Here is a 56760-nt window from a genome sequence, read left to right as displayed (position 1 = left end):
GCAAGGATCAATGGCAGGGAGGACGGCCCGATGCGGCCAGCGGGACGTGGCGAGAGAGACTCGCTCTATTTCACCTATCCGACATTCGAGGCCCCCTCCGGCGCGGCCCGTGCCGGGCTCACGGGCCGGGCGCCTGTCGTCATCGTCGGCGCCGGGCCGGTGGGGATGCTCGCCGCGCTGGAGCTCGCGCGCCACGGCATCGCCTCCGTGCTGCTCGAGGCGCGGGATACGTTCAACGACGGCAGCCGGGCGATCTGCGTGGCCCGGCAGAGCTTCCGCATTCTCGAGAGCGTCGGCGCCGTGGCGCCCTTCCTCGACAAGGCCCTGGGCTGGACCACCGGGCGCAGCTTCTACCGCGGCCGGCAGGTGCTCGAGTTCGCCATGCCCGACAGCGCGGACGAGAAGTACCGTCCCATGTACAACATCCAGCAGCAGTTCATCGAGCAGTACCTTTGGGAGGCGATCTCCCGCAGCCCGCTCATCGAGATGCGCTGGTGCAGCCGGGTGACCGGGATCGCCGACATCACCGGCGGCCTGCGCCTCACGGTGGAGGACACGCAGGAAGGCTACGCGATGGAGGCGGACTGGGTGATTGCCGCCGACGGCGCCCGCAGCCCGGTGCGCTCTCTGCGCGGCCTGCGCCTCGCCGGGCAGAACTTCGAGGGGCGCTACGTGATCGCCGACGTGCAGATGCGCCACGATTACCCCACCATCCGCCGCGCGCTGTTCGACCCCGACTGCCGGCGCGGCGGCACCGTGCTGGTGCACCGCCAGCCCGATGACATCTGGCGCATCGACTACCAGCTCGCCGAGGGCGAGAGCGAGGCCGAGGCCCTGCGCGAGGAGAGGGTGCGCGCCTCCGTGGCGGCCCTGCTGGCCGAGCTGGGCCACGAGGGCCCGTGGGAGCTCGAGTGGTGGAGCGTCTATTCCGCCAACACCCTCGCGCTGGAGGATTACCGCGACGGCCGGGTGTTCTTTGCCGGCGACAGCGCGCATATCGTGCCGATCTTCGGGGTGCGCGGGCTCAACAACGGGCTGGCGGACGCGCAGAACATCGGCTGGAAGCTCGCGCGCGTTCTGCAGGGCCGGGCGGGCGCCGCACTGCTCGACAGCTACAGCCCCGAGCGCCGCGGCGCCACGCTCGATGTCTTCGCCAATGCCACCCGCTCCGCGCGCTTCATGACCCCGCCGGGCCCCGGCTGGGCGCTGATGCGCGACGCGGCGCTGAACCTCGCGCTGAGCCACCCCTTTGCCGGCGAACTGGCCAACCCGCGGCAGATGACCCCCTACACCTATGCCGACAGCCCCGTGGTGCTGCCCGACGACCCCGGCTTCGACGGCGGGCCGGTGCCCGGCGCCGTGCTGCCGGACGCGGCGCTGGAGGGCGGTTTCCTCTCGGAGCGGCTGGGCCCGGGCTTCACCCTCGTCACCTGCGCGCCCGCGCTGGCGGAGGCGATGGCCGGGGAGGTGGAGGCGGTGCTGATCCCGCCCGGCTCCGGGGCCGCCCTGCTGCTCCGGGCGGGGCCACGCAGTGCATATCTCGTCCGCCCCGACGGGCACATCGCCGCCCGCGTCCACGACGCCACGGCCGAGGACATCCGCACCGCCCTGGCGCTGAGCGGATGCGCGCGACAGGGAGAGCCCGCATGAGCCCCGCCGATCTCGAAGCTGTCTACGAAGACCTCGCCGAGACGCTCGACGCGATGACCGAGGCGCAGCGACCCGTGTTCCTCGCCAAGCTCGCGCTGCTGATGGCCGAAGCGCTGGGAGATGCCGGGGCCGTGCGCGGATATATCGCCGCCGCGGTGCAAAACCTCGACGCCTGAGGGGCGGGCCGGTCGCGGCCCCGGCTCGGAAGCCTCGCAGGCACAGGCTGCCGGTGGTCGCTGGCCCGCCCTCGAATGGTGCGCGCAGCGGCATCCGCCGGCGTGCGCCGCTCGGGCCGCACCGGCCCGGTGCCGCACGCCCCGAACCCGGCCGTCTCGCCCGGCAGGTCAGGTGGGCAGGCCTCTCGTCGTGGCCGTCAGGGCATCGGCTTTCACCTGTTCCTCCGGTGAGATCGCGGCCGTGGTTCCTCTGCGCGGGCCGCGGGGCGGTGGTGACGGGGCGGGCAGCCCGCGCGCGAGGCCCGGGGCCTGCTGCGACAGCCCTCAGCCCGCGTGACGCGCCTCGGGGGCGAGTTCGGCCCGGCCGATGCCGAAACGGCGCAGGCGGGAGTAGAGCGTGGTGGGGCGCAGGCCCATCATCTCCGCCGCACCGCCCGGGCCGGAGACGCGCCCGCCGGCGGCGCGCAGGCAGGCGAGCAGGTTGTCGCGCTCCAGCGTGCGCATCTCCTCCTCGGTGAGCGGGCGCGGGCCGGCGGCGGGGCGGGCGGGCGCGGGGCCGGGCAGGGCCATCGCCTCCACCCGCAGCTTGCCCCCGGTGGAGACGATCACCGCGCGCTCGATCACGTTGCGCAGCTCGCGGAGGTTTCCCGGCCAGTGATACTCCGACAGCATCCGGATGGTGCCTTGCGTGGGCACCGGGCGGGGGCGGTTGAAGCGCCGGCAGGCGAGCTCGAGGAAATGCGCCACCAGCAGGGGGATGTCCTCGATACGCTCGCGCAGCGGCGTGAGCGGGATGGGGAAGACGTTGAGGAAGAAGTAGAGATCCTCGCGGAAGCGCCCCGCCGCCACCTCGGCCGCGAGGTCGCGGGTGGAGGAGGCGATGATGCGCAGGTTGACCCGGCGCGGCCGCTCCTCGCCCAGGCGCACCACCGCCTGGTCGCGCAGCACGGTCACCAGCCGGCCCTGCACCTCGAGCGGCAGCTCGCCCACGTCCTCGAGCAGCAGGGTGCCGCCGCTGGCGAGCTCGATCTTGCCGGCCCTGTCGCTCATCAGGCCCCGGGCGGCGCGGCGGGCGTGGCCGAAGATCTCGCTCTCCACATCCTCGTGGCCCAGTGCCGAGCAGGTGAGCCGGATGAGCGGGCGCCGGGCGCGCAGGCTCGCCTTGTGCACCGCCGTGGCGGTGAGCGACTTGCCCGAGCCGCTCTCGCCGGTGATGAGCACGTTCGCGTCCGTGGGCGCCACCAGCTCCACCTGTGCGAGCGTGCGCGCCACGGCGGGCGAGGCGCCGACGATGTCGTAATGCGCCCGCTCGGAGGTGATCTCCTCCAGCAGGTAGGCGTTTTCCTGCTCCAGCCGGTCGCGCAGGGCGTCGACCTCGGCCAGCGCCTCGCGCAGGCGGCGCTCGCTCTCCTTGCGCTCGGAGATGTCGCGGAAGATCACCACGGCGCCGGCCAGCACCTGGTTGTCGTAGATCGGGGTGGAGACGTATTCCACCTGTATCGGCCGGCCGTCCTTGCGCCAGAACACCTCGTCCTCCACCCGGGCCACCATCTCGTGGCGGAAGGAATGGTAGATCGGGCAGTCGCGGTGGTCGTAGCGGGCACCGTCGAGGTGGTGGTGGTGGATGATGGCATGGGTGTCGCGGCCCAGCAGGTCTTCCGCGGCCCAGCCCAGCATCTCCTGTGCGGCGCGGTTCACGAAGGTGGTCTTGCCATCGGCGTTGATGCCGTAGATGCCCTCGCCGGCGGCGTTGAGGATGAGCTGGTTCTGGCGCTCGAGCTCGGAGAAGAAGGCCTGGGCGCGCTTCCACTCCAGCAGGCCGGAGCGCAGCAGGTCGGCCGCCTCCGCCTCCTGGGCATGGGCCTCCATCTCGCCCAGGTCGATGAGCGAGATCAGCAGGCGCGGGCCGTCGGGCCAGTCTGTCATCGTGGCGCGGGTCTCGCAGGAGAGGCGCCGGCCGTCGAGCCGGCGGTAGGTGAGGCTGCGGGTCCAGTGCCGGCCGTAATGCGCCACGGCGTCGGCGAACACGATGAGATCGGCCGCGCCATCCTCCAGCCGCCCGAGGAAGGAGGCGCCCACCAGCGGGCCGCCGAACAGCCGCTCCGCCAGCCGGTTCGCGGCCGTCACCCGGTCTGCCGCGGGGTCGACCAGCAGCGCGGGCAGGGGGTGCAGGGCAAGGACGGAATCGGCGGAGAGGCTCATGCGGGCAAGTGTGCGGTGCAGCGGGCGGGCGCGCAACGATATTTCGTAAATTACGAGATAGCGTAAATTCTGGCAAGGCTCGACGGCAGGGAAAGTACGCAATTACAGAGCTTTAGGTGGCTTTCCCTGACAGGCGGAAGGCTTTGCACCCCCGGTGCGGGCCTCGCTAGGCTTGGAGGCAACAACACCGAGACAACAGGGAAAGGACATCCGATGCCGATCAGGAGCCTGGGGAATCCGTTCACCGCCAAGACCGACCTGCGCCACGGCGCCGCCTGCGGCTGCGAGGGCTGCCGCACCGATGCGGCCGAGGCCGTGGCCCCGAACAGCGAGGCGATGCTCGAGCGGGCGGTGGAGAGCGCGGTGGTGCGCTCGATGTTCGGGCATTCGGACGTCTCGCGCCGCTCGTTCATGGGCATGGTGGGCGGCAGCACGGTGGCCGCGGCGCTGGCCTCGGTCTTCCCGCTGGAGAAGGCGAAGGCCGCCATCCTCGACACGCTGGGCACGCCCGAGAAGGCCGACCTGAACATCGGCTTCGTGCCCATCACCTGTGCCACGCCGATCATCATGGCCCAGCCCATGGGCTTCTACGAGAAATACGGGCTGAACGCGCAGGTGATCAAGACCGCCGGCTGGGCGGTGGCGCGCGACAAGTCGCTCAACGGCGAGTATGACGCGAGCCACATGCTCACCCCGATGCCGCTGGCGATGACGCTGGGCGCGGGCTCGGTGGCCGAACCCTACATCATGCCGGCGGTGGAGAACATCAACGGCCAGGCCATCGTGCTGTCCAACGAGCATCTCGACAAGCGCGACCCGAAACAGTGGAAGGGCTTCACCTTCGGCGTGCCCTTTGAATACTCGATGCACAATTTCCTGCTGCGCTACTACGTGGCCGAGCACGGGCTGGACCCGGACGTGGACATCCAGATCCGCGTGGTGCCGCCGCCGGAGATGGTGGCGAACCTGCGGGCCGGAAACCTCGACGGCTACCTCTCGCCCGACCCGTTCAACCAGCGCGCGGTGTGGGAGAACATCGGCTTCATCCACGTGCTCACCAAGGAGATCTGGGAGGGCCACCCCTGCTGCGCCTTCGCCGCCCCGCTGAGCTTTGCCACCGAGCTGCCCAACACCTACGGCGCGCTGCTGAAGTCGATCGTGGACGCCACGCAGTATGCGTCGGACCCCGCGAACCGCAAGGAGATCTCCGAGGCGATCGCGCCGACGAACTACCTCAACCAGCCGGTGCCGGTGATCGAGCAGGTGCTCACCGGGCGTTTCGCCGACGGGCTCGGCGAGGTGCAGGACGTGCCCGACCGCATCGATTTCGACCCCTTCCCCTGGCATTCCATGGGCGTGTGGATCCTCACCCAGATGAAGCGCTGGGGCTATATCGAGGGCGATGTCGACTACAAGGGCGTGGCCGAACAGGTCTACCTCGCCGCCGATTGCCGCAAGATCATGGAGGACCTCGGCTACGAGGCGCCGGCGGAGACCTACCGCTCGCACACCATCATGGGCAAGACCTTCGACCCCTCGGCGCCGGAGGCCTATGTCGAGAGCTTCGAGATCCGGAAGGTCTGAGATGCGGCTCTCGCTCAACCAGCGCGCGGCGCTGCTCTCGGTGCTGCTGCTGATCGCGGGCCTGCTGGCCTGGGAGGTCTCGATCGCCGCCGGCGGCGGCGGCGGGGCCGAGCTCACCGAATACGAGAAGCTCACCGGCGGCGGCGCGCCCAAGGCCGGGGTGCCGCCGCCCTCGCAGGTGCTCGGGAAGGCCTGGGAGCAGCTCTCGAACCCGTTCTACGACGCGGGGCCGAACGACAAGGGCATCGGCATCCAGATCGGCTACTCGATCTACCGGGTGCTGGCGGGCTACGCGCTCGCCGCACTGGTGGCGATCCCGCTGGGGTTTCTCATCGGCATGTCGCCGGTGGCCTACCGGGCGCTGAACCCGTTCATCCAGGTGCTGCGGCCGATCTCGCCGCTGGCCTGGATGCCGCTGGCGCTGTTCATCATCCAGGACAGCGAGGCGAGCGCGGTCTTCGTGATCTTCATCTGCTCGATCTGGCCGATGCTGATCAACACCGCCTTCGGCGTGGCCGGCGTGCGGCAGGACTGGGTGAACGTGGCCCGCACGCATGAGCTGGGCCCGCTGCGCACCGCCTTCACGGTGATCCTGCCGGCGGCGGCCCCCACCATCGTCACCGGCATGCGCATCTCCATCGGCATCGCCTGGCTGGTGATCGTGGCGGCCGAGATGCTCGTGGGCGGCACCGGCATCGGCTACTACGTGTGGAACGAGTGGAACAACCTCGACCTCACCTCCGTCATCTTCTCCATCCTGATGATCGGGGTGGTGGGCATGGCGCTCGACGCGGCCTTCGGCGTGTTGCAGCGCGCCGTGGCCTACGCGGAATAGGGGGCAGCATGAAAGCTTTCCTGAGCGTGGAAAACCTCACCCAGCGCTATCCGGACGGCCGGGGCGGCAGCACCACCGTGTTCGAGGACGCGAGCTTCGGCATCGAGCGCGGCGAGTTCGTGTGCATCCTGGGCCATTCGGGCTGCGGCAAGTCCACCATCATGAACATCCTCGCGGGGCTGGCCGAGCCCACCTCCGGCGTGGTCGTGATGGACGGGGCGCAGGTGTCCGGCCCCTCGCTCGACCGCGGCGTGGTGTTCCAGAACTACTCGCTGCTGCCCTGGCTCTCGGCGCTGCGCAATGTCACCTTCGCGGTGGCGGCGCGCTACCCGGGCTGGAGCAAGGCGCAGGTGCAGGCGGAATCGCGCAAGTATCTCGAGATGGTCGGGCTCTCGGGCGAGGTGGTGCACCGCAAGCCCAGCCAGCTCTCGGGCGGCATGCGCCAGCGCGTGTCCATCGCGCGGGCCTTTGCCAACCACCCCAAGCTGCTGCTGCTCGACGAGCCCTTCGGCGCGCTCGACGCGCTCACCCGCGGCACCATCCAGGACGAGCTGCTGAAGATCTGGGCCGGCACCGGGCAGACGGTGTTCATGATCACCCATGACATCGACGAGGCGATCCTGCTCGCCGACCGCATCCTGCTGATGAGCAACGGGCCGATGGCGCGGGTGGCGGAATCGGTGGAGATCACCATCCCCCGCCCGCGCGAGCGCACGGCCATCGTCACCCATCCCAACTACTACGCCATCCGCAACCACCTGGTGCAGTTCCTCGGCCAGCGCTCGCGCGAGATGGCGGGCCGGCCGGGCGGCGGCGCGCCGGAGACGGTGAGGATCGACCTCACCGGCGGCGACAGTGAAGAACCGGACGCGCGACGCGGCTTGCGCGCCATCCCCTGAGAGACCCCGAACAAAGGGCAGGACAATGAAGGACATCACGATGACGGACGAGCTGACCAAGGAAGACGTGACGGCGCTTATCCTCTCGGCCAAGAAGCAGGCCGGGCTCACCTGGGAGGGGATCGCGGCGCAGATCGGCATGTCGCCGGTCTGGACGCATTCGGCGGCGATGGGGATGAACGCCTTTCCGGCCGAGAAGGCGGAGCTGATGGTGCGCGTGCTCGGCCTGCCGCAGGAGGCGGCGGCGGTGCTGGCCGAGAGCCCGACCAAGATCTGGACCCAGGCCGTGCCCACCGACCCCTGCATCTACCGGCTCTACGAGATCGTGGGTGTCTACGGTCCCACCATCAAGGCGCTGATCCACGAGAAGTTCGGCGACGGCATCATGTCGGCCATCGACTTCGACATGAGCGTGACCCGGGTGGAAAACCCCAAGGGCGACCGGGTGAAGATCGAGATGTCGGGCAAGTACCTAGGCTACAATTCCTGGTAAGCCCGCCCCGGCCCGCCGGGCAGCGTCTGCAAAAGCAGAAGGGGCCCGCAAAAGCAGAAGGCCCGGAGCGTCTCCGCTCCGGGCCTTTGCATGTCGTCCGGCGGGGCCGTTCAGCCGCCGATGGAGGCCATCGCCGCGGTGAAGCCCTTGAGCGAGAGGTTGCCCTCGACCGGGGACTCGGGGTCGTTCACGCCGTAGATGGTGACCTTGGCGGAGGCGCCGCGCTTCATGCGGGTCACGGTGGCGGCGGTGAGGCCGAGGCGCGAGAAGCAGCCGCTCTGCGCGCAGTAGAGGAACGGGTAGCCCAGCGGCTGGGCGGAATCGATGGTGAGGTTCACGCCGCGGGTGAGCAGCACGCCCAGCGGGGTCACCATGGTGGCGCCGGCCGCGGCCTGGCCGCCGTCGGGCAGGTGGATGAGGGTGAACTCGGCGATGCCGCGGCCCTCGCTGTCCTTCACGATCTGGTAGAGGAAGCAGCGCGACTCGTCGGAGGCGGCGCAGCGCACTTCCCAGTCATCGAACTTCTCCTTGAGAACCTCGCGCGGCTGCTCGGCCTCGGCCTCGGACTGGGCAACGGGGAAGTTCTGGTCGTTCTGCCGGGCCTCGTCGGACTCGGGCGCCGGGGTGGCCTCCGCGCTCGGCTCCGGGGTGGCCTCGGGCGTGGCGGCGGGGGCCTGCGCCTCGGGGGTGGCCGGGGCTTCCGGGGTGGCGTCCTGCGCCATCGCGGGGAGGCCCAGCATCGCGACCGAGGCGAGCATCAGGGAGAGAGTACGGAATGTCATCAGTTCTCGGCTTTCCATCTGTCCAAGCGATAAGGTCCGACACCGTGCGCGCCGTCACCATGCCATTTGGAGGCCATGCGTGTCGCATACCGGTCTCAAAGTCAATGGCTGCGAAAGGGGCCGGCGGCGCAGGCGCCGGGGCTGTTCCGGCGGGTCTTCGCGGGGCCCGGACAGGGTAAGGGGTGCCTGCGTGGGCACCCCTTTTTTGTTTCCCTGTCGGACTGGCCGAACCTATTTACGAAGGCGACGCTACGTAGATTCCCGGGCTCCGTCAACAGCCCGCAATACAAATTGTCACATAAACTGCCTAGACAGCACGGCTGCTCCGCGAGGTCTCGACGGGCACGCCGCGGGCTGCTTCATTTCTGTTCAGTACTGATTGCAGAATGCAAAAAAAGGCCGCGCCCGAGGCGCGGCCAGTTCGACAGGGAGGAAGGTGTTCGACGACATCGCACCATGCAAGTAATCGAACACCCTTTTCATCGCATAGTTAGGTTAACAGAATACAAGCCTGCCGAAAAGAAATGACGCGCAACAGAAATGCGCCGCTCGGCCGAAATGTGGAACACCGTGCGCCTCGCGGCCATCTATCTGTTTTCCGGGACATTTGTGCCCCGATCACTTCGGCTCACCCGCGCGTGAGCACGGGCGGTCTGCCGGGGCGCCGCGGGGGGCACGGCCGGGCTCCGGTTGCAGGACGGGGCGCGATTCGCGTCTCGCGCGGTGGGCTCAGAGCCGCTTCACCTTCACGCGCTTGAGCTGGTTGCGCTGGCGCTCCAGCACCTCGAAGCGGAAGCCGTGGAAGCTGAACACCTGGCCCGCGGTGGGGATCGACTGCGCCTCGTGGATCACCAGGCCCGCCACGGTGTTCGCCTCCTCGTCGGGCAGCTGCCAGTCCATCGCGCGGTTGATGTCGCGGATCGAGGTGGTACCGTCCACGGTGATGGCGCCGTCGGCATCGGGGGTGACGCCGTTCACCTCCTCGTCGTGCTCGTCGGTGATGTCGCCCACGATCTCCTCGAGGATGTCCTCGAGGGTGATGAGCCCCTGCAGGGCGCCGTATTCGTCGACCACCAGGGCGAAATGGCTGCGGCGGTGCAGGAACTCGCGCATCTGGTCGTTGAGCGTGGTGGTCTCGGGCACGAACCAGGGTTCCATCACCACCGACATCACGTCGAACTGGGCGAGGCTCTCGATGCCGGCGGGGGCGAGGCGGGCGAGGCGGTTGAGCTCGCGCAGCAGGTCCTTCGCGTGCACCACGCCGACGATGTTCTCGGTGTCGCCCTGCCAGATCGGGATGCGGGTGTAGGGCGCCTTGAGCACCTCGTCGATCAGCTCCAGCGGCTCGGTGTCGCCGTCGAGCATGTAGATGTTGGAGCGGTGCATCATCACCTCGTCCACCGTGCGGTTGGCGAGGTCGAGCGCGCCGAGCAGGCGGTCGCGGTCGTCCTTCTCCACCGTGCCCTCGTGGTGGTGCAGGGTGATGGCGCCCTTGATCTCCTCCAGCGCCATGATGCGGGCATCGGCATCGGCGCGCACGCCGAAGAGCCAGAGCATGGAGCGCACGAACCAGCGCACCGCCGTCACCACCGGCGAGAGCACCCGCACCAGGATCGACAGCGGCGGCGAGACCAGGGTGGCCGCGGGCTCGGCGTTGGTGATGGCGTAGGTCTTGGGCATCACCTCGGCGAAGATCAGCACCAGCAGGGTCATCACCAGGGTGGCGAAGGCCACGCCCGAGTCGCCGAAGAGCGCGGTGAACAGGCTGGTGGCGAGCGAGGTGGCGAGGATGTTGACCAGGTTGTTGCCCAGCAGCACCGCGCCGATCAGCCGCTCGCTGTCCTCGGTGAGCTTGAGCGCCAGCGCGGCGCCGCGCGAGCCCTTCTCGGCCATGGAGTGGAGTTTCGCCCGGCTGGCGGCGGTGAGCGCGGTCTCGGAGCCGGAGAAGAAGGCCGACATCAGCAGCAGCGCGAGGATGGCTCCCGCGGTCCACCACAGCGTGGCGTCCCAGTTGAAGCTGTCTGTCACGGTCTCCATCGTCTCGGCTCTCCTCGGCACGGGGGGCGGGGGTGGTGAATGGCAGGCCCCCGGGGAAGTGTTATGCGGGCGGGGCGGGCGCGGGGCAAGATGCCCCGGATGCCGCAGGGCGGCTCAGCCCCGCGCGAGCGGGTGATGGTCGAGCACCAGGCGGCGCAGGTCCTCGTCGAGCACATGGGTGTAGATCTCGGTGGTGGCGAGATCGGCATGGCCCAGCAGCATCTGGATGGCGCGCAGGTCTGCGCCGCCGGCCAGCAGGTGGGTGGCGAAGGCATGGCGCAGCGTGTGCGGCGAGACCTGCGAGGGCGGGATGCCGGCGCGCACCGAGATCTCCTTGATGAGCAGGAAGAAGCGCTCGCGCGTGATGTGCCCGCGCGCGCCAGAGCCGGGGAAGAGGAAGGCCGAGGGCCGGGTGCCGCGGCGCTGTGCCTCGGCCTCCGCGGCGTCGCGCAGGGCAAGCCAGGCGGTGAGCGCGGTGCGGGCATCGGGCGAGAGCGGCACCATGCGGTCCTTGCCGCCCTTGCCGCGCACCAGGATCATCCGCGGGTCGCCGCGCGCGGCGGAGACCGGCAGGCCCACGAGCTCGCTCACCCGCAGGCCGGTGGCGTAGAGCAGCTCCATCAGGCAGGCGTTGCGGCAGCGGTCGGCCTCGGTGCGGCCGGTCTCGCGCGCGGCGGCGAGCAGGCGGGTCACCTCCTCCTGGCTCAGCGTGCCGGGCAGCTTGCGCTCGCGCCCCGGCCCGCGGATGAGGGCGGCGGGGTCATCCTCGCGCCAGCCCTCGGCGAAGGCGAAGCGGTGGAGCTGGCGGATGGCGGAGAGCCGCCGCGCCCGGGTGGCGCGGGCCAGGCCACGGGCCTCGAGATCGGTGAGATAGGCCTCGATATCGGCGCGGCCGGCGGTCTCCGGCCCGCCGCCGCTGCCGGCGAGGAAGGCGAAATAGTCGCCGAGGTCGCGGGCATAGGCGGCGAGGGTGTTGTGCGCGGCGTCGCGCTCGGCCACCAGCGCCTCCAGGAACACCGGCATCCAGGCATGGGCCATCAGCCGCCCTCGTTCATCAGCAGCAGCTCCACCGCGATGTCGCGGGCGGCATCGTCCTGCCCGGCCTCGTAGATCACCCGCAGGGCGGCGGTGAGGTCGGAGGGGTCGAGGCCGCGGCGGGCGTCGAGCGTGGTGAGCGCCTGCAGCAGCGCCTCGCCGGTGCGGCCGTCCTCGAGGTCGGCGGCGAGGCGTTCGTAGGAGGGGTGCTCCGGCGGCTCGGGGGCGAAGGCGCGCAGCACCGCGGCCTCCAGCGAGCCGGGGTCCGGCGTGTCGGGCGGCGCGTCGCCGTCGGCCACGGCGAGGGCCGCGCGCAGCGGCAGCGGGGCGGAGGCCGGGATCCAGCGGCGCGCGGCGGTGGTCTCGCCGCCGAGCAGCAGCAGCTCGCACACCCGCAGCCGGTCGGCGATGAGCCCGGGCGCGAGCCGGGCGAGCAGCGGCGCGTATTCGCGCGCGAAGGCCACGCGCAGCCCCATGTCGGTGAGCAGCCGGTCGGCCTTCGGCAGCGCCTCGTTCAGCGCCTCCGGGTCGGCGGCGGCGATGGCGGCGTCGAGCTCCTGCACCGCGGCCGAGCGGCTCCACACCCCGCCGGAGGCGGCGGGGGTCTCGGCGCGGTAGGCGTAGAACAGGATCGGGTAGGAGATGCCGCCCGAGGCGACGAGCTTCTCCGCCGCGAGGATGCGCGCGCGCGGCGGCGCGGTGGGCGCGAGGTCGAGGGTGGCGAAGGCCACCGGCAGGTCGGTCTCGGCCACGGCATTGCCGCCGGCGCCGATCGCGACCAGCATCAGGTAGTTGAGCGGCGTCACCTGGTCGGGCACCGAGATCCGGTCGCCCGGGCCGGTTTCCTCCATGTCGAGGAAGCGGGCGAAGAGCTCGTTCTCCGCCGGGCTCACGTCGCCGGCCTGCCGCGCCACGGCGAGGGAGACGACGGCATCGGTCCAGGCGTCGGAGCGGGCGAGACAGAAGATGCGCGCCGCCGCCGTGGGCTGGATGTCCGGCCGGCCGAGCAGCAGCTGGCAGGCCTTCTCCTCCTGCCCGGTGAGCAGCGAGATGTCGAAGCGGCGCAGCAGGAAATCCGGCGTGGTGACATTGGCCTGGGTGACGAGCTCGAGCGCCTCCTCCAGCGCGCCCATCTCCATCAGCCGGTCGATGCGGCTGCGCAGCAGCACCGTCTCCGGCCCCGAGCCGCGCGGCGGCACGGTGGTGGCGAGCAGGATGGTGCGGAACAGCTCCTGCGCCGCGGGCACGCCGGTGCCGCGCACCTGCTCGATGAGCGCGCGGGCGCGCAGCACCGAGGTGCTGCCCCAGAGATCGGCCGGCAGGCCGCTCTTGCGGCTCGAGAGCAGGCCCGCGCCATCCTGCGAGGGCGGCTCGAGCGGGGTCACGGTGATGCCCTCGTCGGGCCGCGCCCCGGGGGCGTAGCCGGCCAGTGCGGCGCCTTCCGGCGCCTCGGGAGTGACGGGCGCGCCGGGGCCGGGGGCGACAAGGGGAATGCTCTCGCGCCGGGCATGCAGCGAATCCGACAGCCAGGGGATGGCACTGCGTGGCTCGGCGCGCAGCTCTCCCGTGGCCGGCAGCAGCGCCAGGCTAGCCGTCAGCAGGCAGCGGAACATCGATGGTGATCTCCTCGACCGGGGCCGGAAGGTCGGCGAACAGCGCGTAGACGGCAAGCGCCGCCAGGCCGAGCACGACCAGGTACAAAAGATATTTCAGGATGCGTGCCATGCCCCACGGTGCCTCTTCGCTGCCTCTTTATATCATGCGGCGGGCCCGGAGATGCACGGGCTTTGCCTGTGGCCTTCATGATGCTACACCCCCTTCCCTGTTTCGCGGGGAAGCGGGCTGCAACGGACCATTGCGGCTCAGATTACTGCCTATGCTGCCCCGCATCAATGTCGGACCTGCCGGAGCGCCCAAGCCAATGACCCCAACGCCCCCCGCAAGCCCCCCTCCGGGTGTCGCGCCCGGCCTGCGCCGGACGCTGGTGCTGGTGGGGATAATGGGCGCGGGCAAATCTTCCGTGGGGCAGGTGCTGGCCGAGCGGCTGGGCGTGCCCTTCACCGATTCGGACCACGAGATCGAGGCCGCGGCCGGCATGAGCGTGCAGGAGATCTTCCAGCGCTTCGGCGAGCCCTATTTCCGCGCCGGCGAGACCCGGGTGGTCGACCGGCTGCTCAGCGGCAGCCCGCGCATCCTCGCCACCGGGGGCGGGGCCTTCATCCAGGCGCCCACCCGGGCGGTGATCCGCGAGAAGGGGGTGTCGCTCTGGCTGCGCGCCGGGCTCGACGTGGTGTTCGAGCGCATCAAGGGCAAGCCGGGCCGGCCGCTGCTGGCCGGGGCCGACCCGCGCGGCGCGCTCGCGCGGCTGATGGCGGTGCGCGACCCGATCTATGCCGAGGCGGATATCGTGGTGGATTCGCTGGGCGGCGAGGGCCACCAGGCCGCCGCCGACCGCATCCTCGCCCATCTCGCCGCCCGCGACGCGACCCTGGCCCCGGTGGCCCGGCTGCTGAAGGAGAAAGACGAGCAATGAGCGACATCGTGCACGTGGCCCTGCCGGGCCGGGCCTATGACATCCATATCGGCGCCGGGCTGATCGGGCAGGCAGGCGCGCTGGTCGCACCGCTCCTGAAGCGCCCGCGCGTGGCCGTGGTGGCCGACGAGACGGTGGCCGCCCTGCATCTCGAGGCGCTGGTGGCGGGCCTTGCCGCGGGGGGCGTTTCGGTGCAGTCCACCACCCTGCCGGCGGGCGAGGGCACCAAGGGCTGGGAGGGGCTGCAGGCCTGCGTCGACTGGCTGCTGGAGGCGAAGGTGGAGCGGGGCGATCTCGTCGTCGCCTTCGGCGGCGGGGTGATCGGCGATCTCGTGGGCTTTGCCGCCGCCATCCTGCGCCGCGGCGTGGGCTTCGTGCAGGTGCCCACCACGCTGCTCGCCCAGGTCGACAGCTCGGTGGGCGGCAAGACCGGCATCAACGCCCGCCAGGGCAAGAACCTCATCGGCGCCTTCCACCAGCCCCGGCTGGTGATCGCGGACACCGACCTGCTGGGCACGCTCACGCAGCGCGACTTTCTCGCCGGCTACGGCGAGGTGATGAAATACGGGCTGCTGGGCGACGCCGGGTTCTTCGCCTGGCTCGAGGCGCATGCGCCTGCGATGGCGGCGGGCGATGCCGCGGCGCGGGTGGAGGCGGTGCGGCGCTGCTGCCGGATGAAGGCCGACATCGTGCTGCGCGACGAGACCGAGCAGGGCGAGCGCGCGCTGCTCAACCTCGGCCACACCTTCGGCCATGCGCTGGAGGCGGCCACCGGCTATTCCGACCGGCTGCTGCACGGCGAGGGCGTGGCGATCGGCTGCGCGCTGGCCTTCGAGCTCTCGGCCCGCATGGGGCTCTGCGCACAGGAAACCCCGAGCCGGGTGCGCGCCCATCTCGCCGAGATGGGCCTGAAGCGCAGCCTCGCCGACATCCCCGGCCCGCTGCCCGACGCGGACGGGCTGATCGCGCTCATGGGCCAGGACAAGAAGGTGCGCGACGGCCGCCTCACCTTCATCCTCGCCCGCGACATCGGCGACGCCTACGTGGAGCCCGAGGCCGACCCCGCCGCCCTGCGCGCGGTGCTGGTGGAGGCGCTGGCCGAGCGGCGCTGAGCCGCGCGGCCCTGGCCGACCTTCGCCGGCGCGCGGCGCGCTTTCGCGGCGCCGCCTCTGCCTGCAAGGCGCGCGGTGTGCCGCCCGGGGGCGCGGGAAGGCGCCCGCGCATCGCGTGCCGCGCCGGGACACGGCCGCTCTGACGCTGCGGCGGGCCCGCACGCGGCATCACATCGGGGCGGAAGCCGGTTGATTTCTCCGCCCGAATGAGGAAGGAGCAGGGGGCCGGCGGCGCCCCCGCCGGCTGACCGCCGTCCGACCCGCGCCGCCCTGACTTCCGGAGACCCTGCGCATGGCCAAGAAACGCAAGATCGCCGAGAATGTCTGGCTGGGGTGGCTGCTGGTCTCCATCGCCGCCATCACGCTGTTGCGCGAGCTGTTCAACGCCTCCGGCGTGATCCCGGCGCATTTCGACGAGGCACAGTACTGGACCTATGGCGAGGCCCTCGCCTTCGGCTATTACTCCAAGCCGCCGCTGGTGGCCTGGGCCATCCGCCTCTCCACCGAGGTGTTCGGCGACACGCTCTTCGGCCTGCGCTTCTTCGTGCCGCTGGTGCATGCCTGGATCGCCTGGCTGATCTTCGCCTCCGGCCGGCGGCTGTTCGACGCGCGCACCGGCTTCTGGGCCGGGCTGGGCTATCTCGCGGCGCCGGGGGTCACGGTCTCGGCCGGGCTGATGACCACCGACCCGCTGATGATGCTGGGCTGGGCCGGCGCGCTCTACGCGCTCACCCGCATCCTCACCCTCAAGCGCACGAAGAAGACGCCGGAGCCGTGGGCCTGGTGGGCCGTGCTCGGCCTGTCGCTCGGCGCGGGCATGCTGGCGAAATACACCGCCATCGCCTTTGCTGGCGGGGCCATCGGCTATGCGCTCTTCTCCCGCGAGGGGGCGCGGACCTGGCGCGGGCCGCTGCTGGCGGCGGGCTGCTTCCTGCTGGTCTGGGCGCCGAACCTGATCTGGCTCGGGGTGCACCGCTTCGCCTCCGTCGCGCATCTGGGCGAGAACGCGGACACCGGGCAGGGCATCTCCTTCGGCGGGCTGCCGGAGTTCATCGGCGCGCAGGCCGGCGTGATCGGGCCGATCTTCCTCGTGGCCATCTTCTGGGCCGCGGCGCAGTGGCGCGAATGGCGGGGCGAGTGGCGCAAGCGGCTGCTGTTCTGGCTCACCGCGCCGCTGTTCCTCGCCATGTGCGTGCAGTCGCTCAACGGCGGGGCCAACGCGAACTGGGCCGCGCCCTGCTACGTGGCGGGCTCGATCATCGCCGCCTGCTTCCTCACCCGGCGGGGCTGGCGGCGCGGGCTGATGGCGCATCTCGTCATCGGCGCCGTGGCCACCGTGCTGCTGTGGAGCGCGGGTGCGGTCTACAGCCAGTGGGGCACCGGCCTGCCGCGCGCGGGCGACCCCTACAAGAAGGTGCGCATCGGGCCGCCCTTCTGCGAGCGGGTGATCCTCGCGATGGAGGACACCGGGGTGGAGACCCTGCTCTCGAACGACCGGCGCCGGCTGGCGGAATGCTCCTTCCTCGCCGCCCTGCCGCCCAGCGCCATCAGGGTGTGGAACCCCGAGGGCATGGTGAGCAACCATTACGAGATGGTCGCGAGCCTCACGGAGGGCGAGCGCAACGGGCCGATGCTGCTGGTCACGCTCGGCGACGGCGCGCGCATCGCCCGGCATTTCGCCTCCTCCGAGCGGATCGACGAGGGGGTGTTCGCAACCCATGTCGACCGGGAGTTCGATTACTCGATCTGGCGGGTGAACGGCTTCCTCGGCTACGACACCTTCGCGACCGATCCCGGCGCGCTGCCCGCCCCGCCGGTGGACGTGCCGGCCGAGGGGCCGGAGGACGGCTCCGGCCCGGTGCAGGAAGACACCACCGAGGACGACGACATGCCCTGATCCCGGCCGCGCCCCCGCGGGCGCGCGCCGGCCCCGGTTGCGGAATACCCGAGTGGAATCGTGCAAGAAACAGGATGGTGCGGTTGCGAAGACTGTGGTTTCCTCTGCCGGTCCAGTTCAGGGGGGACCATGTCTATCAAGGCCAGCATTTATCATCTCACGCATTACAAGTACGACCGGCCGATCCGCCTCGGCCCGCAGGTGATCCGGCTGCGCCCGGCGCCGCATTCCAAGACCGGCGTGCTGAGCCATTCGCTCAAGGTCTCTCCGGCGGAGCATTTCGTGAACCTCCAGCAGGACCCGTACGGAAACTACCAGGCGCGTTTCGTCTTCCCCGAGCCGGTGACCGAGCTGAAGATCGAGGTCGACCTCGTCGCCGACATGACGGTGTACAACCCGTTCGACTTCTTCCTCGAGGACGTGGCGCAGAAATGGCCCTTCGAGTATCCGCCCGAGCTGGTGGAGGATCTCTCGATCTACAGCCGGGTCGACCAGGACGGCCCGCGCCTGCGCGCCTACGTCGAGGGGCTGGCGCTGGAGAAGGGTCAGGGCACGCTCGACATGCTGGTGGCGATCAACCTCGCGCTCAGCCAGCACATCGGCTACATCATCCGCATGGAGCCGGGGGTGCAGACCCCCGACGACACGCTGCAGCTGCGCAAGGGCTCGTGCCGCGACACGTCCTGGCTGCTGGTGCAGATCCTGCGCCACCTCGGCTTTGCCGCGCGTTTCGTCTCGGGCTACCTGATCCAGCTCAAGCCCGACGTGGAGGCGCTCGACGGCCCCTCCGGCACCGACCATGACTTCACCGACCTGCATGCCTGGGCGGAAGTGTTCCTGCCCGGGGCCGGCTGGGTGGGGCTCGACCCCACCTCGGGCCTGCTGACCGGCGAGAGCCACATTCCGCTGGCCGCCACGCCGCATTACCGAAACGCGGCACCGATCTCCGGCATGGCCGAGCCCGCGGAGGTGGATTTCGCCTTCGACATGAAGGTCTCGCGGGTTTCCGAGCATCCGCGCATCACGAAGCCCTATTCGGAGGAGGCCTGGGAGGCGCTGAACGCGCTGGGGCACAAGGTGGACGCGGCGCTGAAGGCCGGCGACGTGCGCCTCACCATGGGGGGCGAGCCCACCTTCGTCTCCATCGACGATTTCGAGAGTGCCGAGTGGAACACCGCCGCCGTGGGCCCCACCAAGCGCGACCGGGCGGACGAGCTGATCCGCCGGCTGCGCAAGCGCTTCGCGCCGGGCGGCTTCCTGCATTACGGCCAGGGCAAGTGGTATCCCGGCGAGACCCTGCCGCGCTGGACCTTCTCGCTCTACTGGCGGCGTGACGGCAAGCCGATCTGGCGCAACCCCGATCTCATCGCCCGCGAAAGCGCCGATGCCGGCGTCGGCCCCGAGCAGGCCCGTGCGCTGCTGGGAGAGATCGCCGCCGAGCTGGACCTGCCCGAGCAAAACATCGCCGCCGCCTACGAGGACCCCGCCGAGTGGCTGGTGAAGGAGGCGAACCTCCCCGACAACGTCGACCCCGCAAACTCGGAGCTGAAGGACCCCGAGGCGCGCATGCGCATCGCCAAGGTGTTCGAGCGCGGCCTCACCGAGCCCACCGGCTACGCTCTGCCCGTGCAGCGCTGGAACGCGAGGGCCCGCGGGCCCTCCTGGCAGTCCGAGCGCTGGCGCTTCCGCCGCGGCCGGCTGTTCCTCGTGCCCGGTGACAGTGCGGCGGGCTACCGGCTGCCGCTGGGCTCGCTGCCCTTCGTCACCCCGGCGCGCTTTCCCTACATCAACCCCGCCGACCCCTCCGAGATCCCCGAGACCCTGCCGGACCCGCGCCCGCCCCGCGGCGCCACCGGCCAGGCCGAGGCGCGCTTCACCCCCGACACACCGGGAGAGCGGCGCTCCGAGCAGGTGATGAGCGAGGTCGACGGCGTGGTGCGCACCGCCCTGACGGTGGAGCCGCGCGACGGGCGCCTCTGCGTGTTCATGCCCCCGGTGAGCCGGGTGGAGGACTACCTCGACCTCGTCGCCGCCGCCGAGGCCGCGGCCGAGCGCCTCGGCCTGCCGGTGCATATCGAGGGCTACGCGCCGCCGCATGACCCGCGCCTCAACGTGATCCGCGTCGCGCCCGACCCCGGGGTGATCGAGGTGAACATCCACCCCGCGGGCAGCTGGGAGGAATGCGTCGCCACCACCGAGGCGGTCTACGAGGAGGCCCGGCAGTCGCGCCTCGGCGCCGACAAGTTCATGATCGACGGCAAGCACGGCGGCACGGGCGGCGGCAACCACGTGGTGGTGGGCGGCGCCACGCTGCTCGACAGCCCGTTCCTGCGCCGGCCGGACCTGCTGAAATCCATGGTGCTCTACTGGCAGCGGCACCCGGCGCTCTCCTACCTGTTCTCCGGCCTGTTCATCGGCCCCACCAGCCAGGCGCCGCGCATCGACGAGGCCCGGCATGACGGGCTCTACGAGCTCGAGATCGCCCTCGCCCAGGTGCCCGCACCGGGGCAGGGCGAGCCGCCCTTGCCCTGGCTCACCGACCGGCTGTTCCGCAACCTGCTGATCGACGTCACCGGCAACACCCACCGCGCCGAGATCTGCATCGACAAGCTGTTCTCCCCCGACGGGCCCACCGGCCGGCTGGGGCTGGTGGAGTTCCGCGGCTTCGAGATGCCGCCGCACCCGCGCATGAGCCTCGCCCAGCAGCTGCTGATCCGCGCGCTCATCGCCCGCTTCTGGCAGAACCCGGTGCAGGGCTCCTTCACCCGCTGGGGCACGGCGCTGCATGACCGGTTCATGCTGCCGCATTACGTCTGGGCCGATTTCCTCGACGTGCTGGCCGACCTGCGCGCGCATGGCTTCGACCTCGACCCGCAGTGGTTCGTGGCCCAGGCCGAGTTCCGCTTCCCCTTCTGCGGCGAGGTGGCCTACGAGGGTGTCACCCTCGAGCTGCGCCAGGCGCTGGAGCCCTGGCACGTGATGGGCGAGGAGGGGATCATCGGCGGCACGGTGCGCTACACCGACAGCTCGGTGGAGCGGCTGCAGCTGCGCGCCGAGGGGCTGAACCCCGCGCGCCACGTGGTGCTGTGCAACGGCCGCAAGGTGCCGCTGCGCGAGGTGAGCCCGGGCGTCTCGGTGGCGGGCGTGCGCTACAAGGCCTGGCAGCCGCCCTCGGGCCTGCATCCGGTGCTGCCCGTGAACACACCGCTTACCTTCGACCTCTACGATCGCTGGTCGGGGCGCTCCGTGGGCGGCTGCGTGTATCACGTTGCACATCCCGGGGGCCGCAGCTACGACACGTTCCCGGTAAACGGGAACGAAGCGGAGGCACGGCGTCTGGCGCGGTTCGAGGCGAGGGGGCACAGCCCCGGCGCGTTCGGCTTCGCGGAGGAGGTGCCGCACGCGGAATTTCCGCATACGCTCGACCTCAGGCGGGCGGCGTTCGTGTAGTGGGCAGAGATGACGGGATCGCCGGAGAAGGACAGGACTGACGGGGGGGCGGCCATGGCAGGGTACCGACCATTGCCGGGCGTGCCCGACGAGATGGTGGATGTCGATGGCCGCATCCGCCCGGTCTGGCGCGCCTTCGTGGCAGCGCTGGAGGGGCAGAGCCGTGCCGAGATCGAGGCGCGTTTCGACCGGGCCGACCAGTACCTGCGCGATGCGGGCGTGTTCTACCGCATCTACGGCGACACCGCGACGCGCGAGCGCGACTGGCCGCTGTCGCACATCCCCGTGCTCATCGAGGAGCGGGAGTGGCAGGGCATCGTCGCCGGGCTCACCCAGCGCGCCGAGCTGCTCGAGCGCGTGGTGGCCGACATCTACGGCCCCGGCACCCTGGTGCGTGACGGCCACCTGCCGCCCGGGCTGATCGCCGCCTCGCCGGAATACCTGCGGCCCCTCGTGGGGGTACGGCCGGCGGGCGGGCATTTCCTGCATTTCTGCTGCTTCGAGATCGGCCGCGGCCCGGACGGCGCCTGGTGGGTGCTGGGCGACCGCACCCAGGCCCCCTCCGGCGCCGGTTTCGCGCTGGAAAACCGCGTGGCCACCGCCCGCGCCTTCACCGACACCTATGCCGACATGCACGTCCACCGGCTGGCCGGCTTCTTCGGCGAGTTCCGCGACACCATGCAGGGCCTGCGCCAGAGCATGGACGGGCGGGTTGGCATCCTCTCGCCCGGGCCGCTCAACGAGACCTATTTCGAGCACGCCTACATCGCCCGCTACCTCGGCTTCATGCTGCTGGAGGGCGAGGACCTCACGGTGGTCGACGGCCGGGCCATGGTGCGCACCGTGGCCGGGCTGAAGCCGGTGGAGGTGCTCTGGCGCCGGCTCGACTCGAATTTCGCCGACCCGCTGGAGCTCAACCAGAACAGCCATATCGGCACGCCCGGCCTCGTGAGCGCGCTGCGCCACGGCGGGCTCACGATGATCAACGCCCTCGGCTCGGGCGTGCTGGAGCTGCGGGCGATGCTCGCCTTCATGCCCGCCCTCTCCCGCGCGCTGATGGGCGAGGACCTCGCGATGCCCTCCATCGCCACCTGGTGGTGCGGCCAGCCGGCCGAGCGCGCGCTGGTGATGCAGAACCTCGAGCGGATGATGATCGGCCCGGCGCTCTCCACGAGGCTCCCCTTCGACGACACCCGCGCCACCATGCTGGGCGCGACCATGCGCGAGCAGGCGCAGGACGCGGCGCGCAGCTGGATCGCGAAGGAGGGCGAGAAGCTGGTGGGGCAGGAGGCGGTCACCCTCTCCACCACGCCCGCTTACGTGAACGGCCAGCTCGTGCCCCGGCCGATGAGCCTGCGCGTGTTCGCCGCCCGCACCGCCTCGGGCTGGAAGATCATGCCCGGCGGCTTCGCGCGCATCGGCTCCAGCCCCGACCCCACCGCCATCGCCATGCAGCGCGGCGGCAACGCGGCCGATGTCTGGGTGGTGAGCGACGGGCCGGTGGAGAAACCCACCCTCCTGCCGCGCGACCAGACCGGCATCACGAGGCTCTCGGCCGGCTCGCTGCCCAGCCGGGCGGCGGACAATCTCTACTGGCTCGGCCGCTACATCGAGCGGGCCGAGGCCACGCTGCGCATCCTGCGCGCCTGGCACGCCCGCCTCGCCGAGTTCGACGAGCCGCAGGCGCCGCTGCTCGCCCATGTCAGCGAATACCTCGCCGGCATCGACATCGACGTCGACCAGGCCATCCCCGACGGGCTGCTGGCCAACGTGGAAAGCGCGCTCACCTCCGCCAGCCACATCCGCGACCGGTTCTCGGTCGACGGCTGGCTGGCGCTCAACGACCTCACCCGCACGCTGCGCGAGTTCCGCACCCGGGTGCAGCCGGGCGACGATGCCACCCGCGCCGCCACGGTGCTGCTGCGCAAGCTCGCGGGCTTCGCCGGCCTCCTGCACGAGAACATGTACCGCTTCACCGGCTGGCGCTTCCTCGTGATCGGCCGCGGGCTGGAGCGCAGCCTGCACATGACCCGGCTGCTCGCCCACATGACCGCGGAGGACGCGCCCGAGGGCGCCCAGGACATGGTGGTGGAGATCGCCGACAGCGTGATGACCCACCGCCGCCGCTACTCGGTGGCCACCCAGCCGCTCACCGTGCTCGACCTCCTCGCCCTCGACCGGCTGAACCCGCGCTCCATCCTCTACCAGCTCGACGAGATCCGCGAGCAGGTGGAGCTCCTGCCCAGCGCGCTCGTGCATGGCCAGATGTCACCGCTGATGCGCGCGGTCACCCGCACCCATGCCGGGCTCGCCGTCCAGACCCCCGAGGACCTCACGCAGGAGTATCTGCACACGCTCGCCGAGGATATCTGGTCGCTCTCCAACCAGCTCTCCACGACCTACATGGCCTGACCCGATGCTCTATGACCTCCGCCTGACCATCAGCTACGAATACGAGGCCCCGGTGGCCGGCGGGCGGCACATCGTGCGGGTGCTGCCGCTCAACATCCCCGGGCTGCAGCGGCTGGTGGCGGGCTCGGTCACCGTCACGCCGCAGCCGGCCGAGCGCGAGGAGGGCACGGATTTCTACGGCAACTGCTACTCGTCCATCGCCTTCCGCGAGCCGCACGAGGCGCTGGAGATCGGAATGCAGGCGCGGGTGCAGGTGGAGCCGGTGGAGCAGGGCTACGACCTCTCGGGCGGGCCGGCCGAGCTCGGCGCCGAGCTCGCGGCCCTCACCTCGCTGGGCCCGGACTCGCCGCATCATTTCCTCGCCGCCTCGCCGCGCGTCGTGCTCGACCGCAGCATCGCCGCCTATGCGCGCGAGACCCTCGTGCCCGGCGAGAGCGTGATCGAGACCGTGCGCCGCCTCACCTCGCGCATCCATGACGATTTCACCTATGACCCCGAGGCGACGAAGGTCGACACCACGCCCCGCCAGGCCTTCGACCAGAGGCGCGGCGTGTGCCAGGACTTCACCCATGTGATGATCTCGGCCCTGCGCTCGCTCGGCATCCCCGCCGCCTACGTGAGCGGCTACCTGCGCACCGAGCCCCCGGCCGGGCAGGAGCGCCTCGAGGGGGCGGACGCCATGCACGCCTGGGTGCGGGCCTGGTGCGGCGACGCCGCCGGCTGGATCGGCTTCGACCCCACCAACGACATGGTCACCGGCACCGACCACATCACCGTGGGCCACGGGCGCGACTATGCCGATGTCGCCCCGGTGATCGGCGTGCTGCGCACCTTCGGCGGCCACCAGACCAAGCAGGCGGTCGACGTGATCCCGGTCAAACCCGCCACTGCCGCCGCCGGCTGAACCCCAGGCTTCCCCCGGGCGAAAGGATGCTGCGCGACCAGGGCCGCGCGGGGCAAGCCTGTTGCGCGGCGGCCCGGCAAATCGCTTGATCGACTCCCATTACTGTTATACACAATAACAAAAATACCAGAACAAGAATCCTTGGGAGGAAACGATGCCGCTCATCTCGCTGCCCGGGCTGCGCCCGGTGCTGCTCGGCGACATGGACGTGAGCCTGAGCGAGGCGCCCGGCGGCGTTCTGCACATGCGCTCGCGCCGCACGCTTGGCCCTTACCCCCGCGCCATCACCGACCGGCTGGACCAGTGGGCCGTCGAGCGCCCGGACCAGCTCTTCCTCGCCGACCGCAGCGGCGAGGGCGGGGCCTGGCGGCAGCTCACCTTCGCCGAGACGCGGGCGCGGGCGCGCAACATCGCTCAGGGGCTGATAGACCTCGGCCTGGGGCCGGAGCGGCCGCTCGCCATCCTCTCGGGCAATTCCATCGACCACGGGCTGCTGGCGCTCGGCGCGATGATCGCCGGCGTGCCCTACGCCCCGGTCTCGCCGGCCTATTCGCTTGTCTCCACCGATTACGCCAAGCTGCGCCACGTGCTGGGGCTCATCACCCCCGGCGCGCTCTTCGTGCAGGACACCGGCCCCTTCGCCCCGGCGCTCGCCGCGGTGGGGGCGGGCATGGCGCTGCTCCACGCGGGCGACAGCGCGGGGCTGGGCGGCACGCATGTGGAGGCGCTCGAGGCACTGCCCGCAGGCGCGGAGGTCGACGCCCGCCATGCTGCCGTCACCCCCGACACGGTGGCGAAATTCCTCTTCACCTCCGGCTCCACCGGCATGCCCAAGGCGGTGATCAACACCCAGCGCATGCTGGCCTGCAACCAGCAGATGATGGCCGAGGCCTGGGCCTATATCGCCCATGAGCCGCCCGTGCTGGTCGACTGGCTGCCCTGGAACCACACTGCGGGCGGCAACCACAATTTCGGCATGGCGCTCTACAACGGCGGCACGCTCTACATCGACGACGGCGCGCCCACGCCGAAGGGCATCGACAAGACGGTGCGCAATCTCGCCGAGGTGGCGCCGACCATCTATTTCAACGTGCCCAAGGGCTACGAGATGCTGTGCGAGCACCTGGGCCGCTCGAAGGCGCTGCGCGAGACCTTCTTCTCGCGCGTGAAGCTGCTGCAATACGCGGGTGCGAGCCTGTCGCAGCACGTGTGGGACCAGCTCGAGGCCTACGCGATGGAGACGATCGGCGAGAAGATCATGATCGTCACCGGCTACGGCTCCACCGAGACCGCGCCCTTCGCCTTCACCACCACCTGGCCGGTGGGCCGGCCGGGCGAGGTGGGGCTGCCGGCCGCGGGGCTCGACATCAAGCTGGTGCCCAACGGCGAGAAGCACGAGCTGCGCCTGCGCGGCCCCTCCATCACGCCGGGCTACTGGCGCCAGCCCGACAAGACCGCCGAGAGCTTCGACGAGGAGGGCTACTACCTCATCGGCGACGCGCTGAAGATGGTCGACCCCGGCGATGTCTCGAAGGGCTTTCTCTTCGACGGCCGGGTGACGGAGGATTTCAAGCTCTCCACCGGCACCTGGGTGAATTTCGCCGCCGTGCGCAGCCAGCTCATCCACGGCCTCGCGCCCTACGTGCGCGACGCGGTGCTGACCGGGCTCGACCGCGGGCATATCGGCGCGATCCTGTTCCTCGACGTGGACGCGGCGCGCAAGGTGGCGCCGGGGCTGGAGGCGGCCGGGGAGGCCGAGCTCGCCCGCCATCCCGCGCTGGTCGCGGCGGTGCGCGAGGGCATCGGCCGGCTCGCCGAGCGCGCTACCGGCTCCTCCACCCTCGTCTCCCGGGTGACCGTGGCCGCCGAGCCGCCCTCCATCGACCGCCACGAGATGACCGACAAGGGCTCGATCAACCAGCGCGCCGTGCTCGCCGCCCGCAAGGAGCTGGTGGAGGACCTCTACGCCGAGCCGGCCCCGGTCCACGTGCTCTGCGCGCGCGCGCCCGTGCGGGGCTGAGCGGCAGCAGGGTCGGGAATGGCATGGGGAACGGCGCCCGGTTCGGGCGCCGTTCTGCCATGCGCGAAAGCCTGCCTTGCCACCGGGGGGGCCGGGCGCGAGCGGAGTTCCGCCGCGGCCGGGCTCACTCCGGGGTGGAGATGCGGTTGAGCAGGTCGAGCAGCCGGTCGCGCTCGCCCGCGCCGCCGAGGCGTTCCACCCAGCGGTCCTCGTGGGCGTGCCAGAGGTCGAACATCCGCTGGGTCACCTGCGCGCCCGAGCGGGTGAGCCAGAGCCCGTAGGAGCGCCGGTCGGTGGGCGAGCGGCGGCGCTCGGCGAGGCCGCGGCGCTCGAGCCGGTCCATCAGGGCGACGAAATTGGCGCGCTGGATGTCGAGCAGGGCCGCCACCTCGCCCTGTTTCAGGCCGGGATTGCGCGAGATCACCGTGAGCACCGAGAATTCCGCCGGCCGCAGGTCGAGCTCGGCGAAACAGGCGGTGAAATCCTGGAACACCGCGAGCTGCGCCCGGCGCAGGTGATAGCCGATGGCCGAGGAGAGGACGGAAAGGTCCGGGTGATCCTCGTCAGCCATGGCTCACAGCACCTCCCAGAAGCGCAGCACCACGCAATCGGGCTCGCGCAGGCCGGTGCCGATGAAGATGGTGCGGTTCAGCCAGTCGTAGCGCGGGTCGCGGGTCTCGAAGCGCGGGTTGGTGCGGAAGTAGATGAGCGAGGCCTCGGGGGTCTCGCCGCGCATCAGCGCCTCCATGACGGGGCGCGGCCCGTGGCGATGGCCGAAGTTGCGCACGTCGATCAGCGCGCCGTCATCGGTCTCGATGGCGTAGCGGGTGTCGAGCACGGCGGCGAGGTCGGGGCCCAGGCATTGCCAGTCCGCCCCGAGGTTCAGCACCCGGCCGGAGAGCCGCGCGCCGCTCACCGTGCCCCCGGTGATGGGGATGATGCGGTGGCGGCCGCGCGCGTCCTCGCCCGCCTCGATGGGGACGGCCACCTGCACGCGCAGGTCGCACAGATGCGCAAGGGCAGGGGGCCCGTCGGCTGTCGGGTGTGTCATGGTCATCGTCTCCTCCCGGGCGGTCTTTTGTTATATTGCAAAACAGTATCATGCCATGGCTGTCGTGCAACTCTCTCGCAACTTCCGACAGCGCCGCCCGCCGGCGTTGACAGGCGGGGGGCCGGGAGGCGATGGAGGAGGGGCAAACCACGCGAGGAGGGCCGGAATGGTCACGGAAATCTACCCGTCGGTGAACGTGCTGGGCTCCGAGCTCGCCCCCTGTTCCACGGCCCCGGTGACCGGGTTCTACCGCAACGGCTGCTGCGACACCGGGCCGGACGACGCGGGCAGCCACACGGTCTGCGCGGTGATGACCGCGGAATTCCTGAGCTTTTCCAAGGCACAAGGCAATGACCTGAGCACGCCACGGCCCGAGTTCGGCTTTGCCGGGCTGAAGCCGGGCGACCGCTGGTGCCTCTGCGCCGCGCGCTTCCTGGAGGCTTACGAGGCCGGCCAGGCGCCGATGGTGAACCTCGAGGCCACCCACCGCCGGGCACTGGAGATCGTCGGGCTCGACCTGCTGCGCGAGCGTTCGCTGGCCCGCACCTGAGGGCTCAGTCCGCCGGGCGCACGCCGTAGCTGGCCTGCGCCGCCCGCACCCTCTCCGCCTCGCTGCGCTCCGGGAACAGCCGGTAGCTCGGTGCCAGGATCGGCGCGTGGCGCGCCACCGCCACCCGGATGACGTGGCGGACGGGAAAGCCCGGGCCGGCGCGGGCGATGAGCGGGGCCGCGAGGGCGTCGAAACCCTCTGCCTCCGGGCCCAGAACCTCCGCCGTGCCGATGCACTTGAAGCCGCGCTGGCGGAAGATGTCGATGAAGCTCACGCAGACCTTCGGCTGCGCGCGGATGGCGCGCACGCTGCCGGCCGAGGCGATGTCGGCGATCAGGATGTCGCCGGCGGGCCCGGGGGCGAAGATCTCCTTGGGCGAAACCGAGGGCTGGCCGGAGGCATCGGTGGTGGCGAGCCAGCAGAGAACGGCGCGGCCGAGCTCGTCCAGCACATCGTCAGGCAGGGGGTGCATCGGGGCCTCCTCGTGTCGGGGCCGGCACGGTGCGGCCGGCGGGACCCGCTGTCAACGCGGGCCATGCGAAAACGGCGCGCCCCCGGGGGGACGCGCCGTCGGTCACTGCACTGCGCGGAGGCTTATTCCGCGGCGTGCTGGGGGGTGTTCTCGTCCACCGGCACGGCGTTGGCCTCGTATTCGGCCGCTGCCTTCACCGCGGCGCGCACGCCCGCGCCATACTCCGGGTGCACCTGGTCGAACAGCAGGCACTGCCGCTCGATGATGTTCGCATCGACCCCGCCCATCGCGGCGGCGATGTTGGAGAACAGCCGCTGCTTCTGGCCCGCGTCGAAGAGCTCGAACAGCGCGCGCGGCTGGCTGAAGTCATCGTTGCCCTCGCGGTGGTTGTAGCGGTCCACCGCGCCGGAGAGCTTCATCGGCGGCTCCTGGGCCGACTTGTCCTCCACCGCGCCGCCGAAGGAATTCGGCTCGTAATAGGCGTCGGCGCTGCCGGTCTGCTGGCCGAAGAAGTTCATCTGGCCATCCTTGTGGTAGTGGTGCACCGGGCATTTCGCCGCGTTCACCGGCAGGTGCTCGTAATGCGTGCCCAGCCGGTAGCGGTGCGCGTCGGCATAGGAGAACACGCGGGCCTGGAGCATCTTGTCCGGCGAATGGCCGATGCCGGGCACGATGTTGGAGGGGCTGAAGGCCGCCTGCTCGATCTCGGCGAAGTAGTTCTCCGCGTTGCGGTTCAGCTCCATCTCGCCCACGGTGATCACCGGGAACTCGGAATGCGGCCAGACCTTGGTGAGGTCGAACGGGTTGTAGGGCGTCTGCTCGGCCTGCTCCTCGGTCATCACCTGGATCTGCAGCTCCCACTTGGGGAACACGCCCTTCTCGATGCCGCCGAAGAGCGCCTCCTGGTAGCTCTCGCGGGTCTTGCCGATCAGCCGCTCGGCCTCGGCGTTGGTGTAGTGCTTGTGGCCCTGCCTGGTCTTGAAGTGGAACTTCACCCAGAAGCGCTCGCCCTTGTCATTCCACAGCGAGTAGGTGTGCGAGCCGTAGCCGTTCATGTTCATCGGGGTCTGCGGCAGGCCGCGGTCCGACATCAGGATGGTCACCTGGTGGAGCGACTCGGGCGAGAGCGACCAGAAGTCCCACATCGCGGTGGGCGAGCGCATGTTGGTCTTGGGGTGGCGCTTCTGCGTGTGGATGAAGTCGGGGAATTTCATCGGGTCGCGCACGAAGAACACCGGGGTGTTGTTGCCCACGAGGTCCCAGTTGCCCTCCTCGGTGTAGAACTTCAGCGCGAAGCCGCGCACGTCACGCTCGGCGTCGGCAGCACCAAGCTCGCCCGCCACGGTGGAGAAGCGCGCCAGCATCGGGGTTTCCGCCCCGGGCTGCAGCGCCTTGGCGATGGTGTAGCGCGAGATGTCCGCAGTGATGCGCAGCGTGCCGAAGGCGCCCCAGCCCTTGGCGTGGACGGTGCGCTCGGGGATGCGCTCGCGGTTCTGGTGCGCCAGCTTCTCGAGCAGCTGGTAGTCCTGCATCACGATCGGGCCGCGCGGCCCCGCCGTGACCGAGTTCTGGTTGTCGGGAACCGGCGCGCCGGCGGTGGTGGTCAGACGAGGTGCCTTGGACATTGGGTGCCTCCCGAGGGTCGTTGATTGGAACAGGGAGGAGGATATGGCGGGTTGATGATAATTGGAAATTGCATTTTTGTGTATGTTTGATAGGAAAATACTATGAATATCACGCTCCGCCAATTGCGCTACCTCCTGTCCCTCGCAGACGAGGGGCATTTCGGCCGTGCGGCCGAGGCCTGCTCGGTTTCGCAGCCCGCGCTCTCGGTACAGATTCGCGACCTCGAGACGAACCTCGGCGCGAAGCTGGTGGAGCGGCACACCCGCGAGGTGCGCATGACGCCGATGGGCCGCGAGGTGGCGCGCCGGGCCCGCCGCATCCTCGACGAGGTGGCCGAGATCGAGCAGCGCGCCCGCTGGGACAAGGGCCTGGCGGGGCAGCTCGCCCTCGGCTTCATCCCCACCGTGGCGCCCTACCTGCTGCCGCTGGCCCTGCCGCGGCTGCGCGCGAAGAACCTGCGGCTCGACCTCGGCATCCGCGAAGCCACCACGCATCACCTGCTGGGCGAGCTGCGCGAGGGCAGGCTCGACGCCGCCGTGGTGGCGCTGCCGGCGGGGGAGGACGATCTCGTCGAGCTGCCGCTCTTCGAGGACCGCTTCCTGCTCGCCGCCTCGAAGGCGCGGGCGCAGGAGCTCTCCCCCGAGACGGTGCGGCCCGAGCAGATCGACCCCGAGCAGCTCCTGCTGCTCGACGAGGGCCACTGCCTCACCGACCAGGCGCTGGAGGTGTGCTCGATCTCGCGCCGCAGCCTGCGCACCGACCTGCGGGCCGCCTCGCTCGCCACGCTGTCGCGGCTGGTGGAGAGCGGCTTCGGCATGACCCTGCTGCCCGAGCTCTCGCTCTGGGTCGAGACCGCGGCGGCGCCGAACCTCGCGGTGATGCGCTTTGCCGCGCCGGAGCCCAGGCGCACGATCGGGCTGGTGCGGCGGCGGCTCTCTGTTGATGACGGTTGGTTTACCGAACTCGCCGATACGTTGCGTGAGGCGGCGGCGGAAGCGCTTGAAAACTCCGACCTCGAACGCATAGCTGCCATGAGCCCGGACGCGGGGGCGGGACAATCTGCCGCGAAGCGGGTATAACGGAGCCGAGGAAATGCCGAAGGATCCCAGCATGAGCGACCGCAACCTTCACGACCGTGCCCAGCGCCACCCCGAAAAGGCGCATCGCGCGGACAATGCGCAGCCGAAGAAGCCGGACTGGATCCGCGTCAAGGCCCCCACCTCGGAGGGCTATCGCAAGACCCGGGACATCATGCGCGAGAACCGCCTGGTGACCGTGTGCGAGGAGGCCGGCTGCCCCAACGTGGGCGAATGCTGGAGCCAGGGCCACGCCACCATGATGATCATGGGCGAGATCTGCACCCGCGGCTGCACCTTCTGCAACATCGCCACCGGCCGCCCGCAGGCGCTCGACGCCTTCGAGCCCGGCCGCGTGGCCCATGCGGTGGAGAAGCTGGGGCTGAACCACGTGGTCATCACCTCGGTGGACCGCGACGACCTGGAGGACGGCGGGGCGGAGCATTTCGCCCAGACCATCCGCGCCGTGCGCCACCGCGCGCCCGACACCACGATCGAGATCCTCACCCCCGATTTCCTGAAATGCTCGCCCGAGGTGCTGGAGGCGGTGGTGGCCGCGAAGCCGGACGTGTTCAACCACAACCTCGAGACCGTGCCCGGCCTCTACCCCGAGGTGCGCCCCGGCGCGCGCTACTTCCACTCGCTGCGCCTGCTGCAGCGGGTGAAGGAGCTCGACCCGTCGATGTTCACCAAGTCCGGCATCATGGTGGGCCTCGGCGAGGAGCGCCAGCAGGTGATCCAGGTGATGGACGACATGCGCGCCGCGGGGGTCGATTTCCTCACCATCGGCCAGTACCTGCAGCCCACGCCCAAGCACCACGCGGTGAAGCGCTTCGTGACGCCGGAGGAATTCGCCGGCTACGAGAAGGCCGCCTGGGGCAAGGGCTTCCTGATGGTCTCGGCCACGCCGCTCACCCGCTCCTCCTACCACGCCGGCGACGATTTCGCCCGCATGCGCACGGCGCGGCTGGCGAAACTGGCGGCCGAACAGGGCGCCCGGACCGCCTGAGGTCCCTACGCGGCCGGCCCCGCGCCGCGCCCCGGCCGCCGGGCTGCATTTCGTGCCCGTCGGCCGCGAGGCTGCATGCCGGGGCCGCACGGCCCCGAGGCCCGCTGAGACGCGCCACCGAGGCGCCGGCAGCGGCTGCCGCAAAGGCCCGGTTTCCCGCTGACGCCCTGCCGGCCGCAAGGCCGCCGGCCGGGGCCACCGTGCGGCGGGGTGCGCTCCTACGGCTGGCCGCCCTTCGCATCGCGCTACAGCCTTCGCCGGCGCAGGTTTCTCCTCGCGCGCGGGGCAGGGGCCGCGCTAGGCTCCTTCCAACAACAGTACGGGAGGGAGAAACCGCATGAGCACCTATGTCCTCGTTCACGGCGCCTGGCACACGGGCGCACTGTTCGAACCTGTCGCCGAGGCGATGCGCGCCGAGGGCCACACGGTTTTCTGCCCCACGCTCGCCGGCAACGCGCCGGAGGATTCGCGCCGCACCGGGCTGGAGGAAGCCATCGCCTCGGTTGTACGCTTCCTCGAGGCGCAGGATCTCAGCGACGTGGTGCTGATGGGCCATTCCTATGGCGGCATGATCATCACCGGGGTGGCGGACAGGGCGGCGGCGCGGTTGCGCCGGCTGGTCTACTGGAACGCCTTCGTCCCACTGCCCGGCGAGAGCCTCAACGACATGGTGCCGCCGCATTACGTGGCCCTGTTCGACACGCTCGCTGCCGCGAGCCCGGACAATTCGGTGGTGCTGCCTTACGAGATCTGGCGCGAGGCCTTCATCAACGATGCCGATGCCGATCTCGCGCGGGACGCCTACGAGATGCTCAACCCGCATCCCTACGCCACCTTCACCGACGCGATCAGCCTCTCGGCGCCGCCCGCGGCCCTGCCGGTGCCGAAATCCTACATCAACTGCACCGAGGACACGGCCCTGCCGCAGAGCCTGGGTTGGCACCCGCGCCTCTCCGAGCGGCTGGGGCTGTTCCGGCTGGTGCAGGTGCCCGGCAGCCACGAGCTGTGCTTCACCGACCCCGCGGCGCTGGCCCGCGCGGTGATCCGCGCCGGGCGCGACTGAATGGGCTCAGCCCTCGCCCTCCAGCAGCCGCACCGTGCCCACGTAAGGCAGGTTTCGGTTGCGCTGCGCGTAGTCGATGCCATAGCCCACCACGAAGGCGTCGGGGATGGTGAAGCCGGTGAACAGCGCCGAGATCTCCACCTCGCGGCGCGAGGGCTTGTCGAGCAGGGTGCACAGCTCCATCCGGTGCGGCGTGCGCGCCTTGAGCATCTCGCGGACATGGGTGAGGGTGTGGCCGGTGTCGATGATGTCCTCGACCAGCAGCACGTCGCAGCCGGCGATGTCGCAGCGCAGGTCCTTCAGGATGCGCACGTTGCGGCTCGAGGTCATCGCGTCGCCGTAGGAGGAGACCTCGAGGAAATCCACCTCCACCGGCAGGCGCAGCTCGCGCACGAGGTCTGCCATGAAGATGAAGCTGCCGCGCAGCAGCCCGGCCACGATCAGCCGCTCCGTGTCGGCGAAATGCGCCTCGATCTCGCGGGCCATGGCCTCCACCCGCGCGGCGATGGCCTTCTGCGACAGCAGGGGGTCGATCTCGTAGGGGGGACGATTTTCGGGCTTTTTCATGGGTCTTCCCGTTGCTTTGTGCGCCGATACGCGGTAGCCCGCGACAATCCGGCCGGTCGCGCCACTGCACGCCCTCCTTCATAAGACTGCCCATGCCAACGCACGCCGAAAAACGCAAGCTCCCCTACACCGCCCAGCAGATGTACGATCTGATCGCGGATGTGGACTCCTATCCGAAGTTCCTGCCCTGGTGCGCAGGGGCACGCATCCGCTCCCGGCGGCAGGAGGGCGACGCGGAGGTGGTGGACGCCGACCTGGTCATCTCCTTCAAGGTGTTCCGCGAGCGCTTCGGCAGCCGGGTGACCCTGCGGCCGCAGGACATGGTCATCGACGTGGAATACCTCGACGGCCCGTTCCGCTACCTCAACAACCACTGGAGCTTCACCGACCTGCCCGAGGGCGGCTGCGAGGTGAACTTCTTCGTGGATTTCGAATTCAAGTCCTCGATCCTGCAGGCGCTGATCGGCGTCGTGTTCAACGAGGCCATGCAGCGGATCGTGCGCGCCTTCGAGGCCCGCGCCGCCACCCTTTACGGCCCCGCCGCCTGAGCGCATGCTCCGGGCAGGGATGGAAACCGGGAGAGGACAACAAAAATGCTCCGCTGGATGATTGCAGCGCTCTGTGCGCTGCCCACCATGGTCTCCGCCGCCGACACCCGCGTGATACAGTGCACCCTCGCGGTGCCCAACACGCCGCGGGCCGGCGCGATGATCGCGATGGACGGCGAGATCATGACCCAGGTGAATGCCGTGGTGCACGGTGATTCCGGCCGGCTCGAGGTCGACATGACCCGGCTCGGCACCGCCACCAGCCTGGTGCAGATCCGCATGATGAACTACGCCAAGGAAGGCGACCAGGTGAAGGCAGAGATGCTGCGCGGCACCGCCCGGCTGATGCTGGAGAACAACGCCGTGTGCGAGCGCGAGGGCTGCACCGCCTACTGGGGTGCGCTGGACGAGCGGCTGAGCCAGGCCATTCTCGGCAACGTGCTGCAGGCGCTCTCCGACCCGCAGCAATGCGACACGGTATGGGAACGGGCCGACACCGCGCCGGCCCAGTAGCGCGTCAGGCCCCCAGCGTCTCCAGCACGAGGCGCAGCGCCTGCTCCACCGAGGCCGCGCGCACCGCATCGCGCCCGATGGCGCCGAAGCGGCATTCGAGCGTGCGTGTCTCCGCGCCCTCACGCGCGCAGGCGAACCAGACGAGCCCCTCGGGCTTCGCCTCCGAGGCGCCGGGGCCGGCCACGCCGGTGATCGCCACCGCGATGCCGGCGCGCGAGCGGGCCAGCGCCCCTTCCGCCATCGCCCTGGCCACCGGCCCGGACACCGCGCCATGCTCGGCGAGCAGGGCTTCGCTCACGCCCAGCATGTCGGTTTTCGCCGGGTAGGAGTAGGTGACGAAGCCGCGGTCGACCACGTCGGACGAGCCGGGCACGGCGGTGAGCGCGCCGCTCACCAGCCCGCCGGTGCAGCTCTCGGCCGTGGCCAGCATCAGCCCGCGCGCCCGGCAGGCCTCCAGCACCGCGACGGCGAGATCCGCCATCACAGCCACCCGTGTGCCACGGCGGCGGCGAACATCGCGATGGCGGCGGTGAGGAAGCCGGCCAGCACGTCGTCGAACATCACGCCGAAGGGGGTGTGCAGCCGGTCGGCCCAGCTCACCGGCGGCGGCTTCACGATGTCGAAGAAGCGGAACACCAGGAAGCCCACCACATAGGCCGGCCAGGGGAAGATCGTGAGGTCGGAGCCCATCCACCACAGTCCCGCCGAGATGGGGAAAAGCGCGATCCACATGCCCACCACCTCGTCGATCACGATGAAATGCGGGTCGGTGTTCTCCTGCCCCCGGGTTTCGTGCACCGTGCCCCACCAGCCCGCCAGCGTGGCCGCGAGGGTGACGAGGGCGAAGCCCGGGAAGCCGAGGGCGACATGCAGCAGGTTTGCAACCGGGATGGCGGCGAGCGAGGCCCAGGTGCCCGGCGCGCCGGGTAGGAAGCCGATGCCGCCCACGGTGACGATGGCGCGCGTGAGCCTCATGGCAGCACCACGGTCGCGGTGGCCATGGCCGCGATCCCCTCGCCGCGGCCGGTAAAGCCGAGCCGCTCGGAGGTGGTGGCCTTCACGCTCACCCGGTCCTTCTCGATCTGCAGGATCTGCGCGAGGCGGGCGCGCATGCCCTCCGCGTAGGGCCCGATCTTGGGCGCCTCGCAGATGATGGTGCAATCGACATGGGTGATGCGCCCGGCGCGGGCGGCCACGCGCTCCGCCGCCTTCTCGAGGAAGATATGCGACGCAGCCCCCTTCCAGCGCGGCTCGGAGGGCGGGAACCACTGGCCGATGTCGCCCTCGGCAAGGGCGCCGAACAGCGCGTCGGTGACAGCGTGCATGGCCACGTCGGCGTCGGAATGCCCCTCCAGCGCCTTGTCATGCGGCACGTGCACGCCGCAGAGCGTGACACCGGGCCCCTCGCGGAACCGGTGCACGTCAAAGCCGTTGCCGGTGCGTATGTCCATCTTGTCCTCCAGCAGCCGCTCGGCCCGGGCAAAGTCCTCGGGTGCGGTTATCTTGAAATTCTCCTCGGCCCCCGGGGTGATGGCAACCGTCAGGCCTGCCGCGCGGGCAATCGCCACATCATCGTCGGCCGGGCCCCGGTGGGCACGGTGGGCGGCGAGGATGTCGGCGAGGCGGAAGCCCTGCGGGGTCTGGGCGCGCCACAGCCCCTCGCGGGAGCGCGGGGCGCGGGCAAGGCCCTCGGTGCCTTCCCACAGCGCGTCGACCACCGGCAGGGCGGGCAGGGCGCCCGCGTCGATCATCAGTGCGTCGAGCACGCCGTCGATCACGTGGCGCGGCGTGAGCGGGCGCGCGGCGTCGTGGATGAGAACCGTGGCGGGGGCCGCGGGGGTCAGCAGGTCGCCCCGGATGGCGACGAGCTGCTCGAGCCCTGCCCGCACCGATTCCGCCCGGCTCGCCCCGCCGCAGACCGGCGGCATCAGCCGCGGGTCGCTCAGCCCGTGCAGGGCGCGCTGGCACAGCTCCGAATCCTCCGGGTGGATCACCACGCACAGGTGGGTGAGATCGGGGTGGCCGAGCAGCATCGCGGCAGTGCGCCGCAGCACGGGCATGCCCGCAAGCATCTGATATTGTTTCGGAACATCTCCGCCGGCACGCAGGCCACGCCCGGCCGCGACGACGATAGCGGCAAATTGCATCGGTACTCCCCAGCCTGAAGGCCGGCGAAAGCTATATGCAGCCCTTGTCAGGGGCAAGATGCTGCTGTAACAGCATGTCGTGCCCAAGCTTTAGGCAAATCATGATCAAAGTGAATGAAATCGGGCTCGACAGCCCCGTACTGCTCGCTCCTATGGCAGGAATCACCGATTTGCCCTTCCGCAAGCTGGTGAGCCGCTTCGGCGCGGGCCTTGTCGTGTCCGAAATGGTAGCAAGCGAGGAAATGGTGCGCAACCGGCCGGGCACCCAGGCGCGCACCGAGATCTGGGGCGATGCCGCGGCCTCCTCGGTGCAGATCGCCGGGCGCGAGGCGCACTGGATGGCCGAGGCGGCGCGCATGGTCGAGGCGAATGGCGCGCGCATCATCGACATCAACATGGGCTGCCCGGCGCGCAAGGTCACCAATGGCTGGTCCGGCTCCGCGCTGATGCGCCAGCCCGACCACGCGCTCTCGCTCATCGAGGCGGTGGTGGGCGCGGTGAAGGTGCCGGTGACGCTGAAGATGCGCCTGGGCTGGGACGCGGAATGCATGACCGCGCCCGGGATCGCCACCCGGGCCGAGGCCGCGGGCGTGCAGATGATCACCGTGCACGGCCGCACGCGCTGCCAGTTCTACAAGGGCGCGGCAGACTGGGCGGCGATCCGCCCGGTGAAGGAGGCGGTGCGCATCCCCGTGATCGCGAACGGTGACATCACCGACCTCGCCACGGCGCGCGAGGCGCTGCGCCTCTCCGGCGCGGACGGGGTGATGGTGGGGCGCGGCGCGCAGGGGCGGCCCTGGCTGCTGGCCCGGATCGCCGCTGGGCTAGCGGGCGCGCCCGCGCCGGAGGCGCCGCAGGGCAGGGCCCTTGCGGACACGGTGATAAGTCACTACGAGGACATGCTTTCTTTCTACGGTGCCGAGCTGGGGCTGCGCGTGGCGCGCAAGCACCTGGGCTGGTATCTCGAGCCGCTCGGGCTCGCGGAGCTGCGCGCCGAACTGATGCGGATATCGGCACCGGGAGAGGTGGTCTCCCGGCTGCGTGACACTCTCGAGGGGCTGCCCGAAAGGGCGGCCGCTTGAGCTATGGGGGAACCGGAGGGGTGACGACCATGGATTACGAGATGCTCTGGAACGCGATCCCGCAGCCGGCCATCGTGCTGGACGAGCAGGATTGCATCCTCGACCTGAACGCCAGCGCCCAGTCCTTCCTGTCGATGAGCATCGGCCAGGCGCGGGGCCGGCCGATCGCGCGGCACGCGGGCGAGACGAGCCTGCTGGTCGAACTGGTCGAGCAGGTGCGGCGCGGCAATGCCTCGCTCGCGCAATACAACATCGACCTGCACTGGACCGAGCAGCCGCCGCGGCTGTGCGACATCCACGCCACGCCGCTGCACGACGAGAGCGACCAGATCCTGGTGGTGATCTACCCGCGCGCCATCGCCGAGAAGATGGGCCGCACGCTGTCGCACCGCTCGGCGGCACGCTCGGTGGTGGGCATGGCCTCGATGCTGGCGCATGAGATCAAGAATCCGCTCGCCGGCATCTCGGGGGCGGCGCAGCTGCTGGCCATGTCGCTGTCGGACCAGGACCGCGAGCTCACCGACCTGATCCGCGAGGAGGCCGAGCGCATCGGCAAGCTGCTCGAGCGGGTCGAGCAGTTCGGCGACATCCGCCCCGCCTCGCGCAAGCCCGTGAACATCCACGACATTCTCAACCGCGCGAAGCTCTCCGCCCAGTCCGGTTTCGCCAAGCACGTGCGCTTCATGGAGGAGTTCGACCCCTCGCTGCCGCCCACGGCCGGCGACGCGGACCAGCTCATGCAGGTGCTGCTCAACCTGATCAAGAACGCGGCCGAGGCCACGCCCAAGGTGGGCGGCATCGTGACCCTGCGTACCTCCTACCGGCCGGGCGTGAAGCTCGCGCTGCCCGGCGGCAAGCGCGAGAGCCTGCCGCTGCAGATCACCATTTCCGACAACGGCCACGGGGTGCCCGAGGAGATCAAGCGCGACATCTTCGAGCCCTTCGTCTCCTCCAAGACCACGGGCTCGGGCCTCGGCCTCGCGCTGGTCTCCAAGATCGTCGCCGACCATGGCGGCGTGGTGGAATGCGAGAGCGACCCGGGCTGGACGACATTCCGCCTGCTGCTGCCGGTCTGGTCCGAGAAGGCCGAGGCGCAGCATGAGAGCATGAAGGGAGCCGCCTGATGGAAGGCAATGTTCTTGTCGCGGACGACGACCGCGCCATCCGCACCGTGCTGAGCCAGGCGCTGACCCGGGCGGGCTGCCGCGTGCGCTCCACCGGCTCCGCCACCACGCTGTGGCGCTGGATCGAGGAGGGGGAGGGCGATGTCGTCGTCTCCGACGTGATGATGCCCGACGGCGATGCGCTCGACCTGCTGCCCGCCATCCGCAAGAAGCGCCCCGAGCTGCCCGTGATCGTGATGAGCGCACAGAACACGGTCATGACCGCGATCCGCGCCGCCGAGGTGGGCGCCTATGAATACCTGCCCAAGCCCTTCGATCTGAAGGAAGTTCTGGGCTCGGTCGCCAAGGCGCTGACCCAGCAGACCAAGCGGCGCTCGCCCCCCTCGGCCGGCGAGGGGCCGAAGGAGGAGAACCTGCCGCTCATCGGCCGCTCGCCGGCCATGCAGGACGTCTACCGCATCATGGCGCGGCTGATGAACACCGACCTCACGGTGATGATCCAGGGCGAGAGCGGCACCGGCAAGGAGCTGGTCGCCCGCGCGCTGCACAATTTCGGCCGCCGCAAGAACGGCCCCTTCGTCGCCGTGAACATGGCCGCCATCCCGCGCGACCTGATCGAGAGCGAGCTCTTCGGCCATGAGCGCGGTGCCTTCACCGGCGCCTCAGAGCGGCTGCAGGGCAAGTTCGAGATCGCGCAGAAGGGCACGCTCTTCCTCGACGAGATCGGCGACATGCCGCCCGACGCCCAGACGCGCCTGCTGCGCGTGCTGCAGGAGGGCGAGTACTCCCGCGTCGGCGGGCGCGAGGCGATCCGGGCCGACGTGCGCATCATCGCCGCCACCCACCAGGACCTGCGCCAGCTCATCAACGAGGGCCGCTTCCGCGAGGACCTGTTCTACCGGCTCAACGTGGTGCCCATCCGCCTGCCGCCGCTGCGCGAGCGGCTCGAGGACGTCCCCGACCTCGCCCGCGCGTTCCTGCGCCGGGCCGAGAGCGAGGGGCTGCCGCACAAGGCGATCAGCACCGAGGCGCTCACCATCCTCAAGCAGCAGAGCTGGTCGGGGAACGTGCGCGAGCTCGAAAACCTCATGCGCCGCCTCGCCGCGCTCTGCCCGGGTGACGTGATCACCGGCCAGGTGGTTGAGCAGGAGATCGCGGCGCGGCCGTCTTCCGCGCTCGAGCCCTCGGGCGGCCCGAACGAGAAGCTCGGCGCCTCGGTGGAGGCGCATCTGCGGCGGTATTTCTCGCTGCACGGCGGGGCGCTGCCGCCCCCGGGCCTCTACGAGCGGGTGATCCGCGAGGTCGAGCTGCCGCTCATCGCGCTCAGCCTCGCCGCCACGCAAGGAAACCAGCTCAAGGCCGCCGACCTGCTGGGCATCAACCGCAACACCCTGCGCAAGAAGATCAACGACCTTGACATCCCGGTCACCCGGGGCAAGAAATTGATGTAATCATGCAACAGGTTTGTGGCCCGGAGATCGCTTGCGCACCGTGACAGGAAGCCTCCCGGCGCATGCGGCGGAGTGGTTCAGCCGCGCCTCCCGCTCGCGCCGGATGCGGAACATACTGACCATCTCGCTGGTGGTCCTCGGGCCGGTCCTGGCGATGGCGACTGTCTTCGCCCTCGGCGCCTTCGAGGGGCCGGTGGCCCCCGTGCCGCTGCGCTTCGTCATCCTCGTGGACCTGCTCTACGTGCTGGTGATCGCGGCGCTGGTGGCCTTCCGCATCGCGCGGATGATCGCCGAGCGGCGGCGGCAGTCGGCCGGCTCGCGGCTGCACATGCGGCTGATGCTGGTGTTCTCGGTGGTGGCGATGGCGCCCACCATCCTCGTGGCCTTCTTCGCCACCGCCTCGATCAACTTCGGGCTGGAGACCTGGTTTTCCGACCGGGTGCGCACGGTGCTGGGCACCTCGCTCGCCGCCGCGCAGGCCTACGAGAACGAGCACCGGGAGAACCTGAAGGGCGACCTCGTGCTGCTCGCCTCCTACCTGGAGCGCGCGAAGGAGCGCAACCCGCTGCTGGCGCCGGGCGACCTGCGCGAGTTGCTGGCCCGCGGCCAGGCCCAGATCCAGCGCGAGCTGCCGGAGGCCTATGTCATCGACGGCATGGGCGACATCGTGGTGCGCGGCTCCGACAGTTACCTGTTCGATTTCGAGAAGCCCTCGGAGGAGAGCATCGGCGTGGCGCTCGGCGGCGATATCGCCATCATCGAGGACTGGCCGGACAGCGAGTTCCGCGCCCTGATCCGGCTCACCGGCTTCGCCGACCGCTTCCTCTATGTCACCCGCGTGGTGGACGGCGGCATCCTCACCCTGCTCGACGAGACCAAGGACACGGTGAACTTCTACCAGCAGCTCGAGCAGGAACGCGGGCAGCTGTTGCTGGAATTCGCGCTGATCTACCTCGGCTTCGCGCTGATCGTCATCCTCGCGGCCATGTGGCTCAGCCTGTGGTTCGCCGACCGGCTGGCAAGCCCGGTGGGCCGGCTCGCGGGGGCGGCGCAGCGCGTGGGCGCGGGAGATTTCGAGGTGCGGGTAACGGAAGAGAAAGGCGATGATGAAATCGCCATGCTCAGCCGCATATTCAACCGCATGACGGAACAGGTGAAGGGCCAGCGCGACGCGCTGGTGGCGGCAAATCTCGAAACCGAACGCAGGCGCAGGCTCTTCGCGGCCGTGCTCTCCGGCGTCACCGCCGGGGTGATCGGGCTCGACGGTGACGGCACCGTGGAGGTGATGAACGGGGCTGCGCGCGAGATGCTGGAGTGCGACCAGGTGCAGGGCCAGTCGCTGTGCGACGCGGCGCCGAACTTCGGCGCGCTGTTCGAGCGCATGCGCGCCGAGGGCCGCTCGGTGATCCAGGACCAGGTGCACGTGCTGGCGGGCAATCGCGGCCGCGACTTCCTGGTGCGCATCTCCTCGCGCATGGTCGACGGCGAGACCGAGGGTTACGTGATCACCTTCGACGACATCACCGACCTCGTCTCGGCGCAGCGGATGGCGGCCTGGGGCGACGTGGCCCGCCGCATCGCCCACGAGATCAAGAACCCGCTCACGCCCATCCAGCTCTCCGCCGAGCGGCTGAAACGCAAGTTCGGCAAGCAGATAGAGACCGAACGTGAGAACTTCGACCATTACGCCGACGTGATCATCCGGCAGACCGGCGATTTGCGCCGCATCGTCGACGAGTTCTCCAAGTTTGCCCGCATGCCGGCGCCGCAGACCCGGCGGGAGGATTTCGTCTCGCTGGTGCGCGACGCGGTGCTGCTGCAGAAGAGCGGCCGGCCCGACATCGATTTCTCCATGGCGCTGCCCGAGGCGCCGCTCTATGCGGTCGTCGACCCGACGCTGATCGGGCAGGCGCTCACCAACCTTATCAAGAACGCAGGCGAAGCTATTGATACGCGGAAGGAAAAGCAGGGGGATGCGCCGAAGGGGCGGATTTCCGTCCGCCTCGAGGAGGAGGAGGGAGCCGCGGTGCTGAGCATCGAGGACAACGGTATCGGGCTGCCCGCGACACAGCGCGCGCGGCTGTTCGAGCCCTATGTGACGACGCGCGAGAAGGGGACGGGCCTCGGCCTCTCCATCGTGCGCAAGATAGTTGAGGAACACTCGGGGCGGCTGGAGCTTTCCGACGCCGCGGCGGACGAGACGGGGCACGCCGGCGCTTTGGCGCGGCTGCGCATTCCCGTCGGGCCATTGCCCCGAGAAAGTCGAGCAGGAACAGCCGCATGACAGACATTCTCGTAGTCGATGACGAACCGGACATTCGCACGCTCCTGACCGAGATCCTCGCCGACGAGGGCCACCAGACCCGCATGGCCTGGGACGCGGACACCGCCCTTGCCGCCATCAACGAGCGCGCGCCCGACCTGGTGGTGCTCGACATCTGGCTGCAGGACAGCCGGATGGACGGAATCGAGATCCTCAAGACCGCGCGGCGCGACAACCCCGACCTGCCGGTGGTGATCATTTCCGGCCATGGCAATGTCGAGCTCGCCGTGGCGGCGGTGAAGCAGGGTGCCTACGACTTCATCGAAAAGCCCTTCAACATCGACCAGTTGATGGTGGTGGTCGACCGCGCGCTCGAAGCCTCGAAGCTCCGGCGCGCCAATGCCGCCCTGCGCAGGCGCGAGCAGGCCGAGGCCGAGATGATCGGCGAGAGCGGCGCCATGCGCGCCCTGCGCACCAAGCTCGACCGGGTGGCCAAGACCAACAGCCGCGTGCTGCTCGCAGGCCCCCCGGGCAGCGGCAAGGAGGTGGCGGCGCGCTACATCCACCGCAAGTCGGAGCGCGCCGGCGCGCCCTTCATCGTGGTGAACGCCGCCACCATCGCGCCCGAGCGCATGGAGGAAGTGCTGTTCGGCCGCGAATACGCCGACCGCTCGGCCCATGACCCCGGCCTGTTCGAGCAGGCGCATCGCGGCATCCTCTTCATCGACGAAGTGGCCGACATGCCCCTGGGAACGCAGTCGAAAATCCTGCGCGTGCTGGTGGACCAGAGTTTCGCCCGCGTGGGCGGCTCGGACACGGTGCGGGTGGACGTGCGGGTGATCTCGGCCACCAACCGCAACCTGACCAACGAGATCGCCGAGGGGCGGTTCCGCGAGGAATTGTTCCACCGTCTCAACGTGGTACCGATCGACATTCCCGCGCTCGACAGCCGGCGCGAGGACATTCCGCCGCTCTGCCGCTACTACGTGGAGAAGCTGCACCGCGAGCAGGGCCTGCCGCTGCGCGACTTCACCGCCGAGGCCGATGCCGCGCTGCAGACCCTGCCCTGGCCCGGCAACGTGCGCCAGCTGCGCAACCTCATCGAGCGGCTGCTGATCCTCGGGCCGGAGAAGGGGCCGATCCAGGTCTCCGAGCTCCCGCGCGAGGCGGCGGCGCGGCCGGGCGAGAACGGCTCGGATTCGCTGATGCTCGACCTCGTGTCGCTGCCGCTGCGCGAGGCGCGCGAGGTGTTCGAGCGTGAATATCTCGTGGCGCAGATCAACCGCTTCAGCGGCAACATCTCGCGCACCGCGAGCTTCGTGGGCATGGAGCGCTCGGCGCTGCACCGCAAGCTCAAGTCGCTCAACGTGGTCACCCTCTCGCGCGGGGGCGCGCGCATCGCCGCCCTCGACGAGGAGGAGGAAGACTGATACCCGCACCGCAACGAGGTTGACCTGCGGGCAGGCTTGTCCATAGTCAGGCACGCCCCCGCATCGCGGAAAGCCGTGCGGGGCAAGGGGATAGCCGGGCGGAGTTCATGCGGATCCGGCCCGGCGCAGCGGCGCTTCGGGCCGCGGCGGAGGCCCCCCGCGCGGGGAGACGAGCGGGCGGATGAAACTGTAACCACGGCCCGGAAACGGGCAGGATGAACGCGCACCCCGGGAGGGTGTTTTCAGCCACAGCGCGCCGGGGGTGCGCCGTGGCCGGGCAAACGGAGCGCACATGAAGGTTATCGTCTGCGGCGCCGGCCAGGTGGGCTGGCAGATCGCGCGGCACCTCGCCACCGAGAACAACGACGTGACGGTGGTCGACAGCAACGCGGCGCTGGTGCGCCGCGCCACCGACACGCTCGACGTGGGCGGCATCACCGGCTTCGCCTCGCATCCGGACGTGCTGGAGCAGGCCGGCGCGCGCGACGCCGACATGATCATCGCCGCCACCTTCGCCGACGAGGTGAACATGGTGGCCTGCCAGGTGGCGCATTCGGTGTTCTCGGTGCCGCGCAAGATCGCCCGGCTGCGGGCGCAGAGCTATCTCTCGCCGGAGTGGTCGGACCTGTTCCGCCGCGACCACATGCCCATCGACGTGATCATCTCGCCCGAGCGCGAGGTGGCCGACAGCGCGCTGCGCCGTCTCAACGCCCAGGCAGCCTTCGAGACCGGCAGTTTCCTCGACGGCAAGCTGATGCTGATGGGCATCACGCTCGACGAGAACTGCCCGGTGCTGAAAACCCCGCTGCGCCAGCTCACCGAGCTGTTCAGCACCCTGAGGGCCATCGTCGTTGCCATCCGCCGCGAGGGCAAGCTGCACGCCGCCTATGCCGACGACCAGCTCTACGAGGGCGATCAGGTGTATCTCACCGTGGCGAAGGAGGACCAGACCCGCGCGCTGGAGATCTTCGGCAAGTCGAGCCGCCGGGCCGAGCGCATCATCCTGATCGGCGCCGGCAACGTGGGCCTCACGGTGGCCAACCACATCGACAAGGGCGACAAGCGGGTGCGCGCCAAGATCATCGAGCGCGACCGGGCGAAGGCCGAGCGCGCGGCCGACCAGCTCGACCGCACCATCGTGCTGCATGGCGACGGGCTGGACATGGACCTGCTGGAGGAGGCGAACCTCTCCTCCTCCGACGCGCTGATCGCGCTCACCGACGATGACAAGACCAACCTGCTCACCTGCACCCGGGCCAAGGCCGCCGGCTGCCCGATGGTGATCGCGCTGGTGAACGACGCGAGCCTGATGCAGCTCATGGAGCCGCTCGGGATCGACGCCTACATCAACCCCCGCGCCACCACCGTGTCTTCCATCCTGCGCCACGTGCGCCACGGCCGCGTGCGCGCGGTCTACTCCATCGGCGACGCCGAGGCCGAGGTGATGGAGGCGCATGTGCTGGGCACCTCCTCGATCGCCGGCAAGCGGGTGCGCGACTGCGATTTCCCCGAGCGCTCCATCCTCGGTGCCGTGCTCAAGGGCGACAAGGTGGTGATCCCGCGCGGCGACACGGTGCTGCAGGAGGGCGACATCCTCGTCGTCTTCGCCATGGCCGCGGACGTGCGCCGCGTGGAGCAGATGTTCCGCGTCGCGGTCGATTACTTCTGATCCATGTGGTGGCAGCGAATCCCGCTTTTCGCCTTCTGCCTGGCCGGGGCGGGGCTGGCGATGCTGCTGCCCGTCGCGCACGGGCTCTACGCGGGCAACGAGCGCGCGGCGCGGGCCTTTGCCTGGTGCGCCATGGTCACGCTGGTGATGGCCGGCATCCTCGCACTGGCGCTGGCCAACCGCACGCCGCGCATCACCGCGCGGGCCCAGCTTCTCACGCTGGTGCTGAGCTATGTCTTCCTGCCGGCGGTGGCGGCGGCACCGCTGCTGCTGCTGCGGAACGAGTTCAGCTTCGAGATGGCCTATTTCGAGATGCTCTCCAGCCTCACCACCACCGGGGCCACGGTGATCGACGGGCCGGCGGTCTCGCCGACCATGCACCTGTGGCGGGCCACGGTGGCCTGGTGCGGTGGCTTTCTCATCGTGCTCTCGGCGGCGGCGATCATGGCGCCGCTCAACCTCGGCGGCTTCGAGGTGCGTGCCTCGCTGCGCGGCACGCGGCCGGAGGACGGCCATACCCAGCTCGGCTCGGCCGAGGCCTCGCTGCGCCTGCTGCGCATGGTGCGGCTGCTGGCCCCGGCCTACGTCATCCTCACCGTGGCGCTGGCCTTCCTGCTGGCGGTGGCGGGCCAGCCGCCGCTGCTCTCGCTCATCCACGCGATGTCGGTGCTCTCCACCTCCGGGATCACGGTCGACGAAGGCGCCTTCGGCACCGGATCCGGCCGGCTGGGCGAGATGATCGCCCTCGGTTTCCTCGTGGTGGCGGCCACGCACCGGGGCCTGCGCATCCGCTTTTCCCGGGCCGATCTCGAGTGGCTGCGGCGTGATCCCGAGCTGCGGCTCATGCTGGTCGCCGTGCTCAGCGTGGCGGCCATCCTGTTCCTGCGGCACTGGCTGGGGGCGCTCACCGTCTCCACCCAGGTCGACGTGCTGGGGGGGCTGCGCGCGCTCTGGGGGGCGATCTTCACCGGGCTGTCCTTCCTCACCACCACCGGGTTCACCTCGGTCGACTGGGACCGGGCGCGGGCCTGGAGCGGGCTGCCCAGCTCGGGCATGATCCTGCTCGGGCTCGCGATGATGGGCGGCGGCGTGGCCTCGGCCGCGGGCGGCGTGAAGCTGCTGCGCTGCTACGCGCTGTTCCGCCAGGGGGTGCGCGAGCTGGGCCGGCTCACCTATCCCAGCAGCATCGGCGGGGCAGGGGAGGCGGAACGGCGTCTGAGGCAGGGGGGTGCCTACATCTCCTGGGTGTTCCTGATGCTCTTCGTGGGCGCACTCTCGCTGGTGATGATCGGCCTCACCCTCACCGGCGTGGGCTTCCAGGACGCGCTGGCTTTTTCCATCGCGGCCTTGACGACCACGGGGCAGGTTCCCCAGATGGCTGAGACGGGCGGCCCCGGCTATGCCGAGATCACGCCGATGGCGCGGGGCATCCTGTGTGTCGGCATGGTGCTGGGACGGCTGGAAACCCTCGCGGTGATCGCGCTGTTCAACCCGTCCTGGTGGCGGCGTTAACCCGGGATGGCCGCAGAGCATACCGGGATTGCGGCGAAATTTCGGACGGGGTATGGAAATCCTGACCGGAATCCACCATTATTGCGGTGCAACAACAAAAACGGGCACCCCCGCGAAGGGGAACCTCACACAACTGAAGGCTGAAAACAATGGCTGCCGACAAACAGAACCTTCAGGATGCGTTCCTGAACAATATCCGCAAGAACAAGGTCCCGGTTACGATTTTCCTCGTGAATGGTGTCAAACTGCAGGGCGTGGTAACCTGGTTTGACAACTTTTGCGTTCTGCTGCGCCGGGACGGACAGTCGCAGCTCGTGTACAAGCACGCGATTTCGACGGTGATGCCCTCGCAGCCGATCCAGCTCTACGAGGCAGACGAATCTGCATGACCCGTGCCGCCACGGCGGCCGAACGAGACGAGGCAAGATAGCCTGAATGCGAGCCTATGTGCTCCACCCCGATCTCCGCTCCGCCGATGCGCGGGACCCGGAGCTCGCGCTGGAAGAAGCCTGCAACCTGACCGAGGCGCTGGATGAGCTCGAGCTCGCCGGCGCCGAAGTCGTGCTCCTCAGACAGCCGCGCGCCGGCACCCTGTTCGGTGACGGCAAGCTGGAGGAGCTGAAATCCACCTTCGAGGAGAAGGAGATCGAGATCGTCATCATCGACGGGCTCGTCTCTCCCATCCAGCAGCGCAACCTGGAGCGCTACTGGAAGGTGAAGGTGCTCGACCGCACCGGCCTGATCCTCGAGATCTTCGGCGCGCGCGCCCAGACCCGCGAGGGTGTGCTGCAGGTCGATCTCGCGCATCTGACCTACCAGAAGAGCCGGCTGGTGCGCTCGTGGACCCACCTCGAGCGCCAGCGCGGCGGCACCGGCTTCATGGGTGGCCCGGGCGAGACCCAGATCGAGGCGGACCGGCGCGCAATCGACGAGCACATCACGCGGCTGAAGCGCCAGCTTGCCAAGGTGGTGCGCACGCGCGAGCTGCACCGCAAGTCGCGCAAGAAGGTGCCGTATCCGATCGTGGCCTTCGTGGGCTACACCAACGCCGGCAAGTCGACGCTGTTCAACCGCATCACCGGCGCCGACGTGATGGCCAAGGACATGCTCTTCGCCACGCTCGACCCCACGATGCGCGCCGTGACGCTGCCCACCGGCGAGAAGGTGATCCTGTCGGACACGGTGGGCTTCATCTCCGACCTGCCGACCCAGCTCGTCGCCGCGTTCCGCGCCACGCTCGAGGAAGTGCTCTCCGCCGATCTCGTGGTGCATGTGCGCGACATCTCGCACCCGCAGACCCAGGAGCAGGCCCAGAGCGTGCGCGGCGTGCTGCGCGACCTCGACCTGCCGGAGGACTCCATCGCCGGCATGCTCGAGTTCCGCAACAAGGTCGACCGGCTGCCGGAGGCCGAGCAGGCCGCGGTGCGGCTCACCGCCTCGCGTGACCCGCTGGTGATCGCCGGCTCCGCCGCGCGCGGCGACGGCATCGACGATCTGCTCGCCGAGATCTCCGAGCGACTTGCCGAGCCCACCACCAGCGAGCGGCTGCACGTGGGCTTCGGCCAGGGCGCAGCGCTCGCCTGGCTGCACCGGCGCAAGCTCATCGAGCACCAGGAACCCAACGAGAACGGCATGGCGGTGGACGTGACATGGTCCGACAAGCACCGCCAGCAGTTCCTCAAGGAATTCCAGGGCTCTCTGCGGCAGGGCTGATGCTGCGGCCACCCTGTGTGGCCGCAATATCTGCAAACTTAACATAATATCGATTATCCGTTATCCGGATGCAGCGGCGCCGGGGGAATTTCCCGGCGCCCTTTTTCGCGTCTCAGGCCCGCCAGAGCGCGTGGAAGTGATGCGTGGGCCCGTGCCCCGTACCCACGCTCAGGCGGTCGGCTGCGGCGATGGCGCCGGCCACGTAGGCCTTCGCCCGCCGGGCCGCCTCCGGCGCTGCGTGCTGTGCAAGCAGCGTGGCGAGCGCCGAGGACAGCGTGCAGCCGGTGCCATGGGTGTTGCGCGTGGCGTGGCGCGGGCCGTCGAGCCAGGTCTGCCCCTCGGGCGTGGCGAGAAGATCCGGGCTCGCCTCCGCTTCCTCCAGGTGCCCGCCCTTGAGCAGCACCGCCCGCGGCCCCAGCGCACGCAGCGCCTCGGCCACCTCGGGCATCTCCTCCCGGCGTATCGGCTCCGCCCGGCCGAGCAGCGCCGCGGCCTCCGGCAGGTTCGGCGTGAGCATGGTGGCGCGTGGCAGCAGCACGTGGCGCAGCACCTCCACCGCGTCCTCCTGCAGCAGCCGGTCACCGCTCTTCGCGATCATCACCGGGTCGAGCACGATATGCAGCGCCCGGCCCTCCAGCGCCCGCGCCACCGCCGCGGCGATGGCTGCCGAGCCGATCATGCCGATCTTCACCGCGTCGACGCGGATGTCGTCGAACACCGCCTCCACCTGCGCGGCCACGAAGCCCGGCTCGACCAGCGACACGCCGCTCACCCCGCGGGTGTTCTGCGCCGTGAGCGCGGTGAGTGCTGCCATGCCGTAGCCGCCGTTGGCCGAGATCGCCTTCAGATCCGCCTGGATGCCGGCGCCGCCCGAGGGGTCGGACCCGGCGATGCTGAGGATGTTGGGGATCATGCCGCGGGCCCCGCGGCGTCTGTCGGTCTGGTCACTGTGGCCTCCTCTCCTCCGGGCGCCGGAGGGTTCGGCCGCGCGACATCGGCCCGGAAGGCCCCGCGCAGCGACTTCCTCCGCCGGCATGACCCGGTTCAGGTTCCAAGGGTGCGTCTCAGCCCGCGGCCTCATGCCGGGGCGCCCCTGTCGCGAACACAATGCCTAATCATGCTCGCGGCGGCAGACAAGGCCCTGCAATCGATATTATGTTGCAAGTCTAATGTGAGCGCTGAAGAAGGGAGCGTAACTAGCTGAAATATAGTGGAAACCTATATTCTTCTTCCGCTCTGCGTATCGAAGAAATGCAACCGCGCCGCATCCGCGAGCAGCGCCGCCTCGGCCGGCAGCGGTTGCTCGGAGGGGTGCGCCGCGACGATCGGCTGGCCGTTGCACTGCCCGTGCACCAGCCGCTGGGCGCCCAGTTCCTCCACGTAGGTGAGCGAGAAGCGTACCGCGCCGGGCGCGTTGGCAGGCACGATGCGCAGGTCCTCGGCGCGCAGGCCGAGGGTGACCGGGCCTCGGTGCGGCAGCTCGGCGAGGATGCGCTCCTCCCCGAGGTGCAGCGCCCCGTCATCGGCGCGGGCCTGCACCAGGTTCATCGCCGGAGAGCCGATGAAGCCGGCGACGAAGGTGGAGGCCGGGCGGTTGTAGACCTCCAGCGGCCGGCCGATCTGCTCCACCCGGCCGCCGTTGAGCACCACCAGCCGGTCCGCCAGCGTCATCGCCTCGAGCTGGTCATGGGTGACGTAGAGCGAGGTGGTGCCGACCCGGCGCTGCAGCTGGCGGATCTCGCCGCGCATCGACACGCGCAGGCGCGCATCGAGGTTTGACAGCGGCTCGTCGAACAGGAAGGCCGCGGGCTTGCGCACGATGGCCCGGCCCATGGCAACGCGCTGGCGCTGGCCGCCGGAGAGCGCGCGCGGCTTGCGGTCGAGATACGGCTCCAGCTCCAGCATGCGCGCGGCCTCGGCCACGCGGGCGGCGATCTCGGCCTTCGGGGTCTTCCGATTGCGCAGCCCGTAGGCGAGGTTGTCGCGCACGCTCATGTGCGGGTAGAGCGCGTAGTTCTGGAACACCATGGCGATGTCGCGGTCGGCGGGGTCGAGGGTGTTGACCACCCTGCCCCCGATGCTCACGGTGCCCTCGGAGATCTCCTCCAGCCCCGCGACCATGCGCAGCAGCGTGGATTTCCCGCAGCCCGAGGGGCCGACGAGCACGATGAATTCGCCGTCGGCGATGTCGAGCGAGATGTCGCTCACGGCGCGCACCCCGCCGGAATAGATCTTGGAGACGTCGGTGATGGTGATGGTGGACATGGGGGTGGCTTTCTACTTGTCGCTTTCCGTGAGGCCCTTGATGAACCAGCGCTGGAAGACGATGACGACGAGCACGGGCGGCAGCATGGCGAGGATGGCGAGCGCGAAGGCCTGGTTGTAGTCAGGGATCTGCGAGCCGATCCAGACCAGCAGGATCTGCTTGATGCCGCGCACCAGGGTGAACAGGCTCTCGTCGGTGGTGATGAGCGTGGGCCAGAGGTACTGGTTCCAGCCGTAGACGAACATGATGATGAAGATCGCCGCCATCATCGGCCGTGACAGCGGCACGAGGATGTCGATGAAGAACTTCCAGGCCCCCGCGCCGTCGATGCGCGCGGCTTCCAGGATCTCCTCCGGCACGGCGCGGAAATACTGGCGGAAGAAGAAGGTGCCCGTGGCCGAGGCCAGCAGCGGCACGATGAGCCCGGTGTAGGTGTTGGTCAGGCCCAGCTGGGTCATCACCGCGTAGCTGGGCAGGATGCGCACCTCCAGCGGCAGCAGGAGCGTGGTGAAGATCATCCAGAAGAACAGCGTGCCGAGCCGGAAGCGGAAGTAGACGATGGCATAGGCCGCCATCATCGACAGCACGATCTTGCCCACCGCGAAGCCGATGCCGAGGATGAGCGAGTTCAGCACCATGCGCGCGCCGGTGATCTCGCCGGTGAAGCCGCCCTTCTTGGTGAGCACCTCCTCGTAGGTCTCAGCGAAATGCCCGCCCCAGCCGAATTGCAGGCCCTGGGTGTGGATGGTGGTGGCGTCATGGCTCGAGGTGGTGAAGGCCAGCACCACCGGGGCCAGCATCACGAAGACGCCGATGAGCAGGATCACGTGGTCGAGGATGCGAAGACGGTTCATGGGGCGCTCCTCAGCCGTAATGCACGCGCCGCTCGATGAAGCGGAACTGGAAGATGGTGAGCACGAAGACGATGAGCATCAGGATGACCGACTGGGCGGAGGAGCCGCCGAGGTCATTGCCGCGAAACCCGTCCATGTAGACCTTGTAGACGAGGGTTATGGGGTTGTTCGCGGCCTTGTCCTTCACGATCACGTCGATCACGCCGAAGGTCTCGAACAGCGCGTAGGTCATGTTCATGATCAGCAGGAAGAAGGCGGTGGGGGCGAGCAGCGGCAGCGTGACCGTGGCAAAGCGCCGGGCGCCGGAGCGGCAGTCGATGAAGGCCGCCTCGCGCACCGAGGCCGGCAGGCTCTGCAGGCCCGAGAGGAAGAAGATGAAATTGTAGGGGATCTGCTTCCACACCGAGACGGTGATCATCGCCACCGCGGTGTCGGTGTAGTCGAGCCCCACCTTCATGTCCCAGCCGAAGACGCCCGCGAGGCGTACCAGCGGACCGATGTGCTGGTCGAAGAACATCATCCCGATCAGCCCGGCTACCGGCGGCGCCACGGCATAGACCCAGATCAGCAGCGTCTTGTAGGCATGTGCCCCGCGCAGCACCGCGTCGGCCTTCACCGCCAGCAGCAGGCCGAGGCCGAGCGACAGCCCGGTGACCAGCACGGTGAAGACGAGGGTGAATTTCGCGATGCCGAGGTATTCGCGCGAGGACAGGATGTCGGCGTAATTGTCCAGGCCCACGAAGGTCGAGCCGAAGCCGAACGGGTCCTCCAGGTATAAGGACGACTGCACCGCCTGCGCCGAGGGCCAGTAGAAGAAGACGAAGATGATCGCCATCTGCGGCGCGAGAAACGCATAGGGCAGCCAGCGGGAGGAGAATTGGACGCGCTTCATGACGCTCTTTCGGCAAGGGAGACAGGCGCCGCCGCCCTGCCCCGCGGCGCCCCGGCCCTGAGCCGGGGCCTCTCGGGCCGGGCGATGGCGCCGGGGGGCTCGAGGTCCCGGCTCGGGGCCGGGACGCCGGAGGCGCGGGTGGCAGCCGGTGTGCCCGGCTGCCCCGGGCCTCAGTTCGAGGCGGTGGTCTTCGCGAAGCGGGCGAGCAGCGCGTCACCCTCGCTCTTGATCGTCGCCATCGCGTCTTCCACGGAGGTCTCGCCGGCGAAGATGCGGCCGTACTCGCGCTCCATCACTTCGCGGATCTGCGGGTAGAAGCCCATGCGGTAGCCCTTCGACCATTCGCCGCCCGGCAGCATGAGCTGCTCGATGCCCACCTCGGCGGCGGGGAAGCGGTCGTAGTGGCCGTCTTCCTTGGCAAGCTCGTAGGCCGCCTCGGTGATCGGCACGTAGCCGGTGGACTTGTGCCAGAAGTACTGGATTTCCGGCGAGGTCAGGAACTCGAAGAAATCCGCCGTGCACTTGTTCTGCGCGTCGTCATGGCCGGACATGGCGAAGAGCGCGGCACCGCCGATGAAGCTGTTGGTGCCCGCCCCCTCGATGGCGTTCCAGTACGGCAGGAAGGTGGCGGTGAAGGGCATCTGGGCGGAGTTCTGCAGGCCGCCGAACGAGCCCGAGGAGCCGATCCAGAACGCGACCTTGTTCTCCTCGAAGGGCTTCTGGTTGTCCGACCAGCCGGCGCCGAAATAGCCGAAATACCCCTCGTCGTACCAGTCCTTCAGCTTCTGGTACATCATCACGTGCTCGGGCGCGTCGACCCGGATCTCGGTGCCGGAGACCGCGTCATAGCCGTTGTTGTTGGTGGCGAACTGCAGGTCGTGGCGGGAGAAGAAGTTCTCGGTGAACTCCCAGGTGAGCTGGGACTGCACGAGCGGGATGTAGCCGGCTTCCTTCAGCTTCGGGGCCATGGCCTCGAACTCTTCCCAGGTCTTCGGCGCCTCGGCGATGCCGGCCTTCTGCAGCGCCTCGGTGTTGATGTACATGATCGGCGCGGAGGAGTTGAACGGCATGCCGACGAACTTGCCCTCGCTGTCGGCGTAGAAGTAGCGCACGCCCTGGATGAAGTCCTCGCGGTTGAAGTCGTAGCCCGCGCCGGTGATCAGGTCCTCGGCCGGGATCACGGCCTTGGGCGCGTTGATGATGGTCGCGGCGCCGGCGTCGAACACCTGCAGGATGTTGGGCTGGTCGCCGGAGCGGAAGGCGGCGATGCCGGCGGCGAGCGCCTCCTCGTAGGTGCCCTTGGAGACCGGGGTGAGCACGCAGGCGTTCTGGGCGGCGTTGAACTGCGTGGCGAGCTCGTTGATCACCTCGCCGTTGCGCCCGGCCATGCCGTGCCACCAGGTGATGTCGGTGGCAGCCAGGGTGGAGGTGGCGGTGAACGCGAGGGTCAGGCCGGAGAGGGCGAGTTTCTGGATCAAGGCGGAAATCCTTCTGGTGTGAAGCAACTGTCGGGCCACCGCCTATGCCGCCAGTGAAACGCCTTCTTTATGTTTTTGTTAAGAAATGATGACGGGGTTGACCCGAACTCGCCCCGCACCAGCGCGCCGCCCGGGCGCATGAAAAAGGCGCCGCGCCCCGGGGGGCACGGCGCCTCGATGGCCGCGATGGCGCGCGCGATCAGCCGATGCGGTAGTTCGGGCTCTCGCGGGTGATCTGCACGTCGTGCACGTGGCTTTCCTTCAGGCCCGCGCCGGAGATGCGGACGAACTCGCAGCGGGTGCGCATCTCGTCGATCGTGTGGTTGCCGGTGTAGCCCATCGCGGCGCGCAGCCCGCCCACGAGCTGGTGCAGCACCACGCTGGCCGAACCCTTGTAGGGCACCTGCCCCTCGATGCCCTCGGGCACGAACTTCTGCGGGCTCACCTCGCGCTGGAAGTAGCGGTCGGCCGAGCCGCGGGCCATCGCACCCACCGAGCCCATGCCGCGGTAGGCCTTGAAGGTGCGGCCCTGGTGCAGGAACACCTCGCCCGGCGCCTCGTCGGTGCCGGCCAGCATCGAGCCGATCATCGCGCAATGCGCGCCGGCGGCGATGGCCTTGGCGAAATCGCCGGAGAACTTGATGCCGCCGTCCGCGATCACCACTTCGCCGGATTTCGCCGCCTCGCGCGCACAGTCCATGATGGCGGTGAGCTGGGGCACGCCCACGCCCGCCACCACCCGGGTGGTGCAGATCGAGCCGGGGCCGATGCCCACCTTCACCGCGTCCGCGCCGGCGTCGATCAGCGCGCGGGTGGCGGCGGCGGTGGCGACGTTGCCCGCCACCACCTGCACGGCGTTGGAGAGCTTCTTCACCCGCTCCACCGCATGCGCCACGGAGGCGGAGTGGCCATGCGCGGTGTCGATCACGATCACGTCGACGCCCGCGTCGATCAGCGCCTCGGAGCGGGCGAAGCCGGTGTCGCCCACGGTGGAGGCGGCGGCCACGCGCAGCCGGCCGAGGTCGTCCTTGCAGGCCTGCGGGTTGAGCACCGCCTTCTCGATGTCCTTCACGGTGAGCAGGCCGGTGAGCGCGCCCTGCCCGTCAACCACGAGGAGCTTTTCGATGCGGCGCGAGCGCAGCAGGCTCTTGGCTTCCTCGAGGTCGACCGGCTCGCGCACCATGGCGAGATTGTCGGAGGTCATCAGCGCGCGCACCGGGGTGCGGTCGTCGGAGGCGAAGCGCATGTCGCGGTTGGTGAGGATGCCCATCACCCGGCCTTCGGCGCTCACCACCGGGAAGCCGGTGATCTTGTAGCGCTCCTGCAGCTCGCGGGCGTCGGCCAGCGTCTGGTCGGGGCCGAGGGTGACGGGGTTGTAGACCACGCCGCTCTCGAAGCGCTTGACCCGGCGCACCTGGTCGGCCTGCTCCTCGAGGCTGAGGTTGCGGTGCACCACGCCCATGCCGCCGGCCTGGGCCATGGCGATCGCCATCTCGCCTTCGGTCACGGTATCCATGGCCGAGGACAGTAGCGGAATGTTGAGGGCGATGGACCGGGTCAGCCGCGTCTGGGTGCGGGCGTCGGCGGGCAGGACTTCGGATGCGGCAGGAACGAGAAGAACGTCATCGAAGGTCAGGGCCTCACGAATCTCCATGTCAGGTCTCCATGGCAGTGTCGGTGTTGGCGCTTCCCTATTTCATGCGCCGAGGCGAAAGGGAAGAGGCAATGCACCCGCCGGTCACGCTTGCGTGTTCCGGCGGCCGCGCGCCCTGCCCCGGGCGCGCCTCTCAGCCCTCGTCCTGCTCCTCGCCGTCCTCCCCGGCCGCATCACGCCGGCCGCGGAAGCCGGTGGCGATGACGAATTTCTCCGACGAGTCCTGCCGGCTCGCCGGCGGCTTCATGTGCACGACCTTGGTGAAGTTGCGCTTGAGCTGGGCCTGCAGGTCGTTTTCCGCCCCGCCCGCCAGCACCTTGGCCACGAAGGTGCCCCCGGGCTCGAGCACGTCGAAGGCAAGCTGGGCCGCCGCCTCGCACAGCGCGATGATGCGCAAGTGGTCGGTGCCCCGGTGGCCGGAGGAGGCCGCCGCCATGTCCGACATCACCACGTCGGCCTGCCCGCCAAGCCAGGCCTTCACCTTCTCGTCGGCATCGTCCTCCATGAAGTCGAGCTGGTGCAGCTCCACGCCCGCGATCGCGTCGACTTCCTGCAGGTCGACGCCGATGATCCGGCCCTGGGCCTTGCCCTTCTTCTCGCCGAGCGCGTTGATGCGCGGCACCGCCACCTGGCACCAGCCGCCGGGGGCGCAGCCGAGGTCGACCACCCGCGCGCCGGGCACGAGGAAGCGGAAGCGCTCATCGATCTCGAGGATCTTGTAGGCCGCCC

Annotated in this window: 49 protein-coding genes and 1 riboswitch (1 of these 50 cut by a window edge); of the genes, 28 read left to right on the top strand and 21 right to left on the bottom strand. The window is 69.8% G+C overall.

What is annotated here, in order from left to right:
* Positions 1 to 30 precede the first annotated feature (30 nt).
* Together D3P35_RS01265 and D3P35_RS01260 are read left to right on the top strand one after the other, a co-directional pair.
* Positions 31 to 1650, top strand: coding sequence for an FAD-dependent monooxygenase (locus tag D3P35_RS01265; RefSeq protein ID WP_118132633.1), 1620 nt, complete (start codon positions 31 to 33; stop codon positions 1648 to 1650).
* On the top strand, positions 1647 to 1826 hold the full coding sequence (locus tag D3P35_RS01260) for a DUF2783 domain-containing protein (protein ID WP_118132632.1): 180 nt from the start codon (positions 1647 to 1649) through the stop codon (positions 1824 to 1826). The genes D3P35_RS01265 and D3P35_RS01260 overlap by 4 nt, the downstream gene beginning before the upstream one ends.
* A gap of 324 nt (positions 1827 to 2150) precedes the next feature.
* Here the strand turns inward: D3P35_RS01260 and D3P35_RS01255 are convergent, their stop codons facing one another.
* Positions 2151 to 4028: a sigma 54-interacting transcriptional regulator gene (locus tag D3P35_RS01255; RefSeq protein WP_118132790.1), complete on the bottom strand. Its 1878-nt coding sequence runs from the start codon at positions 4026 to 4028 to the stop codon at positions 2151 to 2153.
* A gap of 213 nt (positions 4029 to 4241) precedes the next feature.
* On the opposite strand from D3P35_RS01255, the gene D3P35_RS01250 reads away from it, so the two are divergent.
* The 4 genes from D3P35_RS01250 to cynS are packed head-to-tail and all read left to right on the top strand — an operon-like array spanning position 4242 to position 7839.
* On the top strand, positions 4242 to 5612 hold the full coding sequence (locus tag D3P35_RS01250; protein WP_118132631.1) for a CmpA/NrtA family ABC transporter substrate-binding protein: 1371 nt from the start codon (positions 4242 to 4244) through the stop codon (positions 5610 to 5612).
* A gap of 1 nt (position 5613) precedes the next feature.
* Positions 5614 to 6447: a nitrate ABC transporter permease gene (gene ntrB, locus D3P35_RS01245; protein WP_118132630.1), complete on the top strand. Its 834-nt coding sequence runs from the start codon at positions 5614 to 5616 to the stop codon at positions 6445 to 6447.
* An 8-nt stretch (positions 6448 to 6455) separates the two neighbouring features.
* The gene (locus D3P35_RS01240) at positions 6456 to 7346 is read left to right on the top strand and encodes an ABC transporter ATP-binding protein (RefSeq protein WP_118132629.1); all 891 of its coding nucleotides are present in this window, start codon (positions 6456 to 6458) and stop codon (positions 7344 to 7346) included.
* Between the two features lie 40 nt (positions 7347 to 7386).
* Positions 7387 to 7839 (top strand): cyanase, encoded by a 453-nt coding sequence (cynS, locus tag D3P35_RS01235; protein ID WP_118132789.1) that lies wholly within the window; start codon positions 7387 to 7389, stop codon positions 7837 to 7839.
* A 110-nt stretch (positions 7840 to 7949) separates the two neighbouring features.
* On the opposite strand, the gene D3P35_RS01230 is transcribed toward cynS, so the two are convergent.
* The 5 genes from D3P35_RS01230 to D3P35_RS26485 form a co-directional block, all read right to left on the bottom strand.
* Positions 7950 to 8621 (bottom strand): invasion associated locus B family protein, encoded by a 672-nt coding sequence (locus D3P35_RS01230; RefSeq protein WP_157981997.1) that lies wholly within the window; start codon positions 8619 to 8621, stop codon positions 7950 to 7952.
* Positions 8622 to 9350: 729 nt separating this feature from the next.
* On the bottom strand, positions 9351 to 10658 hold the full coding sequence (locus tag D3P35_RS01225; RefSeq protein ID WP_118132627.1) for an HlyC/CorC family transporter: 1308 nt from the start codon (positions 10656 to 10658) through the stop codon (positions 9351 to 9353).
* Positions 10659 to 10772: 114 nt separating this feature from the next.
* Positions 10773 to 11696 (bottom strand): tyrosine recombinase, encoded by a 924-nt coding sequence (locus tag D3P35_RS01220; protein ID WP_118132626.1) that lies wholly within the window; start codon positions 11694 to 11696, stop codon positions 10773 to 10775.
* A complete protein-coding gene (locus D3P35_RS01215; protein WP_157981996.1) occupies positions 11696 to 13306 on the bottom strand; it encodes a hypothetical protein in 1611 nt (536 codons plus the stop codon). Before D3P35_RS01215 ends, D3P35_RS01220 begins: the two co-directional genes overlap by 1 nt.
* On the bottom strand, positions 13281 to 13418 hold the full coding sequence (locus D3P35_RS26485) for a hypothetical protein (RefSeq protein WP_198670415.1): 138 nt from the start codon (positions 13416 to 13418) through the stop codon (positions 13281 to 13283). The genes D3P35_RS01215 and D3P35_RS26485 overlap by 26 nt, the downstream gene beginning before the upstream one ends.
* A gap of 196 nt (positions 13419 to 13614) precedes the next feature.
* On the opposite strand from D3P35_RS26485, the gene D3P35_RS01210 reads away from it, so the two are divergent.
* The 7 genes from D3P35_RS01210 (at position 13615) to D3P35_RS01180 (ending at position 26021) form a co-directional block, all read left to right on the top strand.
* Complete coding sequence (locus tag D3P35_RS01210) at positions 13615 to 14226, top strand: shikimate kinase (RefSeq protein WP_118132624.1); 612 nt, start codon at positions 13615 to 13617, stop codon at positions 14224 to 14226.
* Positions 14223 to 15338 carry a 3-dehydroquinate synthase gene (gene aroB / locus D3P35_RS01205; protein ID WP_118132623.1) on the top strand — a complete coding sequence of 372 codons (1116 nt, stop codon included), beginning with the start codon at positions 14223 to 14225 and terminating at the stop codon, positions 15336 to 15338. The genes D3P35_RS01210 and aroB overlap by 4 nt, the downstream gene beginning before the upstream one ends.
* 292 nt (positions 15339 to 15630) lie before the next feature.
* Positions 15631 to 17235 carry a glycosyltransferase family 39 protein gene (locus D3P35_RS01200; RefSeq protein ID WP_118132622.1) on the top strand — a complete coding sequence of 535 codons (1605 nt, stop codon included), beginning with the start codon at positions 15631 to 15633 and terminating at the stop codon, positions 17233 to 17235.
* A 129-nt stretch (positions 17236 to 17364) separates the two neighbouring features.
* The gene (locus D3P35_RS01195) at positions 17365 to 20685 is read left to right on the top strand and encodes a DUF2126 domain-containing protein (protein WP_118132621.1); all 3321 of its coding nucleotides are present in this window, start codon (positions 17365 to 17367) and stop codon (positions 20683 to 20685) included.
* A gap of 54 nt (positions 20686 to 20739) precedes the next feature.
* On the top strand, positions 20740 to 23097 hold the full coding sequence (locus D3P35_RS01190; protein ID WP_198670414.1) for a circularly permuted type 2 ATP-grasp protein: 2358 nt from the start codon (positions 20740 to 20742) through the stop codon (positions 23095 to 23097).
* 4 nt (positions 23098 to 23101) lie between these two features.
* Positions 23102 to 24001, top strand: coding sequence for a transglutaminase family protein (locus D3P35_RS01185; protein WP_118132619.1), 900 nt, complete (start codon positions 23102 to 23104; stop codon positions 23999 to 24001).
* Between the two features lie 154 nt (positions 24002 to 24155).
* A complete protein-coding gene (locus D3P35_RS01180; RefSeq protein WP_118132618.1) occupies positions 24156 to 26021 on the top strand; it encodes a feruloyl-CoA synthase in 1866 nt (621 codons plus the stop codon).
* A gap of 124 nt (positions 26022 to 26145) precedes the next feature.
* On the opposite strand, the gene D3P35_RS01175 is transcribed toward D3P35_RS01180, so the two are convergent.
* A complete protein-coding gene (locus tag D3P35_RS01175; RefSeq protein WP_118132617.1) occupies positions 26146 to 26592 on the bottom strand; it encodes a MarR family winged helix-turn-helix transcriptional regulator in 447 nt (148 codons plus the stop codon).
* A 3-nt stretch (positions 26593 to 26595) separates the two neighbouring features.
* Positions 26596 to 27072 (bottom strand): DUF3237 domain-containing protein, encoded by a 477-nt coding sequence (locus D3P35_RS01170; RefSeq protein WP_118132616.1) that lies wholly within the window; start codon positions 27070 to 27072, stop codon positions 26596 to 26598.
* 166 nt (positions 27073 to 27238) lie between these two features.
* On the opposite strand from D3P35_RS01170, the gene D3P35_RS01165 reads away from it, so the two are divergent.
* Positions 27239 to 27622, top strand: coding sequence for a DUF2237 family protein (locus D3P35_RS01165; protein WP_118132615.1), 384 nt, complete (start codon positions 27239 to 27241; stop codon positions 27620 to 27622).
* Positions 27623 to 27626: 4 nt separating this feature from the next.
* Here D3P35_RS01165 and D3P35_RS01160 read toward each other — a convergent pair whose 3' ends face one another.
* Together D3P35_RS01160 and D3P35_RS01155 are read right to left on the bottom strand one after the other, a co-directional pair.
* The gene (locus tag D3P35_RS01160; RefSeq protein ID WP_118132614.1) at positions 27627 to 28094 is read right to left on the bottom strand and encodes a pyridoxamine 5'-phosphate oxidase family protein; all 468 of its coding nucleotides are present in this window, start codon (positions 28092 to 28094) and stop codon (positions 27627 to 27629) included.
* Between the two features lie 122 nt (positions 28095 to 28216).
* Positions 28217 to 29719 carry a catalase gene (locus D3P35_RS01155; protein ID WP_118132613.1) on the bottom strand — a complete coding sequence of 501 codons (1503 nt, stop codon included), beginning with the start codon at positions 29717 to 29719 and terminating at the stop codon, positions 28217 to 28219.
* A gap of 102 nt (positions 29720 to 29821) precedes the next feature.
* On the opposite strand from D3P35_RS01155, the gene D3P35_RS01150 reads away from it, so the two are divergent.
* The 3 genes from D3P35_RS01150 (at position 29822) to D3P35_RS01140 (ending at position 32868) form a co-directional block, all read left to right on the top strand.
* Complete coding sequence (locus D3P35_RS01150; protein ID WP_118132612.1) at positions 29822 to 30799, top strand: LysR substrate-binding domain-containing protein; 978 nt, start codon at positions 29822 to 29824, stop codon at positions 30797 to 30799.
* A gap of 31 nt (positions 30800 to 30830) precedes the next feature.
* On the top strand, positions 30831 to 31805 hold the full coding sequence (gene lipA / locus D3P35_RS01145; RefSeq protein ID WP_118132611.1) for a lipoyl synthase: 975 nt from the start codon (positions 30831 to 30833) through the stop codon (positions 31803 to 31805).
* Positions 31806 to 32142: 337 nt separating this feature from the next.
* A complete protein-coding gene (locus D3P35_RS01140; protein ID WP_118132610.1) occupies positions 32143 to 32868 on the top strand; it encodes an alpha/beta fold hydrolase in 726 nt (241 codons plus the stop codon).
* A 6-nt stretch (positions 32869 to 32874) separates the two neighbouring features.
* Here the strand turns inward: D3P35_RS01140 and hpt are convergent, their stop codons facing one another.
* Positions 32875 to 33435 (bottom strand): hypoxanthine phosphoribosyltransferase, encoded by a 561-nt coding sequence (gene hpt / locus D3P35_RS01135; protein ID WP_118132609.1) that lies wholly within the window; start codon positions 33433 to 33435, stop codon positions 32875 to 32877.
* 92 nt (positions 33436 to 33527) lie between these two features.
* Here hpt and D3P35_RS01130 point away from each other — a divergent pair, with 92 nt between their 5' ends.
* Positions 33528 to 33983 carry a type II toxin-antitoxin system RatA family toxin gene (locus tag D3P35_RS01130; RefSeq protein ID WP_118132608.1) on the top strand — a complete coding sequence of 152 codons (456 nt, stop codon included), beginning with the start codon at positions 33528 to 33530 and terminating at the stop codon, positions 33981 to 33983.
* Positions 33984 to 34028: 45 nt separating this feature from the next.
* Positions 34029 to 34496, top strand: coding sequence for a hypothetical protein (locus D3P35_RS01125; RefSeq protein ID WP_118132607.1), 468 nt, complete (start codon positions 34029 to 34031; stop codon positions 34494 to 34496).
* A gap of 4 nt (positions 34497 to 34500) precedes the next feature.
* Here the strand turns inward: D3P35_RS01125 and D3P35_RS01120 are convergent, their stop codons facing one another.
* The 3 genes from D3P35_RS01120 to D3P35_RS01110 are packed head-to-tail and all read right to left on the bottom strand — an operon-like array spanning position 34501 to position 36643.
* Positions 34501 to 34977 carry a CinA family protein gene (locus D3P35_RS01120; RefSeq protein WP_118132606.1) on the bottom strand — a complete coding sequence of 159 codons (477 nt, stop codon included), beginning with the start codon at positions 34975 to 34977 and terminating at the stop codon, positions 34501 to 34503.
* Positions 34977 to 35471 carry a phosphatidylglycerophosphatase A gene (locus tag D3P35_RS01115; RefSeq protein ID WP_118132605.1) on the bottom strand — a complete coding sequence of 165 codons (495 nt, stop codon included), beginning with the start codon at positions 35469 to 35471 and terminating at the stop codon, positions 34977 to 34979. Before D3P35_RS01115 ends, D3P35_RS01120 begins: the two co-directional genes overlap by 1 nt.
* A complete protein-coding gene (locus tag D3P35_RS01110) occupies positions 35468 to 36643 on the bottom strand; it encodes a bifunctional 2-C-methyl-D-erythritol 4-phosphate cytidylyltransferase/2-C-methyl-D-erythritol 2,4-cyclodiphosphate synthase (RefSeq protein WP_118132604.1) in 1176 nt (391 codons plus the stop codon). Before D3P35_RS01110 ends, D3P35_RS01115 begins: the two co-directional genes overlap by 4 nt.
* Positions 36644 to 36741: 98 nt before the next feature.
* On the opposite strand from D3P35_RS01110, the gene dusB reads away from it, so the two are divergent.
* From dusB to hflX, 9 genes are all read left to right on the top strand, one after another.
* Positions 36742 to 37725, top strand: a complete 984-nt coding sequence (gene dusB / locus D3P35_RS01105; protein ID WP_232830333.1) for a tRNA dihydrouridine synthase DusB — start codon at positions 36742 to 36744, stop codon at positions 37723 to 37725.
* 29 nt (positions 37726 to 37754) lie between these two features.
* Positions 37755 to 38849 carry a nitrogen regulation protein NR(II) gene (locus tag D3P35_RS01100; RefSeq protein ID WP_118132602.1) on the top strand — a complete coding sequence of 365 codons (1095 nt, stop codon included), beginning with the start codon at positions 37755 to 37757 and terminating at the stop codon, positions 38847 to 38849.
* Entirely contained in the window at positions 38849 to 40300 is a 1452-nt protein-coding gene (gene ntrC, locus D3P35_RS01095; RefSeq protein WP_232830324.1) for a nitrogen regulation protein NR(I), read from the top strand. Before D3P35_RS01100 ends, ntrC begins: the two co-directional genes overlap by 1 nt.
* 40 nt (positions 40301 to 40340) lie before the next feature.
* A complete protein-coding gene (locus tag D3P35_RS01090) occupies positions 40341 to 42584 on the top strand; it encodes a PAS domain-containing sensor histidine kinase (protein WP_232830323.1) in 2244 nt (747 codons plus the stop codon).
* Positions 42581 to 43993, top strand: coding sequence for a sigma-54 dependent transcriptional regulator (locus D3P35_RS01085; RefSeq protein ID WP_118132600.1), 1413 nt, complete (start codon positions 42581 to 42583; stop codon positions 43991 to 43993). The genes D3P35_RS01090 and D3P35_RS01085 overlap by 4 nt, the downstream gene beginning before the upstream one ends.
* Positions 43994 to 44285: 292 nt before the next feature.
* Positions 44286 to 45662: a Trk system potassium transporter TrkA gene (gene trkA, locus D3P35_RS01080; RefSeq protein ID WP_118132599.1), complete on the top strand. Its 1377-nt coding sequence runs from the start codon at positions 44286 to 44288 to the stop codon at positions 45660 to 45662.
* Positions 45663 to 45665: 3 nt separating this feature from the next.
* Complete coding sequence (locus D3P35_RS01075; protein ID WP_118132598.1) at positions 45666 to 47174, top strand: potassium transporter TrkG; 1509 nt, start codon at positions 45666 to 45668, stop codon at positions 47172 to 47174.
* Between the two features lie 149 nt (positions 47175 to 47323).
* Positions 47324 to 47563 carry an RNA chaperone Hfq gene (gene hfq, locus D3P35_RS01070; protein ID WP_118132597.1) on the top strand — a complete coding sequence of 80 codons (240 nt, stop codon included), beginning with the start codon at positions 47324 to 47326 and terminating at the stop codon, positions 47561 to 47563.
* Positions 47564 to 47609: 46 nt separating this feature from the next.
* Positions 47610 to 48887: a GTPase HflX gene (gene hflX / locus D3P35_RS01065; RefSeq protein WP_118132596.1), complete on the top strand. Its 1278-nt coding sequence runs from the start codon at positions 47610 to 47612 to the stop codon at positions 48885 to 48887.
* 112 nt (positions 48888 to 48999) lie between these two features.
* Here the strand turns inward: hflX and thiD are convergent, their stop codons facing one another.
* The 7 genes from thiD to D3P35_RS01030 all read right to left on the bottom strand — a co-directional run.
* Positions 49000 to 49800, bottom strand: a complete 801-nt coding sequence (thiD, locus tag D3P35_RS01060; RefSeq protein ID WP_118132595.1) for a bifunctional hydroxymethylpyrimidine kinase/phosphomethylpyrimidine kinase — start codon at positions 49798 to 49800, stop codon at positions 49000 to 49002.
* A 91-nt stretch (positions 49801 to 49891) separates the two neighbouring features.
* Positions 49892 to 49992: riboswitch (TPP riboswitch) on the bottom strand.
* 113 nt (positions 49993 to 50105) lie between these two features.
* Positions 50106 to 51152, bottom strand: coding sequence for a sn-glycerol-3-phosphate ABC transporter ATP-binding protein UgpC (gene ugpC, locus D3P35_RS01055; protein WP_118132594.1), 1047 nt, complete (start codon positions 51150 to 51152; stop codon positions 50106 to 50108).
* Between the two features lie 12 nt (positions 51153 to 51164).
* Positions 51165 to 52007, bottom strand: coding sequence for a sn-glycerol-3-phosphate ABC transporter permease UgpE (gene ugpE, locus D3P35_RS01050; protein ID WP_118132593.1), 843 nt, complete (start codon positions 52005 to 52007; stop codon positions 51165 to 51167).
* Positions 52008 to 52017: 10 nt separating this feature from the next.
* Entirely contained in the window at positions 52018 to 52899 is an 882-nt protein-coding gene (locus tag D3P35_RS01045) for an ABC transporter permease subunit (protein WP_118132592.1), read from the bottom strand.
* Between the two features lie 170 nt (positions 52900 to 53069).
* Complete coding sequence (locus tag D3P35_RS01040) at positions 53070 to 54374, bottom strand: extracellular solute-binding protein (RefSeq protein ID WP_232830332.1); 1305 nt, start codon at positions 54372 to 54374, stop codon at positions 53070 to 53072.
* A gap of 202 nt (positions 54375 to 54576) precedes the next feature.
* Complete coding sequence (guaB, locus tag D3P35_RS01035) at positions 54577 to 56031, bottom strand: IMP dehydrogenase (RefSeq protein WP_118132590.1); 1455 nt, start codon at positions 56029 to 56031, stop codon at positions 54577 to 54579.
* Positions 56032 to 56164: 133 nt separating this feature from the next.
* Positions 56165 to 56760, bottom strand: partial view of an RlmE family RNA methyltransferase gene (locus D3P35_RS01030; protein ID WP_118132589.1) — the 3' portion only. Its footprint extends 184 nt past the window's final position; the window shows 596 of its 780 coding nt (coding positions 185–780); its start codon lies beyond the right edge, outside the window; its stop codon occupies positions 56165 to 56167.

The organism is Oceanicella sp. SM1341, assembly GCF_003448965.1.
Taxonomy (GTDB): Bacteria; Pseudomonadota; Alphaproteobacteria; order Rhodobacterales; family Rhodobacteraceae; genus Paroceanicella.
Note: the sequence above shows the minus strand (reverse complement) of the source record. Positions and strands in the feature narration are given on the sequence as shown.

Coding starts and splice junctions, on each gene's coding strand:
- D3P35_RS01265 (WP_118132633.1), top strand. CDS start 31: ATGCGGCCAGCGGGACGTGGCGAGAGAGACTCGCTCTATTTCACCTAT.
- D3P35_RS01260 (WP_118132632.1), top strand. CDS start 1,647: ATGAGCCCCGCCGATCTCGAAGCTGTCTACGAAGACCTCGCCGAGACG.
- D3P35_RS01255 (WP_118132790.1), bottom strand. CDS start 4,028: ATGAGCCTCTCCGCCGATTCCGTCCTTGCCCTGCACCCCCTGCCCGCG.
- D3P35_RS01250 (WP_118132631.1), top strand. CDS start 4,242: ATGCCGATCAGGAGCCTGGGGAATCCGTTCACCGCCAAGACCGACCTG.
- ntrB (WP_118132630.1), top strand. CDS start 5,614: ATGCGGCTCTCGCTCAACCAGCGCGCGGCGCTGCTCTCGGTGCTGCTG.
- D3P35_RS01240 (WP_118132629.1), top strand. CDS start 6,456: ATGAAAGCTTTCCTGAGCGTGGAAAACCTCACCCAGCGCTATCCGGAC.
- cynS (WP_118132789.1), top strand. CDS start 7,387: ATGACGGACGAGCTGACCAAGGAAGACGTGACGGCGCTTATCCTCTCG.
- D3P35_RS01230 (WP_157981997.1), bottom strand. CDS start 8,621: ATGACATTCCGTACTCTCTCCCTGATGCTCGCCTCGGTCGCGATGCTG.
- D3P35_RS01225 (WP_118132627.1), bottom strand. CDS start 10,658: ATGGAGACCGTGACAGACAGCTTCAACTGGGACGCCACGCTGTGGTGG.
- D3P35_RS01220 (WP_118132626.1), bottom strand. CDS start 11,696: ATGGCCCATGCCTGGATGCCGGTGTTCCTGGAGGCGCTGGTGGCCGAG.
- D3P35_RS01215 (WP_157981996.1), bottom strand. CDS start 13,306: ATGTTCCGCTGCCTGCTGACGGCTAGCCTGGCGCTGCTGCCGGCCACG.
- D3P35_RS26485 (WP_198670415.1), bottom strand. CDS start 13,418: ATGGCACGCATCCTGAAATATCTTTTGTACCTGGTCGTGCTCGGCCTG.
- D3P35_RS01210 (WP_118132624.1), top strand. CDS start 13,615: ATGACCCCAACGCCCCCCGCAAGCCCCCCTCCGGGTGTCGCGCCCGGC.
- aroB (WP_118132623.1), top strand. CDS start 14,223: ATGAGCGACATCGTGCACGTGGCCCTGCCGGGCCGGGCCTATGACATC.
- D3P35_RS01200 (WP_118132622.1), top strand. CDS start 15,631: ATGGCCAAGAAACGCAAGATCGCCGAGAATGTCTGGCTGGGGTGGCTG.
- D3P35_RS01195 (WP_118132621.1), top strand. CDS start 17,365: ATGTCTATCAAGGCCAGCATTTATCATCTCACGCATTACAAGTACGAC.
- D3P35_RS01190 (WP_198670414.1), top strand. CDS start 20,740: ATGGCAGGGTACCGACCATTGCCGGGCGTGCCCGACGAGATGGTGGAT.
- D3P35_RS01185 (WP_118132619.1), top strand. CDS start 23,102: ATGCTCTATGACCTCCGCCTGACCATCAGCTACGAATACGAGGCCCCG.
- D3P35_RS01180 (WP_118132618.1), top strand. CDS start 24,156: ATGCCGCTCATCTCGCTGCCCGGGCTGCGCCCGGTGCTGCTCGGCGAC.
- D3P35_RS01175 (WP_118132617.1), bottom strand. CDS start 26,592: ATGGCTGACGAGGATCACCCGGACCTTTCCGTCCTCTCCTCGGCCATC.
- D3P35_RS01170 (WP_118132616.1), bottom strand. CDS start 27,072: ATGACACACCCGACAGCCGACGGGCCCCCTGCCCTTGCGCATCTGTGC.
- D3P35_RS01165 (WP_118132615.1), top strand. CDS start 27,239: ATGGTCACGGAAATCTACCCGTCGGTGAACGTGCTGGGCTCCGAGCTC.
- D3P35_RS01160 (WP_118132614.1), bottom strand. CDS start 28,094: ATGCACCCCCTGCCTGACGATGTGCTGGACGAGCTCGGCCGCGCCGTT.
- D3P35_RS01155 (WP_118132613.1), bottom strand. CDS start 29,719: ATGTCCAAGGCACCTCGTCTGACCACCACCGCCGGCGCGCCGGTTCCC.
- D3P35_RS01150 (WP_118132612.1), top strand. CDS start 29,822: ATGAATATCACGCTCCGCCAATTGCGCTACCTCCTGTCCCTCGCAGAC.
- lipA (WP_118132611.1), top strand. CDS start 30,831: ATGAGCGACCGCAACCTTCACGACCGTGCCCAGCGCCACCCCGAAAAG.
- D3P35_RS01140 (WP_118132610.1), top strand. CDS start 32,143: ATGAGCACCTATGTCCTCGTTCACGGCGCCTGGCACACGGGCGCACTG.
- hpt (WP_118132609.1), bottom strand. CDS start 33,435: ATGAAAAAGCCCGAAAATCGTCCCCCCTACGAGATCGACCCCCTGCTG.
- D3P35_RS01130 (WP_118132608.1), top strand. CDS start 33,528: ATGCCAACGCACGCCGAAAAACGCAAGCTCCCCTACACCGCCCAGCAG.
- D3P35_RS01125 (WP_118132607.1), top strand. CDS start 34,029: ATGCTCCGCTGGATGATTGCAGCGCTCTGTGCGCTGCCCACCATGGTC.
- D3P35_RS01120 (WP_118132606.1), bottom strand. CDS start 34,977: ATGGCGGATCTCGCCGTCGCGGTGCTGGAGGCCTGCCGGGCGCGCGGG.
- D3P35_RS01115 (WP_118132605.1), bottom strand. CDS start 35,471: ATGAGGCTCACGCGCGCCATCGTCACCGTGGGCGGCATCGGCTTCCTA.
- D3P35_RS01110 (WP_118132604.1), bottom strand. CDS start 36,643: ATGCAATTTGCCGCTATCGTCGTCGCGGCCGGGCGTGGCCTGCGTGCC.
- D3P35_RS01100 (WP_118132602.1), top strand. CDS start 37,755: ATGGATTACGAGATGCTCTGGAACGCGATCCCGCAGCCGGCCATCGTG.
- ntrC (WP_232830324.1), top strand. CDS start 38,849: ATGGAAGGCAATGTTCTTGTCGCGGACGACGACCGCGCCATCCGCACC.
- D3P35_RS01085 (WP_118132600.1), top strand. CDS start 42,581: ATGACAGACATTCTCGTAGTCGATGACGAACCGGACATTCGCACGCTC.
- trkA (WP_118132599.1), top strand. CDS start 44,286: ATGAAGGTTATCGTCTGCGGCGCCGGCCAGGTGGGCTGGCAGATCGCG.
- D3P35_RS01075 (WP_118132598.1), top strand. CDS start 45,666: ATGTGGTGGCAGCGAATCCCGCTTTTCGCCTTCTGCCTGGCCGGGGCG.
- hfq (WP_118132597.1), top strand. CDS start 47,324: ATGGCTGCCGACAAACAGAACCTTCAGGATGCGTTCCTGAACAATATC.
- hflX (WP_118132596.1), top strand. CDS start 47,610: ATGCGAGCCTATGTGCTCCACCCCGATCTCCGCTCCGCCGATGCGCGG.
- thiD (WP_118132595.1), bottom strand. CDS start 49,800: ATGATCCCCAACATCCTCAGCATCGCCGGGTCCGACCCCTCGGGCGGC.
- ugpC (WP_118132594.1), bottom strand. CDS start 51,152: ATGTCCACCATCACCATCACCGACGTCTCCAAGATCTATTCCGGCGGG.
- ugpE (WP_118132593.1), bottom strand. CDS start 52,007: ATGAACCGTCTTCGCATCCTCGACCACGTGATCCTGCTCATCGGCGTC.
- D3P35_RS01045 (WP_118132592.1), bottom strand. CDS start 52,899: ATGAAGCGCGTCCAATTCTCCTCCCGCTGGCTGCCCTATGCGTTTCTC.
- guaB (WP_118132590.1), bottom strand. CDS start 56,031: ATGGAGATTCGTGAGGCCCTGACCTTCGATGACGTTCTTCTCGTTCCT.